Consider the following 56,414-nt stretch of genomic DNA (forward strand, 5'->3'; position numbering starts at 1 on the left):
GCGTTATCACCGGCGAATTGACCATTGCCACCACGGACCTACGCGATGGCACCGCCCGCGTCACCGTCCAGTACTCCGGCGCCAACGAGTGGTACGAACTTGAAGGAAGCCCCGCCCGCATCCCCACCACCGGGATCCACAACCTCCATGACGCCGTGCTGGCAGCAATCCGCGCCGGCGGCGCGGCACAGACTCCCTGACTAACTGATCGTTTCAGAATGTCTTTCCTAGTCGTCGGAGGCAGACGATGCCGCAGGCGAGTCCCAAGGGGTCCAGGTGGAGGTCGGCGTGTCGCTCGTAGCGGGTGCGGAGTCGTGGAACTGGTGGAGCCAGGCGAAGGCGCGCTCGACACCCCAGCGCACTTTGCCTAGTCCGGACCCGTGTGCGGTGCCGCAGCGGGCGATCAGCGGCCTGATGCCTCGCTTCCACAGCAGGCGGCGGTACTTGTCGAAGCCGTAGCCCCGGTCGGCGTACAGGCGTCGGGGCCTGTGACGGGGCCGTCCTGGCAGGCCCGGGATCGGTGGGACCGCGTCCAGCAGCGGCAGGAACTGGGTGACGTCGTGGCGGTTCCCGCCGGTGAGGGGCACGGCGAGTGGGGTTCCAAAGCGGTCGACGATCAGATGATGCTTGGAGCCGGGGCGGGCGCGGTCGACGAGTGAGGGGCCGACGTGATCCCCCCTTTGAGGGCTCGGACATGGCAGCCGTCTATGGCGCAGTCGTCCAGGTCCAGAAGGTCAGAACGACGCAGTTCGGCGGCGTGCAGACGGGACCAGACACCGGCCGCGGTCCAGTCCCGCAGTCGGCGCCAGGCTGTGACACCAGAGCAGCCCACGGCTGCCGCGGCGACGTCGCGCCAGGCGACGCCGGTTCGCAGTACGTACATGATCCCAGCGAGAGCCGTCCGGCCTGGAACAGGCAGTCACCCGGGGTAGGGGCGGTGCCGTTCGGAAGCGGGCGGCAGCAATGTGGCCACCCGGTCCCACAGGTCGTCAGGAACAAGATCAGCATGCACCCGGACACACTGCCGACCGAGATCAGCGAGGGCAAGACCTGTGGTCGTCTCACCGACCGCAGCCGGAAAATCCCAGCCGTCCGAGTGGCAGCCGAACCTGGCCTCAGGTGTTGCGGAGCCGTGGGTTCAGTCGCCGATGGCGGCCTTGTAGCCTGCGGCGTCGAGAAGCTGGTCGAGTTCGGCCTTGTCCGACGGCTTGAGCTTGAAAATCCAGGACTCATAAGGCTCCCCATTGAGGAGCTCCGGGCTGTTGGACAGTTCGTCGTTCACGGCGACTACCTCGCCGCCGATCGGTGCATAGAAGTCCGACGCCGCCTTCACCGACTCGACAACACCAGCAGCATCGCCGGCCGCGAAGACCTTGCCAACCTCCGCCAGCTCGACGAACACCACATCGCCGAGCGCCTGCTGGGCGTGGTCACTGATCCCGACCGTCACCGTGCCGTCTGCTTCCAGGCGCGCCCACTCGTGTGACTCGGCAAAGCGCAGATCAGAAGGGACGTTCGACATGCTCGCTCCACTGAAGTCGGCGTTGGTCAGAGGGGACCAGCATGCCGGAGATCGCGGAGAAACGGCCGGACTTCCGCAATTCAGCCCACAAGCGGTCGACAACACTTAACACGCCGTTGGCCACCACGCAGCGGTACCAGCAGCAAAGTCATCAGCCTCCTCAGACGACTCCGAACGACATTCTGAAACGATCAGTAAGGAGCCATTTCATCGGGTGATGCGCCGGTAGCAGCTGATGGCGGTGGAGGCGAGGAAGTGCTCGGGGTTTCGTTCGTAGTGGCAGTGCAGCCGTCGGGTTCCGGACAGCCAGCCGATGGTGCGCTCGACCACCTACCGGTGCCTGCCCAGCCGTTGAAAGGGGGCGTTGCTTGCGTGCCAGGCGGTGCCGGATGCCGCGTGAGGCCAGCCAGACGTCGATGCCCGAAAGCCGTGAGGGCTTCCCCTGCGTTCGAGCGAGGGAAGCCCTCCGGTTCCGGTTACACGTTGCCTACAGGTGAGCCCGTTGTTCCGGCGCGCAGCGCCTTGGTGGTCTTGGCGTCCTCAATCCGCTGGACCGCCTCGCCCGTACCGAGGATGGCGGCGGATAGGGCGAGGATCAGTTCGGTCGGCAGGTCGGGCACGTAGTAGGCGACCAGGGCGAGGGCGGCTGTGGCGATGGCGTACAGCCGGGTGCTGTGGGTGTGGATGAAGGTGAGCAAAGGGTTCAGTTTCCGTAGGCGAGTCGGTGGAGCAGGTCCCAGCCGCGGCGGCCGATGGCCGGGTCGTCGGGGTGGCCGGTGGTGGACAGGTTGTGCTTGCGGTTGAAGCCGGCGACGGCTTTCTGGGTCTGCGGCCCGTAGTTGTCCGAGATCGGCACCGAGGGGTCGAGCCAGCCGGTGTCCTTCAGTGCCTGCTGCAGGCCGCGTGCGGACGGCGAGCTGTGGTTCGGCGCCAGGCCGGCCGGGAACGGCGGCGGGCTGTACGAGCCACCGCCGCCGGAGGGCGCGCCGGTGCCGGGGAGCTTCAGCTGTTGGCCGGGCCTGATCACGTACGGGGCCGAGATACCGTTCGCCTGCGCGATGGCCTTCCAGTTGATCTTCAGCTTGGCGCCGATGCCCGACAGGGTCTCGCCCGGCTGCACCGTGTACGTCGAAGCCGTCGCCCCGCCGGTACTGGAGCCGCCACCGGTCGGCCGCCCCTTGAGACGCGCCGCGATCCGCGAGCGCAGGTCGCCCATGCCGAAGCCCTTCGGGTCGACCTTGCCGGGCTGCCACTCCCGGTGGCCGATCACCGACCCGGCACCCCAGCCGTGCACCCGGCACACCGCGGTCGCCGCCCGCTCGATCGCCTCCAACTGCACGTCCGGCCACGGATCCGAGCCGTCACCCAAGTTTTCGCACTCGAAGCCGTAAAAATGCGTGTTGCCGTCGGTATCGGCCTGGTCGGCCGCGGGCAGCGTCCGTTCAGCGATCACGGCACGCAGCACGTCACCGTCCCCGCGGCCCGCATGGTTCGCGCGGCCGTTACCGATCAGGTAGACCGTGCCGTCCTTCGCGATCACCCCGTGACACAGCGGCCCCGGAAGTCCCGCGTAACCGTTCTCGCAAATGCTGACCGTGTTGCTGGTACCGGACGTAACGGTGTGGTGGATCACCACCCCGTTCACCGGACCCCACGGCCCCTTCCCGTTGCGGTTGTGCGTCCGCCAACCCGGACGCTCCACCACCTTCACACCCTCTGCCCGCAGGGCAGTCACCAAACGGTCAGGGCTCATCGGTGTCGCCAACTCGGCGCTCACTATCTCCCCGCGCCCGAAAACTCACCCCTCGACCGGCTACGACGCCGACCCGTGCGACGCCAGCCAGAGCTGCAACGTCATCACCAAAAGCGGAGAGACAAACGAACTGATCACCAGGCGACGGGTCGCAGCCGCCTGCGCCTGATCTTCGCGACGCTGCTGCGCACCGCGCTCGACCACCTGCTCGTGTTCGCTCCGCAGGGCTGTCAGGCCGGCTTCGACCTGGCCGATGCGCTGCTCGACCACCCGCTGATCCGCCCGGTACACGTCCTCGGTGACCACGTGATCGAGGCGGGCGGCGAGCTGGGCGAGGTCACCGCGCAGGTCCTCACGCAACTGCGAGACGGCACGGTGCAGCTCCCACAGCGTGGGCTCGGCACCCGGCGGCACAGACACCGCAATCACTCCCGGCAACCCCACGCCTGATCACGATCGTACGGTGCCCAACGCGGGTACGGGCGCGACGAGAACCATCCCGAAGTGACGCTACTGAGGTTGTCCGGGTGTTGTCGTAAGGGCTGACTTCTGGTGATCGTCGCAGTAGGCCGAAGTCATGAGGTATCCGCAAGGCGGTGGCCTGACGGCTGAGCGGCGGGCGTTTCGCGAGCGCATCCGGATGGATGCGGCCGCGATGTTCGCCGCCGGGCAGGCCAGTGATGTGATCGCGAAGCGGCTGCGGGTCAGCGTCCGCTCGGTACAGCGGTGGCGCCGGATCTGGCAGGACACGGGGCGGCAGGGCTTGCGCTCGCAAGGGCCGGCAGCCCGGCCAGCACTGAGCGAAGCCTTGTTCTCGGTGCTGGAGCAGGAACTGGCCAAGGGGCCGGTGGCGCATGGCTGGCCGGACCAGACCTGGACCCTGGCACGGATCCGCACGCTCATCGGACGCCGGTTCCACAAGAGCTTCACCCTCTCGGGTATCGCGAAGATGCTGCGGCGGCACGGCTGGTCCCATCAGGTGCCGGCCCGGCGGGCGCTGGAGCGCGATGAGGAGGCGGTGGCCGGCTGGGTGAAGGACACGTGGCCCACGGTGGAAGCGGTGCGGCGGCGCTCGGGGCCTGGCTGTGCTTCGAGGATGAGGCCGGCTTCTCGGTGACGCCGCCCATCCGCCGCACCTGGGCCCAGCGCGGCCACACGCCGCTCATCCGGGTCCGGGGACGTTCCCAGCGCCGCTTTTCGATCGCCGCTTTGGCCTGCTACCGCCCCGGCCGACGCTCCCGCCTGATCTATAGGCCCAAGCGGCACGGCAACGTCAAGGAGGCCAGGCGCCGCAGCTTCACCTGGAGCGATTACCGTGACCTGCTCATCGCAGCCCACCAGCAGCTGGGCGGCCCGATCGCCGTCGTCTGGGACAACCTGAACGTGCACAAGGACGCCCGACTGCGGGCTTTCATCGACAGCCGAGACTGGATCACCGTTCACTACCTGCCGCCCTACGCTCCCGACCTCAACCCCGTCGAAGGCATCTGGTCCCTTCTGCGTCGCAGATGCCAGGCCAATGCCGCCTTCACCGATCCCGACGACCTCATGCAGGCCCTCCGCCGCGGCCTGCGCCAGCTCCAGCACCGCAGCGACGTCATCGACAGCTGCCTCGCCGCAACAGGACTGCCTTTAACGACAACACCCGGACAACCTCAGTAACAAATTGCTTAAGGCCCTCGCCCGCGGTACATGTGTGGCATCCTCAGATGGCCCAGGCCACCCACGAAATTTCGGGGGTGCCTGGCGCGGAGCAGTAACAGGAATGGCCCATTAGCCGAGCCAGCGTCCGTGGCACGACCCACGGTTCGCGCCAGTTGATGAGGCTCGGGAGGGCGCCGGAGCACCCTCCCGAGGCGGAACGCTGACCGGCTCGCTGAGCTGCTGGCGCCCCCGATGGCCTATACATCGGGGACGCCAGCTACAGCACGGCGTCGACGAGCTTGGCCGTCATGGCGGAGATGATTGCCCCGATGACGAGTAGTGCCAGTTCACGTCGGCCCAGCCTGTTGACCAGGGCTAGTGCACGTCGGCCCAGCCGGCTGGCCAGGGCCAGTGCACGTCGCACCAGCCGGTTGATCAGGTTCCCTAAGCGGTGACGCATGCCCACCTCCGATATTCGTCCCGGACCCGGTGTCCGGGTACGCGAGTGAACGGAGGCAGCGCGTGCTGTCACACGGTGGCGAGCCTACGGCGAACAACCCCTAGCCGAGCAGGGAATCAGGAAATCACTCCTCAGTTGGCGCGGCAGGTCACGCTGTCGAAGCCGATCCAGGTGGCCCGGTTGCCGATGACCGGGTAGAGCCTCATGGCGCCGTCCGGATTGACGTCCATGCGGATGATGGTGCCGTTGGCAGTGGAGGCGACGATGAGGCGCTTGGTCGTCTTAGGCCGGTAGCCGTCTGGGAGCGTGCCGATCTGCTGCCCGCTGCGCACGGTGGAGTCGGCCAGGTTGACGTAGCCGGTCATCTCGATGGTCCCGGTGGCCGTCACCCGCACCTCGGGCGCTTCGGAACCCGGCGTGATGCCGGGTGCGAGGTCGATGAGGCGCCAGTCGGTGGCCGGCCGGGTGACCCAGCCCTCCACGGCTATCCCGTTCGGATCCATCGTGACGGTAGTGTCTCCGCTGGTTGACGCCGTGCGGACGGTGAGCTGGGCGCCGCTGGACTCGATGAAGGTGCGCGCAGGCAGGCCGTTGTCGTTGCCGGGGGCCTCTGGGCCATCTTGGACTTCAATTCGGAGTAGCGCCCTATCGGTAGGGCCGATGCTACCCGCGCCATAGACGGTGGCCTTGCCCTGTTTACGGTCCAGGCTCGTCGAGGTGGTCAGCGTGAAAGCACCGTCGCGCTCGTTGAGTTGCGGGGAGCGCAACTGCAAGGCGGAGGTGTCGGGGAGGTTCCACCAGTCGGTTTGCACTGCCGGGGCAGTGAGTTCCACGGTCGGGAAGGCCGTGCCGTCCGCTTTGGTGCTGGCCCGCAGAGTGCCGGGGGCCTTTTCGAGGTCGGAAGCGGAGTGCAGCAGCACGGAGGGGATCTGTTCCAGCGGTGCGGGCGGGGTGGGGGTGACGACGATGCGGTTGCCGCTGGCGCCGGTACGGACGGTGCTGCCGGTGACCAGGGCTCCGTCGATCTTTCCGCCGACGATGTGCTTGCTGGTGATGGCGTCGGCCGCGAGGGTTTCCGCAGTGACCGCGCCCGCCTGGATGTCGGCAGCCGCGGCCTTCCGCGGCGTGCCCTCGATAGCCACCGAGGCGGGACCGGCGACCCCTGCCAAGGTGCGTGCCCGCAGCTTGACCCACCAGGCGGTGTAGGGCAGGGGCACGGTGACGCTGCCACCCTGGGCGGTTTCGATGGTGTCGCGCAGCGTGCCCTGTGACGGCTCGAACCCGGCGTCCGGACCGACGTGCACTTCGACGCGGGCGAAGTCCAGGGGCGCAGCCGCCCCGTCGGCGAAGGCGCCGTCCCAGGTGACGCTCAGTGCGGCCAGCGCCGGGGCAACGGTCGGCGGCGCCGGGACCGGAGGCGGGGGGCCGTTGACGACGGTGACGCCGCTGGTGCCGTCGGGCTGCTGGCCGACCAGCGCACGCAACGAGCCGTGCTCGTCATAAACCTGGACGGCGCCGCCTTCGATCGAGGCGTTGGTCAGGCGCGGGGAGCGGATGACGGCGCGCAGCATCCGTTCTATCTGGGTGATGCGGGTGCCGAGATCGGCAGGCACAGCAAGTTCTCCTTGTACCGGGGTTCAGGCGGCGGTGGCGTAGTGGAAGGTGTCGGCGCGGCGCAGGTCGAGGGTCGCGGTCTCGCCGTCGCTGGTGTCGGGGTGCAGGGTCCAGCCGGTGATGCGGCACCAGCCCGACCAGTTGCCCCACTGGTCTCGGATGGTGACCTGCACGTCGTCCCCGACCTGCCAGGCCCCGAACGGTGCGGCGGGGTGGTTGCGGACGGTGATCTGTTCGACCTCGCCCATCTGCTGGCGCCAGGCGCGCTCGGTCTTCGCGCGCTGAGCAAGGACGTCGCTGCCGCGTACGTCGGGCAGTTCCAGGACGTGTTCGAGGCGCAGGCGGCCGTTGCGGACGGCGTCGATGGCGCGCTGCTGGGCGCGGCCTTCGCCGCTGCCGGTGGCGATGACGACCTGGGCGTACTCGTCGGCGCTGTAGGTGACGGGCGTGCGGTCGATGATGTTCAGGCCGCTGGCGAACATCAGGTCGCGTCGGCGGGCGCCGAGGCGGGGGTAGCCGAGCCGGATCCGGCGCACCGGCCGGCCATCGGTGCCCCACCACGTGGTGCACGCGTAGTCAGGGGAGTCCGGTGCTTTCACCAGGTCATCGATCTGGTCGCCGAGTACTGGGGTCTCCCACCAGCGCGAATGCCACGGCTCGGCGGGTGTGCCCACAGTTCCCTTCGACTCGGTCGGATCAACGGTGATGCCGAGGTCCCCGTCGGGAACGGACTGGGCGTAGGTGACGATGTCGCGGATGATGCGGCACGGGTCACCGTGTACGTAGGGGCCTCGGCCGCCGAGCTCCCCGTCGAGGTCGAGGCGGCGCTGGAGGTACGAGGTCCATCCGGCGGCTTCGATCTTCAGCTCGTTGCCCTCGGGAACGGCTTGCCACACGAGCCCGCCCCAGCGCAAAAACCCGTCGCTCTCGGCGTAGATCACGACGGTGCCCGGGTCGGCGAGCTCGGGAACCAGCGTGGCCAGGTGCGGTTTCAGGGCGCCCCGCAGGTGACCGGGCCCGTTGAGTTCTTCACCGAACTCGACGTCGGTCAACGGGAGGTGCTGAGTGAGCCACTGGCCGGTCAGGGCGTGCTGGGTCAGGTAGCGGTAACTCACACCGGACCCTCGGTGAACTCCACGTCACAGACGATGGACGTGCCCTCGTCGACCGAGAGGTCACCCTTCACACTCTTGGCCATCCGTGCTTCGAGATAGAGCTGTTGGGTGGTGCCGCGGTATTCGGCCGGAACGGTCAGGGTGTCGGCAATGACAGCGGTCGTGCGGCGCACGCCCGTGCCCTGGTCGTCGTCGACAACGGTGCCCTCACCGGGCTGATCACCGAGGACCAGGCGTACGACGCCGTAGACGTTGTCGAAGTCCAGGCGCAGCCCGGCGAGCGTCAGCACGATGATTGCCTTGGTCGCCCACAGCGGGATGTCGATCTTCCACTGGGCTTCGGGCGGCCAGGTGTGCCACTCGTCGTCGTCCTGCCACGCCTTGGTCATGGTGTGCGGGTAGGCGGTGCGCAGCGACCGTTCGCGCCGAGGGTTGGCGACGTTGCGCAGGTCCCGGATCATGCCAGCGGTGATGGTGCCGGTGGAGGCGGGTATGTCGAGGCGGGCGAGCGCGATGCCGGTCACCCCGGGCGGCGGGGCCGTGGCGGTGGGGGAGACGTTGGGGATCACGTCGAAGGTGTTGATGGCGTCCTTCGCCGGGTCGAGTCCGCCCTCGTACTCGGGGTCGGTGATGCGCAGCACGATCAGGTCCGAGCGCGGCGTGGCACCAGTCGGCGCGACGGGAAGCGTGGCGGTGCCGATGTTGTAGGCGGTGTAGGAGCCCTGCCAGGCGTTGGCCTGCCCGCGGATGACAGCCGATCCGTCGGCGATCTGCACGCCGGCGCCGGGCACCGGCAGCGGGGTGACCTTCAGATCGGCGGCTTCGGTGATGCCTTCCCCGCCCCGGGACAGGTCGCGGATCATCATGCGGAAGGTCTGGGCGGAGTGCGTGGCGCCGTCGACGAGCAGCGGGGCCTGGGCGAGCGTCATCGGTCGTACGTGTCCTTGTTCAGAGGGCTATGAAGGAGTCGCGCCAGGCGACGATCAGGCGGGCGGTGGCGGTCGGATCGGATGCGGTCCAGCGAATTTCGGAGCGGCCGGGCGGCAGACTGAAGGTGTCCAGCCGGTCAGGGACAGCGACGGTGCCGCCGTCGTCACGGGCGGCCATGGCCTGTCCGGGGCGGGTGTCCACCCGCACCCACTGGCTGGCGCCGAGCACAACCGGCAGCCGCAGCGTCCGGCCGGTCTCGACATGGGTGATGGCGGGGTTGGCGCACGGCCCATATACGGTCAGCGCCGGGTGTGATTCCAGGTCGCCGTTGTTGGTGACCCAGCCGGGCCGGTGCTGCCCGGACACGGCACCGCTGGTGACCTTGATGGGGGCTTGCACAGGGGCGGTGAAGCCGCCACCGGACAGCCAGCCGAGCCGCAGCGCGGTCTGCTGTTCGGTGTCGGCGTAGTAGCGCGGGTCGGTAGCCACGAACTCCACGTCGAGCGGAACCCAGCCGTGGGCCGCGTCCGCCCAGGCCGGGTCGAGCTTGGTCAGCCGTCCGAACAAGACGCGGACCGGGGAGCCGGGCCACTTGATGCGCAGCGGCATCACTGCCCCGCCCACTGTGCGCAGCCGCGGATCGTCGGCCGCCCGTTGGAGGTCGGCGATGATCTGCCGTGCGGCGGCCGGATCACCGGGTGTCTTGACCGCGCAGTCGATGCGGACCGTGCGCGGTTCGTAGAAGTCCGGGGACGGCCAGGCGCCGTCGGCGCCGGGCCGGGGAACCGGTTCGCCGCGCACTGCGGGACGGCCGAGCCCTTCGATCTCCGCGACGGGCACGCACGTGCCGTGGCCGATCACGACGCCGCCGAACTCCAACTGCCAATCCTTAAGCTCCGGGGTGCTCATCGCAGGGCACCTCCGCGCTTGGCCCGGCGCACCTGGTACGCGACCACGGTGGCGATGTCGTTCGCCGACGCCGGGCTCTGGCGCACGTGGATGGTCTGGCTGCCGATCGCCGGGGCCTGGTGCACGATCACCACCCGGGCGCGGCCGGCGGCGGCATCGACCAGGCGACGCGGCGCCAGGTCGTAGCCGAACCGGTCAGCGGTGCGTGCCAGGACGGCGGTAGCCCGGCCGCGTTTGGCTGCCGCATGCGGGATGTAGGACTCGCCGCCGGTGGACCGTTCCGCGAACTTGATCAGGCCGTTCGGCGACGGCGAGGAGTAGATGCCCGGCGCCCACATGCCGCCGTCCGCATAGGCCCGTCCGGCGTTCGCCTTCACCAGGTCGGACAGGAAGCGGTCCGCCTTGCCGGTGCCGCGGATCTGGTTCGTGGAGAGGTTGGCGACCTCGATGAGCCGGTCCTCCTCCAGCCCAGCCAGCTCGGCGACCGCGTGAAGGCCGCGGCCCTTCGCCAGGGAGCTGATGATCTTCACCAGGTCGGTGAGCTGGTCACCGTCGAGCACCCTGGAGGCGTCCTTGGCGGCCTGGTTGGCCTGCCGGGCCTTGGTGTTGTCCTTGACGGCCTGCGCGGCGAGGGCTTCGGCGTTGGCGTCGCCCTGCAGCGCCAGGCGCGTTGCCAGGTCGCCGTAGCCGCTGCCCGCCAGGCGGGCCAGGTTGTTCTGGAAGGCGGTGGCGTCCTTGACCGCGCCTGCGAGCTGGCCGGTGTAGTCGGCCAGCGACGACCGTGCCGCCCCAGCCAGTGACCGCAACTGGGCGGCCATGTCGTTGATGTACCGGTCGGAACCGCGGGCCATCTTCCGTGTCAGGGCGATGCCGTCTTCGCCCATGTCCTCCAGCGCCTTGGCCACCTCCGACCCGGCGCGCCGCGCCACCGTCGCCAGGTCACTGCGCCACGCCTGCGCGGTGCGTACGGAGGAGTGCAGGTTGCGCTCGAACAGGCCGAGATCGAAGTGCTCGTCGCCGTGCTTGTCCTTGCGCTGCGACTTCGAGACCACATCGGAGACGGTCAGGCCGGTGCTGCCCACCGGCTGATACGACCAGTCCGACAGCCCGCCGGCCGCGTTGTAGGTGACGGTGCCGCCGAAGCGGTTCGCCACCTGCTCCAAGATCGCCTTCGACCGGGCCCGCTTGGCGGACGCAAAAGGGATGTACGCCTCGCCCTGCGTCTCGTCCTCCGCCCATACGCGCCATTCGCCGCCCTTGGCGATCTGCGCGACGTGGTTCTCACGCGTGCCGCCGTCGGCGTAGGTGACGATGCCGCCATTGGCCTGCACCATCAGCGGCACACCGTTGACCTGCGGGCCGATGTAGCGGGTCTGGACGTAGTTGGTGATGGTGCGCCCGGTGAGCGCGTTGATCGCCTGCTGGATCGCGGACACGCTGGAGGTGGCCGGGCCGGTGGGCACCGTGACCGTGACGGTCTTGCTGTCGGGCACGTCGGTGACCTTGAAACCGAGGGCTTCGAGCTGCGCACGTGCCTCTCCGGTCGGGGCCGCGACCGTGACCGTCTTGCCGCCCGGCACCCCCTCGACGGCCTGCCGGACCGCGTCCAGGCTCGTGATCGTCGCCTGCGTCGAGGAGGAGACGGCAACGTGCTTCGCGCCGGGCGTCGCGGCCAGCTTGCTGATCAGCGCGTCCAGGCTGCCGCGCGCGGCATCGGTCGGCGCGGTCACCTGGACCGTGCGGTCCTTGAGGTCCTTGATCTGGAAGCCGAGGCTGGTCAGCTTCTCCCGGGCCTCGTTGTCCAGGCTGGAGACGGTGATCGTCTTCCGGTCCGGGGTGGCCTTCAGCGTCTGCTGCACGGCCAGGAGCTGCGCCATCACCGGCTCCATGCCGGCGGTCTGCAGCAGGATGGACACGTTCGCGGGCACCAGCCCCGCCGCGTCCGCGAGCTTCGCGGCCTGCTCGGCGCTCAGCCCGTAGCCTTCGGCGGTGGCGATCGCCGAAGCGCGGGCCTTGGCCATCTCCGCCTGCGCGGCCTTCAGCGACTCCGGCACGCTCTTGCCCTGCGACTGCGCGAACTCGTACGCGGCCTGCGCCGCGTCGGCGGAGTTGGTGGACAGGCCCTGGAGGGTGTCGTAGAGCTTCTGGCCGTTGCGGGTGACCGTGGACAGCGAACCGTCCACATTCAGCAGCGCATCGCGATACCCGTCCGCCTCATCCACGCCGCCCTTGAGCGAATCCTTCGCATCCGAGACGGCCTTGTTCAGCCGGGCCTGGGCGGCCGAGAGGTTCACCGACCCGCCGGCCAGAACGTTGAGGGCGTCGTGCAGGGCGCGGGCCCGGCTGTCGGCGTCCGAGGTGGTGTCGGACAGACGCCGCATCGCATCGGAGAACTTCCCGAACGGGCCCAGCGCCGCGCTCGCCCCCGAACCGCTGCGCCCGGTCGCATCGGCCAGGTCCCGGGCGTCCTTGGCGGCCTGGTTCATCTCGCCCTTGACCGAGCCGAGCGCCTTGGCCGCGTCGTAGGCGGCCTGCCCCTTCTCCGAGTACGTGCGAAACGCGCCGGCCGCCGTGTACTGCATGTCGCTGTTGGCGCTCGCGGTCAGCCGCAGGCTGCGCTCCAGCGCCTCCAGCCCGCCGTTCTGCCCGAGGTAGGCGTCCGTGAGCTGCCGTACGCTCACCCCGGCGCCGCGCATCACATCGACCAGGCGGCTCTTGCCGTCGAACACCTTGGTGTCCATGACCGACTGCGCGGCCGTCGCCCGCACGGAATCGGTGATCGCCCCGTTCGACTCCCGCAGCGCCTGCGTCAGAGTACTGATGCGCGACTGGTGCTCGGCCGCCTCCTGCGCCGCCTGCTGCTGCCGGTCGGCCAGCATCGACAGCCCCACACCGGCCCCGGCGATCGCCACACCGAACGGCCCGCCCAGCGCCCCCATCAGGCCACGCGCCGCACCGCCGAGCCCAGCCCCAAGCGAGCGGGCCAGACCAGAGGCCGGGCCGTTGGCGGAACGGAACGCCGACGCCATCCGGCCCACGACCGGCACCCGGTTCTCCAGCACGGCGAACGCCGCACCCATGCGGCCGATCTCCCGGCCGTTCGCGGCGGCGAGCTGCTGCTGCTCACGCATCTGCGCCCCGGCCGACCGGAAGGCCCCGACCACCGGACCGGTCACGGTCCGGGCCAGGTTCTGCATCATCGGCGTGACCCGACGCGCCAGCAGCATCGCGGCGATCGCAGTCTGCACCGGGCCCGGCAGCGCCGCGAAGCCGTGCACCAGCGCGGCAATGACGCGTCCGATGGGCACCAGTACGCCGGACAGCACCCCGAAGCCGCGGCTGGCCAGGTTCGCGGCCGTGACGACCATGTCCAGCGCCGAGGCGCCGCCGCCCGCTTCGCTTGCCACGTCGCTGATGGCCTCGGCGACCGGGGAGGCGGCCTCGCCGATGTTGTGCAGCACTCGCAGGCCCGCACGGCCGACGTTGACCAGGATGTTCAGGCCGGCGGCGACAGTGTCGAGGGCCAGGTCCTTGATCGGCTTGCCGAGCCCGGAGAAAGACTCCGTCAGCTCATCGACCTCATCCGAGGCTGCCTTGGCCAGCCCGGGCCGGGCCAGGGTGTACAGGTCGTGCAGGTAGCCCAGGCCAGAGGCGATGTGCGGGGTGGCGGCGCCGAGCCCGGCCGTCAGCAGCCGGGTGACCTTCTCCAGCCCCGGAGCCGCCGCCGTGTAGAGGACCTGCCCGGTGTTGGACCACTGCGTCTTGAGCTGGCTGACCGCACCCGACAGGCCCTTGGTCTGGGAGGCGGCGATCTCCCCGGCCGCGCCCGTGCGGGCGATGGCCGTGTGCATCTGGTCGAAGGACGCAGCGCCCTGGTGGGCCAGAGCTGCTGCACCGGCCAGCGCGGGCTTGCCCACCACCGCGGAGGCCGCGGCGAGGAAGTCCTTCTGGGACATACGGTGCTGGGCCTTCTCCAAGCCCTCGATCACCGTGCGCAGGCCCTTGAAGTTGCCCTGCGAGTCCCACGCTTCGATGTTCAGCTCGGCCAGGCCCCGCTTCGCGGCCGCGGTGGGCTTGGCGAGGTTGGTCAGCATTCCGCGCAGGGACGTTCCTGCCTTGGAGCCGAGGATGCCCGAGCGGGCCAGCATCGCCACCGCCGCCGAGCAGTCCTCGATCGAGATGCCCAGCTGCGCGGCGACGGGGCCGGTGTAGGACATCGCGTAGTAGATGTCCTGCAACCCGCCCGAGGCGGCGTTCGCCGACGCGGCCAGAACGTCCGCGGCCCGCCCGGCGTTGTTCGATGACAGACCGAACTGGTCCATCACGTCACCCAGGTACCGGGCGGCGTCGGCCGCGGACAGGTTGTCGGCGGCGGCGAGCTGCATCGCGGCGCGGGCGTTGGCCAGCGACGAGGTGGAGGTCTGACCGGCCTTGGCCAGCTCCAGCATCGCCTCCGCCGCCTTGGCCGCCGACGTCCCCGGCAGCGTCAGGTCCGCCCCGAGCTCGCGGGCCTTGGCCGCGGCCTGGACCATCTCGGTCCCGGAGGCGCCGGTGACCGCGCCCCACTTGTTGATGGACCGCTGGTACTCGTTGCCCTCCTTGGCGATCTCCGCCAGCCCGGCGACGATGCCGCCGCCGACCACGAGACCGCGCAGGTGGTGCAGCTCCTGCCGGGCCGAGAGCACGCCGTGCCGCAGGCGGCTCATCGACGCGTGCCCGTCCGCGCCGACCCGCCGCAGCCCGGCCCCGGCCTCGTGGGAGGAGCGGCCCACCGACCGCAGGCCGGCGGCAGCGGCCCGGCTGCCGCCGTCGATGCGGCCCAGACCGCTGCGCAGGGCGTCGGTATCGCGCCGCAGGTCCCGCATCGCGCGGGACGCCTGGCGCACCTGCGAGAGCAGATGCGCCGCATCAGCGCGCATCTGCACGCTGAGCGTGTAGTTCGACACCGGGCGGCGCCCTAACTCCCCGCGCCCTGCCCTTCACCCTTGGCGGCGCCCCAACGCCCCCAAGGGGTAACTACTGCTGGTGGTGGTGCTGTTCGCGCGGCACCAGGCCGATGCGCACCCCGTAGCCGTCGGGGCCGTCCGGCACCTGGTCCTGCTCCGTGGCGATCAGCTCACAGCCCACGCACCGCACCGTGGTGCTCACGTACGCATACCGGTCACCGCCCTGCTCCTCGTCCCACTCCGCGGCCCGCGTGCCGCACTGCTCACACACGCTGCGCCGGTACGCCTCAAACGCCAGCGCCTTGGCCCGGTCCGTCTGGGACCAGCGGCCGTCTCCGGCGCCGAGGAAGAAGGAATGAGGGATGCGGTAGCGGTCGCACAGCTCCAGCTCCGCCCGAAACTGCGTGTCCGCAATCAGTCTTTTCCCAGCTCCTCCGTACTGGCCCGGCTGATCTGCTGGGCCTGCCACGCCGCCGCAAACAGCGCGTTCGCCTCACCCGCCGGCCACGAGTCCAGCAGATCCTGGGCATCCTCCTCGGACAGGCCCTCGACCGCCGCACCGGACTCATCCCGCTCGATGTGGGCGGCGGCGACCAGAGCGGCGGGGAACGTCTCGGGATTCCAGGCGTCACCGTCCTCCGCCTGCTCCTCCGTCGGCGGGAACCGCCGGATCAGCCCGTCCAGCACCGGACGCGGCAGCGCCCTGAACGTCAGCGACAGCGACGCCGCCTCGTACGCGGCCTTCGCCTCCTTCAGCTCCACCTCGGCGCGCTCAACCTCGGCCGGGTCCGCGCCCGTCTCGGCCTCGGCCATGCGCAGCCGCGCGGCCTCCAGCCTCGCCTGTTCGAAACGTTTCTTCGCGGCCATGTCGTCACACAGCCGCAGTGTGTACTCGGGAAGCTGCCGGGCGCGGAGCCGGGCGAGCTTGCGTGCCCAGTGCGCGTCACGGGCGACCGCCTCAGCGGGCGGGGCAGTGGGGGAGGGGGAGGTGCCGGGCATGGAGAACTCCAGGAGAAAACAGGCCCGGCCGGGCCGCAGGCTGGCGCCGAGGAGGTGGTGGGACGCCGCTGCGTGCGTACCCGGCCGGGAGCGGGGAGGGGCCGGGTTACTACTTGTCGAACTTCGGCGGCGGCGGGGCGTCGGCGGCCGGGACCTCGGCGTCCTGCGTCGGCTTCTCCGTGATCGAGAAGCTGACCGTGAACTTGGCGGCCTCGTTGTCGGTCGAGTAGTTCGGTGACCGGGAGCCGATCCGGACGGGGAAGACGTCCATGGACCGGTTGCCGGGCAGATCGCCCTTGCGCAGGAATACGACCCAGCCCGTGGCGTCCTTGGTGAGCAGCTGCTCGATCGCGTCGCTGACCTTGTCCTCGTAGAACCCCAGCGAGGAGTCGTCGGCCTTATCGCTGCCCGGGATGCTGCTCTCGAATGTGCTGCCCAGATCCGGGGTTTCGATGGGCTGGTTGGCGAGCGTCCCCCCGTCGATGGACGCGATCGCGTTCGTCAGATCGGTGCCGGCCGTCAGCTCCGGGCGGGTCGGCACGTTGCCCTCGTCGGCGATCTTCTCCAGCCACAGGACACGGGTGACGCCCCGGCGGCTGTACTTCTTGACCTGCAAGGCTTGCTGTCCGATTCCGGGACGGCAGCCATACAAGCGGTGGTGGGATGGCCCCGCCCCTCGACGTCGTGTCGGGGAACCGGCCCATCCCGAAGCCGGGTGGGCGTCCGCGCGGGGCCTCCGCGGTGAGGGCGCGACCAGCTCAGCGAAGCTGAACGCCGAGTCGCACGCTGATCACGATACTGCGCCCAGCCGAACTGCTGACCGTACGCGGGACGGCACTTCCAGACGAACGGTCGATGCCAGAGCACCTACTGTCGACTGGGCCCGTTTGGTGGCACAGCAGCCACCGCAAAGATGATCGACACGAGATATCCACAACCGCCCGCGCACGCAAGCGCGTTCACGTAGCCTGGCGCTCAGACAGCAACAGCTCGCGCCTCTTCGCTCCCCCAGTCCTGGCAGACCGTCAGATGGAGATGAGGAGGCAGAGCATGAGCGGTAAGCACCGACGTGATCAAAAGCCGTGGCTGTCGAGGCTGCGAAGGATCAGCCGCCGGTCGGCCAAGGTAATCAAGCCTGTGAGCCCATGGGTGGGACCACTGATCTTGCTTTACCGTGACTGGCGTAACGGCTGATCCCTCGCACCGGTTGGGCGGCGGGAGTGCAAATCCTTGGCTGGTCTACGCACTCTCGTCGTCCAATACTGCGCGCTAACGCAATGTCTCTTAGGACTCTACAGACCACCCAACGCACTCCGCAGTGCATTGCGGATTCGTACTGTACGTTTTTTCCATCGCAGCCGAAACACGGCCGGACGCTCACCCGCTGGCAGTCAGGCAGAACTGCTGTGGGTAGCTGACGACGGCCGCAGCCGGCCCCGCGTCGTCGGTTCCTGCATCGCTCCTGAGTTCGCGCGCCCACACGTCGACGCCCGGCGCGTCGATCGGCCACCGCCAGTCGCCGGTCGTGGTGCGTTCGAGGACCGCGCGCCGTACTCGGTCGGCCATCCACTCCGCTTGGTCGGTACGGGCGGCGACGGCTGTCACCTGGTACAGGAGGTCCGAGTCCTCGGACGTGTCGGCCAGGGGTGCGCCGCCGACGGGGCCGCCTTGCGGGTACAGCACCAGGTACGGCATCTCGGCCGGCTGGCCGTCGACGAGCGGTAGCTTCCCGAGACCGCACGGCCTGCCGGTCGCTTCGGTCAGTGTGTGGCGGAAGGCTTCGGATACGGCGGCGCGGTCGATCATTCGTCGTCTCCCAAGAAGCCTCTGCCGGTGGTTTCGACGGACAGGGCGCCGTACCGGCACAGTCCGACGGTGTCCCAGTCCGGCACGCCTGGCGTCGTGATCACGGACAGGGTGCGTTCGCCGTCCTCGTCCAGGACCTCGGCGATCACGACGGCGCGGGCGAGCATCCCCAGCTCCCATTCGCCGAAGACCTCCGCCAAGGCCGCTTCGACCTCTTCGGCCAGACCGTTCACAGCGACCTCTTCACCGCGTCGTTCAACTCCCGCACGAGGACAGGCCCGGCCTGGTCGACGGCCGGGCCCAGGTGCGGGAAGGGCGGCTGCGCATAGTGCCGGCCGAGGCTGTCGGCGCCGACGAACCCGAACTCCAACCGCCGTCCCTGCGGCGCGCTGGTGCCCACCTCTGCGACGACCACAGGACCCGCGGCCTGAACGTCGGCGCGCCAGGAGGCCCGGTACGTGCCGGTGATCACACGGGGGCCGGGCCTTCCGGAGGCGTTGTGCTGCACCTGCTCGACCAGCGCCTGGGCCCGGTGCCGCATCACGGCATGCGTCGCGGCCACCGTCCGGGCGGCCCCGCGTTCCAGGGCGGCAGCCAGCGCCGCGGGATCGGTGAACGCGCCGCCGCTCACGCGCCCGCCTTGCGGTTGTGCTCCTCCAGCCACACGGTACGCAGCACCGGAACCGAAGAAACCTCCCCAAGTGCCGCGACCCGGTACGTACGGCCGGCGGCCTGCTTGTCACGAGCCTCAACTATCTCCACTGTGTCGTCCTCCCGCAGCTCGGGCGCATCGAGCGGCAGCAGCAGCCGGTACCCGGCCCGCACCTCTTCGACCCACGCGCCTTCATGGCCGCCCTTGCTGCGAATCCGCTCCTGGTGCCCGTACAACCCGGCCTTGCCCGAGTGCACCACCAGCGGAGGAGCAGGCACGAGGGCGCCTGTGGCGGGATCGAGAACGTCTTCGCCGACCTCGCGGGTGACGAGCACCTTGTCCGACATCAGGTGCCGCTCGGCGAACCGGGCGACACCGCGCAGATCAAGCACTCAGTGCCCACTCCCGCAACTGCGCCAGCACCCCGCGCGTCAGCTCCCCCGGCCCACCGTCGAGATCATCACGGGCCAGTACGGCTTCATCGAGCTTGCGCCAGTCCACCGCGTCCAGGAACCCGGCCACGACCTGCCGCACATCCGCCGGCTCGACCACCACGTCCGCCAGGCCCTCGAACCGCACGCCATTCCAGCCCTTGGCCACGTACAGCGTCACCTCGGGGCCCTCGTCCACGGTCTGTGTGATCCGGTACGCCTCCACCGACGAGGCCACATCGTGGCCGTCGAGCTCGACGATCGTCGCCTTGTTGGGCGCTGCGCAAATGCGGACATGACGGAGGTCACCGGATGTGCTCATGTTTCGGAGCCTAAGTGCACGGAGCCCACGGCCTCTCGTGCTGCTGTGGAGATGCACCGGCGTGCGAGGCGCCGCCTCGGTGGCTAAAGAACAGCCGCAGAATCAGGTGTGCCGCTAGGGATCTTGCCACGGGGGGTGGGGTTGTCCATACGCGGCACCAAGCCTGAAGGGCCTTCGGGTGGTTTTGGCGGGCTGCCGACAGCCGGGTGCGGGGTGTGGCATACGTCACTCGGACGGTCGGAGGTGCGGTGTCTGCTCGCGGATGCCTGGGCGGTGTGGTCCGAGGGTGCCTTGCCGGAACGCGCGTTCGCCTCGTACCGCAGTCGGCAGAATGTGCCGGGCCGGTCCTGGTCTCGCAGGCGGGCAGGCCAATCCGCGCGCCGGACTGCCTCGCTCGCCGGCGTCGGCGTCTACTGCCGCATGGTCGAGCGCCGCCGGTCGAAGGACTACTGGATGAGGTTCGAGGCGGCCCGGGCGGCTTGCGATCAGGTGGGCTGGCATCCTCGGCAGGGCAGACGGTGGGGCTGTCCTTTGGTGTTAGTCGAGGCGGTGGTGGTCGAGGACGTGTTCGGCGGTGCGCAGCAGGGGCTGGTTGTGGCGGAAGGAGTGGGCGCGCAGCCGGGCCAGGGCATCGTCGGGGGTGAGGTTGTCTTTGGCGGCGAGAACACCGGCGGCCATGTGGACGGTGGGCGGGTAGCCCTGCGGCCCACGCTGGGCGGGCCTGGTGGGGCCGGTGATCAGGTGGGGGTGTTCGTCGAGGGCGAGCAGGGCGAGGATGCGGGCGTAGGCGGCGGCCCGGTCCTTGTGTGCCGCGGTGAAGGGGGTGGGGGTGCAGCGGTAGAGGTCCACGGCGCCGATGAGGAGGTTGCCGATGGCCAGGGGCAGGGCCAGGACGCGGCGGGCTCCCGTCTCGCAGGCGGCCGGTGTGAAGACGGGCCACCGCTCGCCCGCCTGGTGCAGGTCCGCGTCGACGGGGCGGCGGTGGACGTAGGCGTCGGTGCACGGCCCCTCGCCGGTGACCAGCTGGGCGTCCTCCACGGCCCGGGCGCGCTCGTCGGTGGCGCAGCCCAGCACGCGCAGCTCGCCGGCGGTGACCAGGGTGGCGCCGCCGAAGTCGGCGTCCAGGTCCTCGACGCAGGTCCGGCAGGCGGTGTGGAGCGTGACAGGGCCGGTGGCATCGGCGGCACCGATGCGCTGCCATGCCGCGTCATGGTGCTCGGGGGTCATGGGCGGTCCCTTCCGTGGGGTGGCCCCGGGGCACCTGGACGGATGGGCAGGTTGTTGTCCGCCGGGGTCTGGGGCGGGAGCCGTGCGGCACGGCGCGGGTCAGGGGCGCTGGAGGGTGGAGGTGTCGAGCGTGCCGTCGATCAGCTGCCGGCACAGCGCGGACAGGGTCTGCTGGTGGGCGCGGGCGTGCCGGCGCAGGGCATCGAAGGCGTTGTCGAGGGTGGTGTTCCAGCGTTCGGCCAGGATGCCCTTGGCCTGTTCGATGCAGATGCGGCTGGAGAGGGCGGCCCGCAGCTGGGCCCGCTCGATGTTGCCGTGGGCGATGGTGCGGTGCTGGAGGATCGCGATGGTCGCCACGTCCGCCAGCGCCTGCGCCACGCCTGCGTCGGATGCGCTGAGGTCTTGTTCGCGGGTGTCGAAGAGGTTCATCGCGCCCACGTTCTGCTGGCGCAGCCGCATGGGCAGGGCGTGGGTGGTGGCGAAGCCGGCCTGGCGGGCGCGCTCGGCGAAGCGGGGGTAGCCGGCGGTCTGTACGGGGGAGCCGAGGGCGATGTTCAGGTGGGCGGTGCCGCTGCGGTGGCACTCCACGCACGGCCCCTGGTCGGTCTGCAGGGCGAACAGTTCCAGCAGCCGGGTGTGCTCATCGGATGCGGCGATCAGCTGGAGGCAGCCGCCCGGGTCGGCGAGCATGACCCCGACCGCCGACACGTCCAGCACGTCGTTGCACCGCTCGCACAGCCGGTGCAGGAAATCGATCAGGTCGAAGTCGTCGACGAGGGTATCCACGGCCTCGACCATGGCCGCCAGCAGTCGTTCTTCACGCGTCATGGCCCTTCAGTCCCTTCACCGGAAGTCTCCGGCCCGTCCTCATTCTCCCGGAAGCTCAACCGCCGGGCCACCACGTCCTCGGCGGTCTCCACCACGCTCTGCCGGTGCCCGAAGGCGTAGGCCCGCAGGAGGAGCAGCGCCTGCGCCAGCGGCACCCCGGCCTGCACACTGACCATTCCGGTGGCCTGGTGGACGACGGCCCGGTACAGCTCCGATCCACTGTCCGCCGCGGCGAACGCCTCCCGCTGCGGACCGCCGTGCAAGAGCACGGCGGTCAGGGCGTTGGCCACCAGCCAGGCGTCGGTCAGCGTCGCGTCCGGCAGCGGACCGGGCGCCGCGCGCTGCAAGGTCAAGGTGCCCAGGCACGCGGAGCCGACATGCAGCGGCAGACAGAAGACGGCCCCGATGCCCAGCGCCTGGGCCTCCGGCAGCAACGCCGGCCACCGGCCGGCCGCGACCTGTGACAGATCCGGCACCAGAACCGGCGCACAGCACACCGCCACCTCGGGACCCGGCCCCTGGCCCAGCGTGAACTGCAGATCTTCCAGCCGTGCACTGGTGCCCTGGGTGCACCACAGCACCTCGCTTTGGCCGTCGGCCGTCGTCGCGCAGGCGGCGATGCCGTCCACCCCGAGCAGCTGGGCGCACAGCTCGGGATCCGCGCCGACCAGCCCCCGGTCCCCGGCGGCGGGCTCCAGGTGCCTGAGCACGGCAGCCAAGTCACGGTCAGCTCCCACCGCTGTTCACCTCCCGGCACGACCACCCGTCACCCGCGGGCAAAGTCCCGTCGGCACCGGTCATATCCCTACGCCTGCCAGTCTAGGGATTTCTCAGCGGCTTCTCCCCGCTCAGCGCGGCAAAGACGCCCGGGCACGCTCTGCCCCGGGGCCGCGTGCCCTGTCCACGGACAGTTGATCTCCCTGTGCGGTATGGCTTTCCGCCCCTTCGGTCGGCCTACGTGCTGGGAAGCCCGTGCACCCTTGTGGTGCGCCGTCGCGCCGGTGAAGACTGTCTGTGTGCCGGGCGGCGACCGGGCGGGGGCCTACTTGCCTGGTCCCGCCGCCCGGCAGGACAGTGGCCCGCCGGGCGGGTCAGTGCGGTGGCTTGACGCCTTTAACCGTGGTTGCCTGGATAAGTCGCAGGCTGCTGCCTTCGGTCAGGATGACGTGCGCTGGTGCAGCAGCCGGTCGACGGCCGCGTGGCGAGCGTCTTGGGCACGATCGAGTCGAAGCCCGACGGGTGCAGATTCGTAGAACGCCTGGGCGGCGGCCTGGCCGGACGGCAGCATCCCGATGTCGTCAAGGACGATCAGGTGGCAGCGGATGATCTTCGCGATGGCCTTGGCGGCGGAGTTGTCGACGCCGGCCCGGCCGACGTGGGCGGTCAGCGATGCAAGGCTGCACCAGGCGATCCGCAGGCCCCGGTCGAGGGCCTTGTGGGCCAGGGCCCGGCGAAGTGGCTTTCCCCCCGTGCCCAAGGCATTGGCGATCGCCGGGTCTCCGCGCGGCCGACCCATGCGAGGTCATCAGGGCTTGCTGACTGGGGCGGGGAGGAGTCCTCCTTCCGCCAGGAGTCGAACGGCTTGCCCGACGGCCGGTTGGCCTGCTTGCGGCGGCTCGCCGCCTCGCGGCCTTTGCTCTCTTCGTCCAGCAGATCCGCAGCACCTCGGCGGGGGCCCAGCGGTGCAAGCGGACGGTGGCCAGCCCATCCAGGACGGCCTGGCGCAGGCAGGCGGCCCGACTGTCCGGCCCCGCCCGGACAGTCCCACCGGCAGCACAGCACGGGTTCCGCCACCGGCTCGTAACTCTCCTTTGCCCCCCCACAACGGGGCGTAGGGTGAGAGGAGAGCTGCCCGAAGCCACACCGCTCGTCCACCCTTCTGACATTGGCTTCCGATCAGGCAGCGTCGGCGGTGAATGCCGGAGATCGGACACAGCGAGATGTCCGCACACAAGCAGGCCCGCACCCCGCTTGCCACCCCCACGAGTCCCCCGTGAAGCTCCCACGGCCCCAAGCGGTCATCCTGGCCGCCCGCTTTGTAGGCCACGCCCATCCGGCCCAACGCCTCGGCGAGGCATGCCGGACCGCCCTGAATGAGGCGTATGCGGTGGGGCTGACCCTGGCCGTCGACGCCGCCCTGGCGCAACGGGTGTCCCTGTGCGCGGCCGGCCCACTCGCCGCCCGCGGGGAGACCCTGCAGATCAGCCTCGGCGAAGGCCCGTGCATCCAGGCCCTGAACCAGATGACGCCGGTGCTCGCCGACGACCTCGACGACGCGGACACCGTACGCCAGTGGCCCATCTACGCCGAACAGGCCCAGGCCCACGGCATCCGCGCGGTCTTCGCCCTGCCCGTCCTCAGCGGCCCCGACCCGGCGCAGCAGCCCGGCCTCGTTCTCTCCCTCTACCGCGACCGGCCCGGCCCGATCCCCAAGGCCGACCTGCACCTCGCCCAGGACCACGCGGACGCCGCCGACCTGCTGCTCCTGGCCACCCCCACGCCGAGCGAGGAAGACCTCTCCCACGCCTGGCTCCTGCCGGCCGACGCCGTCGTCCACCAGGCCATCGGCATGATCAGCTACCGGCACTCCGTGACCACCGGCCAGGCCCTGGCCCTGCTGCGCGCCCACGCCCACACCCGCGGAACGGACCTGTCCGCCCTCGCCCACGCCGTGGTCCACGAACGTCTGACCCTGCCCGGCCTTTCCGGCCCGCCCTCCCCCGACCCCCCACCACAGTGACGCAACCCGCCAGCCGCTGCGCACTCGACGCCCCACCGGACGACGGCCCCACAAGCCCGACTCCACCGGCCACCTTGGAGGGGCATCGACTCCCATGCAGTCGCCAGGACTCCAGAGAAGAAGACCGCACGGAGGCCGGGGATGTGTCGGATGAGGAACCGAGGCTCCGCGCCTGAAACGCGGTCGCAGCGTGAAGGCCCGTTGGGCGCCTTCTTGCCTGCCGTAGCGTGAGCGGTATCCATCCATCCGAGCTGCTGGCTGCTCTCGGACCCAGCCCCGCCCGGCCTCCGGGCGGGGCTGCCCTTTTCACCGGACGCAGACGGTTTGGCCGTTACCTCATGTGACCGTTGGCCCCTTCTGGAGTGGCACGGTCCGTTCGTCGTCTGAGGCGAACTGGGCTCGCTGGATCTCGTACATGGCCCGGAACCTGCCGTCCGGGGCCGTGGCCGGGTCCATCAGCTCGGTGAACGTGCCGGTCTCGGCGACCCGGCCGTCTTCGAGGAGGTAGATGAGGTCGGCGGAGCGTACGGAGTGCAGGCGGTGGGTGATCAGCACGACGGTCTGCCCGCCGGCCGCGAGGGCCCGGATTCTGGTGAACGCCTGCTGTTCGGCCTTGGCGTCGAGCGCGGCGGTCGGCTCGTCCACCACGAGGATCTGCCCGGCTCGGAAGTGGGCGCGGGCGATGCCGAGCTTCTGCCACTGCCCGCCGGAAAGGCTGTGGCCGTCCTGGTAGCCGCGGGCCAGCAGGGTGTCCCAACCTCGCGGCAGATCCTCGATCAGGTCCTCGGCGTCCGCGTGCCGCACCCCGGCGGTGAGCCGTTCTTCGGTCGGGTCCGCGTCGGTGCGGCCGATCGCGACGTTCATGCGGGCGGTCAGCGGCCAGTGGTAGAAATCCTGGGAGACGTTGGCGATGCGGGAGAACCAGGCATGCCGGTCGATCTCGCTCGTGGATACGCCGCCGACCAGGACCTGGCCCTCGTCGGGCACGTAGAGGCCGGCGAGGAGCTTTGCGGCGGTGGTCTTGCCCGAGCCGTTCTCTCCGACGAGCGCGACCGTTGCTCCGGCGGGGATGTGCAGGTCGATGCCGTCGAGAGCGGGCCTGTTGTCCTTGCCCGGGTAGGTGAAGGACACCTTCTCGAAGCGGACCCCGTCGACGTGCTCGGGTACGGTGCGGCCGGTGGTGGGGATGGCGCGCCGGTCGGCCTCGTTCTGGATGTGTTCCAGGTCGCCCACGAACAAGCTTTCCTCGTTCAAGTAGTTGATCTGGCGGACGAGGCTGGTCAGGGAGCTGGTGGCGGTGCGAATCGCGATGATGGCGGTGCCGCCCACCGCGAGCGGCATGGCTCCCGTCCACAGCAGCAGACCCAGCATGCTGAATGTCGCCGCGTACGCAACGCCGGTCAGGACCGAGGCGAGGATTCCGGTGCGGGCGGCGAGGCGGGCGAGGCGTGCCTGCTCCTCTTCGGCGGTCTCGGACATGCTGCGGAAGTGGTGCAGCAGGAAGGCGGCGATGCCGTGCAGCCGGATCTCGGCCGCGGCATGGGTGGAGGTCAGCAGCTCGGAGATCAGGCGGCCGGCGCGGGCGTGCTGCGTCCACACCTTGAAGGACAGGTAGCGGCGCCGGGCGGTGACGAGGGTGGCCCAGGCGGAGGGCAGCGTCATCATCACGATCATCGGCAGTAGTGCCGGGTGCAGCACGGTCAGCACGCCGATGGAGGCGAGCAGCGTCATCAGGGCGTTGATCACCGAGGTGCTGTACTGGATCATGCGGCGGGCGGAGGAGGCGCCGAAGCGGGCGGATTCCGCGCGCCGGTGGTAGTCGGGGTCTTCGAAGGCGGCCATCTCCACCTTGGCGGCGGCGGTCAGGTAGATCTCGGTGGCCACGCGTTCCACCGCGGGCTCCAGCCGTCCGGTGCCGGCGGTCGATACCGCGCGCAGCCCGGCGCCGATCACGCTGCACACCGCGACCGCCACCAGCGCGGGCAGCGCGGCGCTCAGGCGCTGCGTCGTCGACCCGTCGGCCAGGAGCGCGCCGAGGACGTGGTTGATGGCGATCATGCTGGCGGCCTGCACCGCACCGCGCCCTACCTCCGCGCCGACGACCTGCCGCAGGGCCCGGGCGTTGGCCTGGCGGGCCAGGCGGGCGGTCAGGGCCAGGAGGTGGGGGAGGCGTACGACCATGCTGCGCAGGTTCAGGTCGAGGAAGGCGTCCTCGTGCCGCAGCCAGGCCAGATCCAGGCGCAGCCGGCCGCCGAACAGCAGCTGCTCGGACTCGGTGACGTCATTCTCGACGCCCTCGCCGGGGGCGTCGGCGGCGCTGGCCCGGCGCATGGCGAACACGGATGCCCCAGCCCGGGTCACCCGTGCGTTTCCTCGTCCGAGGGTGCGGCCGGGGGGCGGTGCGGTTCGAGGAGGATGAGGCACACCTGCGCCAACGCGCGGGCGCGGGTGCGCGCCGTCCCGGCGTTGTCGGGCAGTTTCAAGAGCCTGGTGGCGTCCCGTGCGGCGGCCTGAGTCAGGGGCGTCTGCCCGGCCAGGTCCGGCGGGATGAGCAGTTCGAGGTGACCGCGCAGCGCCCGTGTCAGGTCCGGCAGGCCCGGGGCCGTCGCCCGCTGCAGGCCGAAAGCGCGGGCGCAGGTCGCATCGATGGTGGCGACGTCGATCGGCAATGCGTCGGCCTTCTCGGCGGTGACCTCGGGGACGGGCGACGCGGCGACCTCGTTCATGCCCTGACGCTACGGCTCGGCGGGCATAGGGATCCAGCAAGTTCCACAGAGTTCCACGGCTTCACCCACCAGCGCCGAGAGCCCGTCTGATCCGTGCACTGGCGCTGGAGCCGTAGACCGCCAAGTGCGAAAGGTCAGCGAAGGCGCGTGCATAGGCGGAGACTTCGGAAGGGGCGGTGATGGTGACTCTGGCCGTCAGCAGTTCCACGTGGACCCGGGCATCATCGAAGATCATGAAGGTCTCCAGTGGCCAGATCTTTCGGGCCCGATCGCCGAACGGCAGGATGCCGAGGCAGACCGTGGGCAGCGCCATCACCTCCAGCAGGTACCCGAGCTGCTCGGCCATCGCCGCGGGGCTGCCGACGCCGCTGCGCAGTACGGCCTCCTCGATCAGCAGCATGAACCGCCGGTCGCTGTCGTGCAGGATGCGGGAGCGGGCTGTGCGCGCGGCGACCGCTGCGGGGACGTCGTCGGGAGTTCCCTGGAACGCGGTGATGGCGGAGAGCAGGTCGGTCGCATAGTCGGGGGTCTGGACGAGGCCGGGCATCACGGTGGAGCAGTACACCCGGAACAGTCGGGTGCTTTCGTACAGGGGCAGGGATGCTTCGTGCACCTGCCGCAGCCCGCAGCGGTGCAGGCGCCGCCACTGCACATACAGCGTCTCGGCGTGCCGGGCGGCGGCCAGCAGATCCTCCGTCTCCTCGACGGCGTCGCAGGCCCGGCACCAGGCCCGGATATCGGCATCGGAAGGCAGGGTGCGGGCGTTTTCGATGCGCGAGGACTTCGACTTGTACCAGCCGCACCGCTCGGCCAGCTCCTGACCGGTCAGCCCGGCCGCCCGGCGCAGATCGAACAACCGGGCAGCCAGAGCCTCACGGGCCTGCTGTGCACTGGAGGAGGGCGAAGTGGGCACTAGTAGAGGTGAGTCGCCGGGTCAGACGGCGTACTCGTCGTGCGGGACGGCTCTGCGCCACACGGCCTCGAAGGCGTCCTGGCACAACTTGGCGACCTGGGGGCTGTCGGTCACCTCCGGCCCGGCCGAACCTCCGTCGCCGGTGAAGTGGTTGAAGCGCACCACCGCCCCGTCGAACAGCCAGAAGTCGTTGCCCGGCAGCGCGAGGTCCGAGGCCCGGCGACGCGGCAGCCACCGCACCTGCTCACCTGCCTCGACGTTCAGCCCGGTGCCCTCGTACTCGAAACGGATGTAGGCAGTGACCGGCTCGGACACAATCCGCGCCCGCCGCATCACCACACCCCGGCCCACAGCGGCGCGCACCAGATCGAACCAGGGACGCCGCGCCTCACGGTCGGCGGCAACAGTCCAGGTGCCCTCCCGCCAGGCACGGAAGGGGCCGTCTTCGGATTCGATGCCGTACGCGTCGCGCATTTCCAGGTGCACCGCCGAATGCTGGGCGGCCTCCAGCATCTCAGCGAAGCTCGGCACGCTGGTCTGCGGCATCGCACGCCTCCCTGACAATCGACGTCATCCGCGCCGGAATCCGCACCACAGCCTCGTGCGCGGGGATCGAGCCGACTTCCCTGCACTCGTCGGTGGTCTTCCGGTCGGCTTTCCACCCCTGAAGCACCAAGTCGCCGTTTTCCTCGTCGATCCACACGGTCGGGCTCTGGTCGGAGCCGGTGTTGGGGTCCTTGGCGATGAACCGTAGTGCCATCCTGCCTCCTGCGTCAGAAGGGGCTGATCCGGCCGGCGGGAAGCGTCAGCAGCGCGCCGCCGGTACGGCCTGCGCCAGGCCAGACTCACCGTAGCGCGCTGGAACGCCCCGGTGCCCAGCGTCTGCGGACGATCCCTGCCTCCCCTGCGGGCATAGCGCCGCAGGGGGCCGGGTGCTCGGGCTGACAGCGCCCTGGCGCGTGCCGTCCAGCGGCGTCGCTGCGACAACCGCCCGTTCGATCGCAGCGAAAAGTAGTTGTCAGTCCCATGCACTACGGTGCACTGTGCACGGAAAGTGCGTGACATAGGCGGACAAACAGGGTGAGGGAATGCGCAAGGGCATCGCGCGACGCATCGGCGTCCCGCTGGCGACCGCAGCCGTACTGGCGGGCATAACCAGCTGCCACAACGATGCGACCAAGGCCGATGGGGGGAGCCCCGCTGCCCGTCGCACTCCGGCGCAGGCGCTCACCGCGGCCTACAAGAAGACCACCAGCGTAAAGTCGGCGAAGGTCACGATGACCATGTCGGTGCCCGACGGGATGCCGGACAGTGGCGAGACGAAGATGACCGGCACCATGGCCTGGAATCCCACGGCGCTGGACATGACCATGAGCGACGGCGGGGCCAAGGCGAAGTCGGGGGACGACGAGCCGAAGCGCATGATCTGGGTAGACGGCGTCGCTTACATGGACATGGGCGACTTCGAGGGCAAGAAGTGGGGCAAGCTCGATCTGAAGGCCGCCGCCAAGGAAGCCGGCGACGAAGAGATGACCAAGGCCGTGACCGCTGGCCTCGACGACGCGGAACAGGACCCGGCCCAGCAGCTCGCGATGTTCCTCGGCTCGCCGAACGTCAAGCACCTCGGTTCCGGCCAGGTCGACGGCGTACGCGCCGAGCACTACAAGGGCTCCCTGACGGTCGAGGAGGGGCTCAAGGGCGCCAAGGTGGTCAATGCGCTGAAGCCCGAAGACCGTGAGAAGCTGCTCGCCAACGTCAAGAAGAGCGGCATCAAGGGCTACGACTATGACGTGTGGGTCAACAGCGACGACCTGCCGGTGCGGATGACCGTGGACGTCAAGACGCCGCTGGGCACCGTCAGCACCTCCGCGTCCTACTCCGACTACGGGACCACGACGGCCATCAAGGCACCTCCGGCCAGTGAGACCACGGACCTGCTGAAGATCCTGAAGGAAGCGGCTGCACGGAGCCACAGCAGCAGCATCTGACCGGCGGATCGTCGGCATGTGAAGGGCGGGCTCGCACACGGACCCGCCCTTCACACCTTGGCCTGGCTGACCGCGGTGTGATGACGAGGCATGCTTCGCTGACTCGTACGGCCGGGCAGTGCCCGTCACCAGGCCGAAAGACGCCGAAGGTTGGTGTCGGGTGCGTAAGCCAGGAACGTGCCGTCGGCTGAGCCGCAGCCCAGGGAACGGGCGTAGCGGTAGCGGCGGGCGGAGTTCACGTGGCCCATGTGGACGCCCTTGCCCAGTTCGAGAGCCTGAGCGGTGAGATCCCGAGCGTCTTGGCCGAGTTTCCAGTCGGTGGTGCCGGCGAGGAAAAGGACGTCGAAGTCGTCCCACGGCAGGGCCATCGACTCGGCACCGTCTTGGGCGGCGAACGCGGCACGGTAGCCGAGTGCCCTGATGTGTGGAAGCCAAGGAGCTGACTCCCGCAGGGTGGCGCGGGCATCCATGGGCACATCGGGAGCGACCGCGAACAGGCAGGTGGATGAGCGGTCGGCATGGGCATCGAGCCAGCGCAGCCATCGGTCGAGACCGGGCCAGCCCTTGCCGAAGCGCCCGTTGTCCGCCGCCCAGGTCACGTCGGTTGGAAGCCGGTTGCCCTGGCGCGGAGTGTTCATCCACCCCAGTCGGCCGTCCCGCATGGCCTGGCGTATCGCCGGGCTGGATGGAGTGCTCAGGTAGAGCACGGCGCCTCCCACAACATGCGGGGGATGCCGCCGGTGCCGTGGTCGGTGCGTGGCCGCGAGGGGCAATGCCAGCCGGGGCGGGCGGGGCGGCGGGCGATGACGCGCCAGCCGGCGCCGCGCAGGCTCGCGCCGGACTCGCCCTGCTGGGTGTAGGTGATCAGGCGGCTGTAACCGAGCGCGGATGCGGCCCGCCACGCGGCCGCGTAGAGGAGCGAGTTGGCGTTGCGGGCGCCGTCGCTGGCCAGTCGGGTGACTTCGAGAGTGGCGCCGTTGTCCAAGTAGCGGGCGACCGGCCTGCCCACAATCGCCACGGCGCGCAGAACACCAGACTCGTCGGCGGCGCCGACGGAGAACACGTGGCCTTTAGGCGGACGGTGGTGGCGGTGCCACATCTGCACGAACGCGGCTGCGTCCCGGAAGCGGACAGGGACCAGATGCAACTGCGGCTGCTGCACGTCAGGGGTCACCTGGTGACCCGGTTGTGCACTGCGCGCCGTGACCTGGCCGCCCAGATGCCCAGATGGGGGGTACGTCCGGGCAGGGCGAGAAGGATGGGGACGGCGATCGCCCAGCCTTTGCCGACCATCTGCCCTGGCACCGCCGCCCACACCGGTAGACCGGCGAGGGACAGGAAGACGACGCTGTCCAGCAGCGCCCCGAGCATCGTCGCGGGCAGGACAGCCCGCGCCCAGCCGTGGCGCCGCAGGGGCGTGTAGAGGGCCGTGTCGGCCAGTTCGGCGACTGCGACCGCTGCCGCGCTGGCCAGAGCCAGGCCCGGCGCAGCGATGAGGGCAGACAGCAGCGATCCGGCGAGAACAGCCGCCACGACACCGGTGCGGCCGAGCTGGTCCTGGAGGACGTTACGGATCATCAAGGCGACACCGGCCAGCAGCGTCCCCGCGGTGGCGCGCTGCCCGAAGCCGACCGGGACCATGCCGAACGACGCGGTCAAAATGTTCGCTGCGAGCAGGGCAGCGGCGTACCCGCACAGCCACCCGCTGCAGCGGACGGCACGGCGGATGGGCGTGCGAGCGGTCACCGGCGGCGGCGCGGGCACAGCTCGACGGTGCTCAGCAGGCTCCGGTCGACGGCCGTGGGGTCGTCGGGGGCGGGTTCGTCGGCGAGCTGGGTGATGGTGCGTTCGAGGGCGGTGACGTTGGCGGAGGTGTCGATGGTGGCGACGCCGTTGACGGTGACTTTCAGCGGCTCGGCCAGCAGTGCGGCGCGGCGTTCGTGCAGCACTTCGAGGACGACAGCGCGCGCGGAATGCAGACGTTCGTAGCGGGCGGTGAGGTCGGTGGTGTCGGTGTCGGGGCCGAGCTGGGCAAGGAGCCAGCGCAGGACAGCAGCGGGCACGAGAGGTGTTCCTGAAGAGAGAAGTAGGGGCGGGGAGCAGCGGCGGCTGCTCCCCGCTGTGGTGGTCAGTCCTGGGTGGTCTTGGCCTTGCGGCCCGGTGTGTCCGGGGCTTCCGGCGGGTCGGCCCAGCACGCCGGGTTGGTGATCTGCTCAGCGATCGCCGGGTCAGTGACCTTGGTGCCGGCGGTGAGCACCAGCGGTTCACGGCTGACGGGATCGAGGACGTGAACCGTTGCGGCCAGCACCTGCGGGGCGGGGGCGCTCACAGGACGGTCGCGGTGATGTGGCAGTCCGGCGAGTACAGGACCGGCATGGCCATGGCGGCGCCCTTGGTCCAGATCTGCACCGGGTCGTCCTGCACGTCGCGGGTGATGACGATGCCCGGCGCGTCCTCCCGCTCGATCTGCGGGTTGGTGCCGCGCGAGAGGGCCAGGGCTTCGGTGGTGGTGCCGTACTGGGTCTGGCCCCACTTCGCGCGCTCCGGCGGGAGCATGATCCACCGGTCTTCCGGCAGAACCCGCGTGGAGACGTCGTTCTGCCACACCTGGGCCTTGTAAAAGGTCACCGGCGGCAGGCCGTAGGTGCCGCGCACCGAGTTGACCTGCTGCGGGTTCAGCGTCGCGGTCGGAGTCTGGCCGCCGGCCGGGGTGCCGTAGTAGGCGGCCCGGTAGGCGCCGTTGGAGGCGAGGTGCGCGTACGCCTTGCGGGAGGTGAGCACCATCTCGGGGGCCGGGGCGCCGATCGAGTCGAGGTAGTCGATCCACCGCAGCTCGTCCGCGATCGGGTCGGCGTCCGGCGAGGACCACGGCTTGGGGGCGGTGGGCATGTTGGCCTGCGGCACCCCGTAGTCGGCCTCCACCGTCAGCCCGTTCTCGCCGGTCAGGGTGAAGCGGCCATCGAGCAGGACGTCGGCGGCGGCCAGCTCCAGGCGCGAGCGGATCGCTTCGACGTGCCGCTCGACGTCGTCGTAGAGCAGGTCCACGAGCCGGTCTTCGTCCGCGCCGCGGGAGGCGTCCAGCAGGAGCTGTTCCATCTCGCCGACCAGGAGCTTCTGTCCCAGGGCCGGGAGGGTGCCTTCGGTCTGCGTGGTCTGGGCCTGGCGCTTGGCGAACGGCACGCTCGCGTCGTACGCGCGGTACATCGCGGCGTTGACGCGCCGCTTGGACTGCCGCACCCGCCACTTGACGTCGTGCACCTGCGTCTCGGGGAAGACGCTGCTGGTGAGCAGGAAGTCGTCGGGGGTGGGGATGGCGCGGGCGTAGACGGTCAGGTCGGCGACGCTGACGTTCTTGAGCAGGTCGGCGATGCTCATGCGTCCACCGCCCCGAGGAAGCGGATCTGCGCGCCGTGCGGCGACGGGGCGATCTTGGCGGGGTCGAGGCCGCCGGGGATCTTGTCGGTGTGGACGGTGCCGTGCCAGAACAGGGCGGCCGGGACCTTGCTGGTGCCGGGGGTGAACGGCGCCTCGGCGTAGACCAGGCCGGCGAGGACTGCGCGGCCGTCTTCGGCCGTGGGGTCGTAGGCGCCGTACAGGCCGGAGGCGGTGATCTGGCCCACCGGGACGCCGGAGCGCACGAAGCCGTGCGGCTGGCCGGCTGTGGGCTCTGCGTAGTGGGTGCCGCGGGTCAGGTGGGACAGGTCGAGGGTGATGGTCTCGGTGGCGTCGGTGCCGTGCCGGGAAGCGAGCCAGTCCCGGTCGTCGGTCACCGTCATGGAGGTGGTGTACGGCTGAATCAACGCCGCTGCTCCTGGTGGTGCTGGAAGCGGTCACACACTCACCGGCCGGTGGCGTCGTCCACGGGAGAGGAGGCGGGGCGTGGTCCCCGCAGTTCACGGAGTCAGGCCGGAGGCAGCAGGCCGCGGCGTCGTGCCATCTCGGCTCCGGCGGCTCCGGGCTTGGCGGTCGCGTTGCTGGGGCGCGGCGGCGGTACGGAGGCCGGGGCGCCGCCCGGGGCGGCCGGTGGCAGCGCGGCGCCGGTGGGCGGCACGGTGAACAGCTCCGGCCGGCGCGTCTTGAGGTCCTGCACGGCCCGCTGGACGGTGGCGTCGTCCGCGTCGTCGTCCACGCGCAGCAGTACGGCGGCGTCCTCCAGGTTCTGGCCGGTGGCACCGACGCCGGCCAGGACCGCCCGCCGGGCGGCGTCGCGCTCGCGGACCAGGGTCGCGGCCTCGCGGGCGATCACCGCCTTCTCCCGCGCGGCGAGTTCCTGCTCGCGGCGCTGCGTTTCGGTCAGCTGCTCCTGTTCGGCCTGCCGCTGTCCGTTGACGTAGTCCGCCAGTTCGGTGGCGTTGGCGAAGCCGAGCTTGTCGGCCAGGGCCCGTACGGCGGCCCGCCCGCCCTGGTCCTTCTCGCGCGCCAGGAGGGTGTTGAGCTGCTTCTGGCTGATGCTGACGGCGGCTTCGTCGTTCGACCCGTCGTCGGAGGAGGCCCCCAGGATCGGGTAGATGGGCCGTCCGTCTTTGCGGTAGCCGAGCACGGTGCACGAAGCGGGCAGACTGCGGGTCATCAAAGAGTGCTGCTCCCAGACGGCCCCGCGCCGAGAGCGAGTCTACGGAAGCCAAGACCACGCCCTTGCGCGCCCGGTTTGAAGGACGCGGATAAGCAGGCCGATATCATCGGGGTCGAGTACAGGGGGGTAAGTGACTTCAGAACGACCCAAGCGCCGTAAGCGACGGCTGATAGCCACAGTGGGAACGGCGGCATTTGTAGGCGCCGCCGCAGGGGGATGGGTGCTGCTTTCTTCGGGGGACGAGTGGGACCACTCGCTCACGTTTTCCGAGAGCACCACTGTCCGCCTGCATGGCCCGAGCCGCGTCGAGATCTCCTACACATCGGTGGACCACTCGACGTCGAACATCCCGAACTACGGCGATCGAACCTACACTCCGCACGTCGCGCTCACCGCGTTCAACGACTCCGACGAGGCTCAGGATTACAGGATCACCTTCCGTGTGCTGCGGGCTGGGAAGGAACTCAAGCCGGAAAGCAGCACCGTCACGATCCGGGCCGTTCAGCCGGACTCTAAGGGGCTCGGGCGCTACGAGATCTCGAAGAAGGATTGGGATCCGGGCCTCGTCGATGACGCGACCGGGGAAACGGGCGCGGAGTCCGAGACCTACATCGACAGCCCTACCGGGAAAGACTTCACCTTCGAGATCGTATCGGTCAAGGCGGAGAAGCACTACGCGGTTTCTCATCGCCCGTGACTCACAGGTAGCTGTCCGGTGTCGCCGCACACCTCCCCAGGAGCCTCATTCGGTCCTGAGGAGCCGCCGCCTGGCACGCATTGGTGCACCGTTCGATCAAGGTGGCGGTCTCCGTCATCGCGGCTCGGCGTGAGCGGTAGCTTCGGTATGCGAAAGGAAAGAGATGGAAAACCTTGACGAAGAGTGCGTGTGCCGCATTTGCGGTTTCGTCGACGGCCCCTTCCGGGAAGGCGGTTGCGCCCTCAACAGCATCTGCGGTTGCTGTGGTTCGGAGTCGGGAATTGAGGACACCATGCTGGACGGCGTACGAAGCGTTCGCGGGTACTGGGTGTGCCGCAGTTCTGAGTGGTTCAGGCCGAGCGACAAGCCGGAGGACTGGGACCTGCTGACACAACTTGAGAACATCCCTCCCGGGTGGCGTTGACGAACGCCACCTTGATCTTGTGCGGGGCAACGGATCAGGCAGCGTCCTGCTGTTCCGCGGGAGTCTTCTCGGGAGCTTCTGCACTCGCTCGCCGCCGGCGGGAGACGGACTTACCCGAGTGGCGGGCCGAGATGCGTTCCACCTCCTCCCGAGCGTCTTCAATGGGGTAACCCGCGTCCTGAAGCATCCGGATGCCGGTCTCCAGCGACAGCACGCCGGCGCCAACACCCTTGACCACCTCGTCCAGGATCGCGGTGCGGTCGGTGGGCGTGTGCGGGCCGAATACCAGCCGCGCGGGCAGACACTCGCCTTGAGGCCAGCCATGGGCGTGACCGGCCTGGTGAATGCGCTGCACCATCTTCAGCAGCAAGCTGTACTTGTGGGCCCGGGCCAGGCGCATGGCGTCGACGAGGGAGTCCAGCGGTCCCAGAGACAACTGAAGGGCGTAGCCGCTGGGGACATCGGACGGGTCGACGGTGCCCAAGCTGACAGCGGGGATGCGGGCGTTGACGGCGGCTCGGTCCCGGACTTCCTCAACGCGGGCCCGAAGCTCGGCGAGCTGGTTGGAAGTATCCAGCACGTCCATGCGTCCGCTGTCGGCGAGCTGGAAGACGGTCCCTGGAGCCACGGCCAGCGGCTTCGGGCGGCCGGTGAGCCGGTCCACCTCGGCGTGCGATCCGGCCAGGCCGATGATCGGAGCGCCGGTGGTCGCTGAGGCGCGGGCGGAGTCGGTGTCGGTCTCCGCCAGCTCATCGAGGGCCTGCATGACCTTGGCGAGGGCGGACTGGCCGAAGTGTTCCCCGTCGGCGACGGTGTTGGTGATGTGCACCAGTGGCAGGAAGTCGATCCGCAGGTCCAGCCGGTCAAGGACCGCGCCGTCGGATCGGGTACGGAAGACGGCCTTGTCCAGCGGCAGGTCATCGAGCTGCTGGCCGTAGCGGAGACTGTCGAGGTCCCATTCGGCGTCGGTGAGGTAGCAGGTCTGCGCGGACGGGCGGTCCGGTGCCCACGGGTAGGCGCGGTGGATCAGGCCGGTGGTTCCGTCGTAGAACTCGCCCGCGGCCGGCCCCGACGGGTCTGCGCTGTCCGTGTCCGGCGCCGGCTGCCTGGCCGTGGCGGGGTCGGTGTGGGCTGGTTCGATGGGGCCGAGTTCGTAGGTGATGCGCCGGACCTTCGCCTTGATGCCGCGGCGCGGGTCCTCGGGAATCTCCCAGGCCAGGTGGACGCGGGAAGGGTAGTCGCCGGGGTCAGCGTCGTCTTCGAGCACCGGAAAATACAGGCCCGGGTCGTAGGTCTTGAGCCGCACCCGGCCCTTGGCCGGATCCCACGCCAGCAGGTACACCCCGTCACCCAGCAGCACGGCCTTGCGCTCACACGCCTGCATCCGCAGGGCCAGCAGCTCAGTCTCGGCCCACTGCCGCAGCCGCTCCTGCGCCTGCGCGGCGGCCACCGCCTCGGGGGTGGCCTGCTCGTCCTTGGCGTGCTCGGCTCCGGGCACCACGATCTGCTGTGTCTTGCCCAGCAGGTGGGCCAGGGTGGTGTCCACCAGCGCCGCCGGGTCACCGAACTCGCGCCGCTCCGAGGCTTCCTCGTTGCCGGCGGCGACAGCGAGCTCCCCGGCCTGGTTGGAGTCGTAGGCGGCCAGGACCTTGTAAGCGGCCAGGCGCCGCACTGCTTCGTCCGGCAGCCACGTCGATTGGATCTGTGGTGTCAGTGCCTGGTGCGGACGGCCGTCGTACGAGGCGGCCATGACCGGCTTGTAATTCAGCCACGACCAGGCATCGATGAGGAAACGGGGCAGACCCACCAGCAACATCCCAGCGTCAGCCCCGCGCCCCTGATCAGCGTAGGACACCGGGCGAAAGACGCCCGGCAGCGGCGGATGCGATCAAGAAGGGCACCAAGACGGCCTGTGGCGCCCTCTGAGCGCATAGAAAGCGTCCCCCGGCCCTCCTTGGGTAGGCCGGTTCTTTGGCCCGCACAGGCGCTCTGACGCGTTTCGTCTCAACGTCGTAGTGGCGAGTTCCCCGCATGCTGCGGGGGTAGGGGGGTTCTTCTGTAGTTATTGGCTATAGGTACTTACAAGAATCCCTGGCACACCGACGACGGGAACCCCGAACCCTGGTTAACCGAACCCTGAAAACCCGTTTTCGGTCCCACCCGGGCGAGTCGCGCTCGGCCCCCGGACACTGATCAAGGAGCCTCATGGCCACCACCATCGGTATGGCCCACCGCGAAGGCACGGCGGGGCCTATCGCCGACGCTGCCGCCACCTACACGTCCACCAGCACCGACCGGACCGCCATCGCCTTGGTCGACGGCATGGGACACAGCGCCGACATAGTTCGCCTGGCGCCGATGCTTGCGGAGACGGCCGCCCGCATCGGCGCGGTGCGCGGTGCTCTCGCCGGGCTGCTGTCGGCCGGGGCGCTGATGCACGACCCAGGCCCTGACGCGGCAGGCGTCCTCGTGGTGACGCGAGAGGACGGCACCGCCGAGCTTGTCTGGGCGGGGGACTGCCGGGCCTACCGCTGGGACGGAGAACTGCATCAGTTGACCACGGACCACACCCTCGCGGCGTACCTGACGAGGGCGGCCAAGGAAGAGGTGCCTGTGGCGGCGCTGGCCGATTTCGTCGGCGTCACGCTGCGCCGGGCTCTGCCTGCGACTGTGCCCTACGTCTCGGCGCCAGCCGGAGGGCTGCTGATCCTTACCACCGACGGCGTCCACGACCAGGCGGCTCCCGCCGTGATCGAAGCCCTGGTGCGCAAGCACGAGAGCGCCCCGCAGGCACTGGCCGACGCGCTCGTGACTGCTGCCTGTCCGGACGCGGCAGGCTACCGCGACGACGCAACGACTGTGGTGATCAGCTACTAGCTGCTCCCAGGTGCCAGGTCCGCCGCACAAGACAGGCGCGGACCAGACGGTTCGACCAAACCCCGAATGTACCGGGCAGTTGTCCTGCACCGGGTGCTCAAGAGCACCTGTCCGTTGGGCCTCATCGCTCCATGGGGCTGTGGCATTTGCCTGGGCATCGTTCGCCAGCGGACCGACCTGGGCGGCCCGTCCTCCTGACTGCGGGTCTTCCGTGCCCCTCTTCCACTTTGGCCAGCGGTCGGCGCCTTGTGCCTGCCCACGGCGGCCTGGGCTGGCCTGGGGCGCTTGAACTGCACCACGCCCGGCTACCCCAACCCTTCGATGCAAGGCCGCGTCGACCAATCCGGAGCCGGTTCAGCGCGTAGCCGACATATGCAGCGACAACTCGGGCCGACCAGTAGCACGCAATCCGGGAGCGCCATGTCCAGTATCAACGGCGACCGGACAGCCTCCCGTCCTGGTACGGGAAACCACCCGCGACACCCGGATCCGTACCCGCGAGCTGCGTCAACCCGTGCACTGCGGCGTCCATCCGGTCCGGGCTGTCCATTCCGGCGACCCAGGTCACCATTTGCTGTTCCAGCTCCGGCCAGGCCCCGACGTGGTGAACGCGGCCCTGCTCGTAAAGCTGGGCGATCGGCTCAGCGCGCAGCCTCTTGCCGTGCTTGGCCGTCACCGACAGCACCGCCGGCATGGGCAGGCCCTCGGTGCGCTGCTCGCGCTGCAGCTCCTGCCACGCCTGCCGCAGCACCTGCTTACTCATGTCGCCGCCGTAATTGGACTCCACCGTGATGGCGTCGGCGCGCAGCTCGATCGCCAGCAGGCACGCCTCACGGCCCCACGCATCGGCCCCGCGGTTGCCCGAGCGGTCGTCGAGGACGTACAGGTGACCGGCCCGGTCCCGGGCGACGGCCACGATGCCGGTCTCGTCGCCGACCGCCGACTCCCCGCCCGCCGGGTCGACGGCGACAACGATGCGCGCCAGGTCAATGCCGCGAAAGCGAGCCGTGCTGATGCGATGGTCAGTGATCCACGGCCACTGCCACACCCCGCCTTCCTGCGGGCGGGGCTGCTGCATATACAGCGACCACCACACCCGCTCGCCCACGGAGCGGCGGATCTCCGCGAGCGCCGCCTCGTCGTACCGCTCGGGCCACAGCGCGGTCCCCACCGGCCGGCCGAGCGCGTCGTCCTCGGACAGGGCGAGCGCGGGCAGGTTGATGACGGTCCAGCGGTCCGCCTCATCAGCCAGGATCCGACCCGCCAGGTCGTCCTCGTGCCAGCGGGTCTGGATGAGGATGACCGACCCACCGGGCTCGATCCGGGTGAGCAGAACCGCCTGCCACCACTCCCACAGCCGACGGCGCATCGTCGGCGAGGCCGCCTCGGCGGCGTCCTTGATCGGGTCGTCCAGGACCGCCAGGTGCGCGCCCTTACCCGTCAGACCGCCACCGACACCGGCAGCGGCGAAGCCGCCCTCCGTTCCGGCGATGTCGAAACGATTCGCCGCCGAGGACCCCGGACGCAGCCCGATACCGATCTGTGGCCCGTACGAGACGATCGCGTCCCTGATCCACCGGCCGTGATCATCCGCTAGGTCGGAGGAGTACGAGGCGATCATCACCCGGTGCTCCGGGCGCCGCCGCAGGTACCACAACGGCGCCCACCGGGCGGCCCGCCTCGACTTGCCGTGCCGCGGCGGCATGGTCAGCATCAGCTTCGTCGGCCGCCCGGCTGCCACCCGCTCGAATGCGGCGTCGATCTGCGCCAGGTGCGGGGCCTGCATCTCCCGGCCCTCGGTGAGCACCGCGGCCATCGCGCCCGGGGATCGGTCCAGGGCCATCTCCCGCTCGATCCGCACGAGCTGGGCTTTGAGCTGCGGAGTGGAGGCGGCGGCAATCTCGCGGCGGCGCTGCGCGGGGAGCGACCGGTACAGCTGGAGGACCGCCGCCTCGTCAGCCCTCCCCATCCTCGGCACCGCCGGCCAGGCCGATCAGGCGCTCCAGCTCCTCCAGCCCCGCTGTCTCAACATGCACCGCGGTCCCGTCCGGCCCCGACACCTCGGTGCGGGTCGGGCGGTCCAGTCCCAGCAGGCGGCTGCTGCGTTCGATGATGCGCACCGCACGGTCCACCGCCTGCAGATCACCGCTGCGGATCGCCGACCGGTAGACGGGGAAGAACAGCCGCTCCAGGCGTTCGGCCATCACCTGGCGCAGCTCGTCGGTGTTCGCATCCAGCGCCGTGCTGCGCTCCCGCAAGGCTTTGGTGACGTCCTTGCAGGCCAGCTCGATCAGCCGCTTGTCGCTCGGCGGTTCCAGCCCGCGCTTGTACTTGTCGATGCCGTACCCCTGCGGGTAGGCGACGCGGTCGGAGTTGATCGCCGGGTCCGCGGCCAGCTTGCGGCCGATCGTCAGCCAGTCCACTCCGGCCAGCTTCAGATCGATGGCGTCGGCGCGGCGCTGGGTGATGGCGGCCCGCGTGGCGCGATTGGGGCGGCCCATGAACAACTCCCTGGGCCCCGCGCCGTCCCTCCATGATCTCTGACCGAAGCCATCAGCCGCTGACCTGGACTCCCGACCGCTCAGGCAGGACAGCGGCGCAAGACAAGAACCGCGCCTTCGCCTTCATACCTCCTCGATCGAACTCGAACTCCAGGCGGACACGGCCGCGAGGAGGGATCGCCTGGCCGCTCGTAATGATCAACTTTGCCGCACAGGCACCCAATGCGACAAAACGCTCGGTTTTTTCGTACTATCCATACGGTTGTCGAGGGAAATGGTGTAGTGCAGTGCAGGAACGGGCGGTCAAGACGCGGGAGGCGATCCTTCAGGCGGCTGCCGAGCTAATCGACGAGTGTGGGTTCAGCGAAGCGAGCGTCAGCAAGATCATGAAACGCGCCGGGGTCACTCAAGGCGCCCTGTATTTCCACTTCGAGTCTAAGGAAGCCCTTGCCCACGCGGTCATGCTCAGCCAGGGCAACGGGCTGGAGGCGCCGCCCGGCGAAGACGGCTTGCAGAGGCTGATCGACCAGACGCTCTACCTCGCAGGAGAACTCCAGACCAATCCGAAGCTACGGGCCGGAGTACGCCTAGCGATCGAGCAAGGAGACTTCGGCCTTCAGGACGACTCCCCGTACAACTACTGGATAGATGAATTCGCCGTGCAACTGAAAGCTGCGCAAGCCAAGGGCGAAGTACTACCAGACGTGGACGTACGAGAGCTGGCCTGGACGCTGGTCGCCTCCTACTCCGGTACTCAACTCCTGTCCCACATCTCCACACGTCGCACTGACCTGTACCGCCGCGTCACCAACCTGTGGAAGTACCTGCTGCCGGCGGTCGCTGACCCGGCTGTCAGGCCGCTGCTGACCTTCAGCCGCCAATGGGACCGGGGCGCCTGAGCGCCCCACTCCCGAGACCGACCGGCGGCTCGCCCGCCGCCGGTACGCCGAGGCATCGCGAAAGTGGGTCTCCGGCCCGGACTTCTTTCCCAGCAACATCAGCGCCATCATGGCCCTCGCTTTCCGCAAGAGTGGGTGGTGTCTGTGATTCTTTTTCGCTCTATTGAGGTCAGGGTATTCTTTTGAATCACTGAAACCGGGCATTGTGGTGCTGATCAAATGCGCACATCAAGAGGTGACTGGCGAACGTTTTTCGCCTTTGCGCGCACCTGCGAATAGTTCGCCCCATGGGTGCGCCAGGAGGTGCCTCTACCAGGTGTGCCGTCCGTAACCAGCGCCGCATCGACGCCAAGGCCCCTGTTGTATATAGCCTAAAATAACACGCAGCAGGTGGCTTAATCCGCCACAATCTCCGTACGGGGCGGATCGCCTGGCCATTTTCCTCCCTGGCCTCGCATGCGGGTGTCCTGCAAGCTTCTTCGTGGCAGGGAAGCTGGATCCAACATCCGAGCAACCGTTCAGTACGGCAACCGAACTCGCGGCAGGGGAGCTGGCATGGCGGTATATGCGTCCTATGGCATCGACATCACGATGAACGACGAGACGGTCAACGCCCTGAGCCAGGGCGGGTACAAGCTGTACGGCTTCAGGGCAGTGAAGAGCACCACCGCCAACGGAAGGCCCTTGACCTGGTTCAAGACCAGTAATTACGCCAAGAAGACCGAGATCACGTGGGAGAAGGTATTCGGGGCGTTCACCTCAAAATCGACCATCATCGATGGCGGTAAGATCGAGGCAAGCAATTCCTACCCCATCGACCTGGGTCAGAAGCTGGTCGTCGAAGAGCCCACCGGTACCGGTCACGTCGAAAAAGAAGGGACTGCGGGGGCCATATCCATCGTCAACAGGACCACAACGCGATTCACCAGCGGCATCGCCCAGGAAAGCAGGGTCGGAGGAGCGACAACACTCAACCCCCTGTGCGCGTTTCCGCTGTACGGCAATAACCTCAACATGTTCGTTCCGGTGGAGAAAGTGCTGCTCTTGTTCGCCAGCACACCCATCGACACGGGCGTCGTGATTGAGAGGTCGTTCGGTCCCGGGATCCTGGTCGATTTGACGGAAGCGGAGAGCCGTTCGGTCACGTACCACATCGACGAGGGCTGGGGCCCCGCCGATGCGCTATGGGCGACCCTCATCCGGCCGGACGACAATATCGTGGGGTGGCTGATCGAACCCAGCCAAGAACTTTCGCTGGCAGCGGCACGCGAAGTGCGGGAGAGGTAGCCAGCACCCCCGGCTGAAGAGGCTCACAGCGCCTCCTATTCCTGTGATAGGAGGCGCTGTGAGCCTCGGCCATGCCGTCACCACCGCACTTACAGAAGGGCGAATCCCCCAAATCCGCCCGCAGGCGTCCTGGTGCGTCGTTCCCCGTTGCCCGCGGAAGAGCGGGGCTGCCTCCACAACATGCGGACAGGGCAAGCCGACTCCCGGTGCGGAGGAGAGCGCGGGCTGCAGCCGCCACTTGGCGCGGGTCCATGACGGCTGTCGATTTGCGCGACCGGTCCGGTGATGCGCCGGGCTGTTTCCCGCTACGGCCCGAGGGCGTGGGCGAGTGCTTCGTCGAGCAGCTGCCGTAGGGCGGAGGAGGTCGGTGCGAGGGCGGTGGCGAGCAGTGCCGGGCCGCCGGCCAGGGGCGTGAGGACGGCGCAGCCGTCTTTGGTCCCGTCGCGGAGCAGGACGGGGCCGCGGGGGACGTTCATCTCCGGGCCCACGACGAGGATCTGGCCGATGGCGCGGTGTCCGCCGAGGACCGCGGGGCTGTCCCATCCGGGTTCGGGGTTCCCGTAGGCGGTGTGCTGGTCGAGCAGCGTCCGTCCGTCGTACCGGACCCGGAGGCGGCTGACGAGGTGGCCCGGCTCCTCGTCGGCCCTGCCCAGAAGCTGCTCCTCGCGCAGCAGCAGGCGTGCGGTGGCGGCGAGGCTGACCGTGCAGGTCTGGTGCAGGTTGCTGCCGGCGGCGCTGATCAGCGGCTGGGGCAGCCAGCGCAAGGTGGCGCCTTCTCCGGCGGTCAACCGCACGTCGTAGGTGGCCGGGGCGGTGGTGGGGCCGCGCAGGGCGAGGGTGGCGGTGGCCGTGGTGACGTCCAGTTCGGCCCGGTCCTGGGCGGCGATGTCGAGCGTGAGCCGGTCGCCGCCGAGCGGGGCACTCATCGCACCGATGATGCCTACCCTGGCGGCTTTGCCGCTGTTGCGCAGGCGGCGTAGGTGGAACGGGCCGTCGCTGCGCAGTTGCGGGAGCGTGGTGACGCGTCCGTTGTAGGTGGCGCGGATGCGGGCGGTGGCACACACGCCGTGCGGGTGTCCGGGGGGTTCCTCGGCGTCGGCCGCCTGGGGGCCCGTTTCGCACCGGGCCTTGGGCCGGGTGGGGCGGGTGCCGGTGCTCATGCGGCAGTCTGCGTGCGCCAGCGGGTGAGGTGGCCGGTGACCCAGTCGGCGACCTCGCGGATGCCGCCGTCCGCGGTGAGGCTGGTGAAAATGACGGGCAGGTCGCCGCGTTGCCGTTGGGCGTCGGCGGCCATGGTGGCGAGGTCGGCGCCGACGTGCGGGGCGAGGTCGGTTTTGTTGACGATCAGGAGGTCGGCGGTGGTGATGCCGGGGCCGCCCTTGCGGGGGATGTCGTCGCCGCTGGCGACGTCGATGACGAAGATCTGCACGTCTACCAGGCCCTTAGAGAAGGTGGCGGTGAGGTTGTCTCCGCCGGATTCGACGAGCACGAGGTCGAGGGGATGGAAGGTTTCCTCCAGGTGTTCGACGGCTTCGAGGTTGGCGGAGATGTCGTCGCGGATGGCGGTGTGCGGGCAGGCGCCGGTCTCCACCGCGGTGATCCGCTCGGGCGGCAGTACGGCCTCGCGCCGCAGGTACTCGGCGTCCTCGCGGGTGTAGATGTCGTTGGTGACGACGGCGATGGACCAGCGGTAGCGCAGGGCGCGGCAGAGCGCGGCGACGCCGGCGGTCTTGCCGGAGCCGACGGGCCCGCCCAGCCCGACATGCAGGGCGCGGCGGCTGCCGTCGGGGCGGAGCGGCTCGGCGCTGTGGGTGTGGCGCTGCGGCATGGTCTCGGAGTGGTCGATGTGCACGGAGAACTCCAGGAGGGGGAGGGTTTCAGGAGGCGAAGAGCCGGACGGTCCAGGCAGCGTGCTGTTCACCCGTGATGTCCAGCAGCGGTGAGGAGGCCGACGGCAGAGCGTCGATGCCCTCGGCCGTGACGCGGTCCGCGGCCTGGGCGGCAGCGGTGGCGACGGCGTCGGTATCACGGCCGAGGCGGGCCAGCAGCCGGGTGGCGTCGAGCGGGTCGAGGCTCAGCAGGCGCACCGCCGCGGTGGCCGGGCCGCCGGTGCTCTCGTACGCGGCGGCGTAGGCGGCGTCCAGGGGGGTGAGCCCGGCGGCCCGGGCGGCGAGGCCCAGCACGATCGGCTGATGGGCGCCCCGGGGGCGTTGGGCGGCCAGCGTTTCCAGGTCTGCGGACGGGAAGGTGGCACGGACGGCGCGCATCATCTGCCGGCCGAGCCTGCGGGCGACGGTGCGCAGCGCGGGGACGGGGGTGCGGGCGTCTGCGGCGTCGTCGAGCAGCAGCGGGTCGACTCCGGCGGTGGCCGCGGCGGCCAGGCCGGCCGTGGTCAGGCCGGTGGTGTGCAGCCGGCCGCGGCAGAAAGCCTCCAGGCTGTCGGTGTCGTGGACGGCTCCGTGGACGACGGCGGCTTCCACGCCGCCGGAGTGGGCGTGCCCTCCGGCGGGGAAGCGGCCGTCGGCCAGCAGGAGCAGGGCTGCACGGCTCATGGGTGAGCGGCTGCCTTTCGCAAGGGTGGACGGTTTGCCGAGTGCGGGCGGGCATGGCCTGCCCGTCCGGGTGCCCGGCCGCGTGACGGGGGTTATCGGCGGCCGGGCAGGTGGCGGCTTCAGAAGAGGAAGTACCGCTGTGCGAGGGGGACTTCGGTGACGTAGGAGCGCGGCACGGTCGCCCCGTTGAGTTCGGTATGGGTGTCGCTCGTGGTCGCCCCGCCGATGGTGACCTCGAAGCTGTTGTGGTCGACTTCCAGGCTCTTGGGCACGGTGTCGTTCAGCTTCATGTGAGCCTTGGTGACGTGCCGGGTGCTGGTGATGTCCGTGAACCTCTTGTCGAGGCCCAGGCCCCCCACCCGTACCTGCACATCGGTCCCGCTGCTGTCCTTCACGGTGACGACACGGATGTTCAGTGTGTCGGCCACGCCCGGCGCCACGAAATTGTAGGAGTTGTTCCGAGAAGAGCGGCCGGTGGAGCCCCAGACCGGGCGCGGCAGATAGGGCTGCGGCGTGGTGATCGACGCGTTGGCGTCACCGACCTGCCCGTAGGCGAGCTGGCCGCCTTTGAGGAGCAGGTGCGGTTTGACGCCGAAGAACTTCGGTTCCCACAGCACCAGGTCGGCGAGCTTGCCGGTCTCCACCGAACCGACGTAGGTGTCGATGCCGTGCGTGATCGCCGGGTTGATCGTGTACTTGGCCACGTACCGGCGCGCGCGGAAGTTGTCGTCGGGCTGCCGCTGCTGGTCGTTGAAGGAGTGGTCCGTGTCGTCGGTGACCGTGCGGACCTTCGCGGCTTCGAGGTCCTCCTTCAGTGGCCCGTAGCGGCCCTTCATGACGTGCGCGGTCTGCCAGGTACGCATGATCATCTCGCCGATGCGGCCCATGGCCTGGGCGTCGGAGGACATCATCGAGATGGCGCCCATGTCATGGAGGAGGTCCTCCGCGGCCATGGTGGACGGCCGGATCCGGGAGTCGGCGAAGGCCCTGTCCGCCGGGATCTCCGGGTTGAGGTGATGGCACACGATCATCATGTCGACGTGCTCCTTGACGGTGTTGACCGTCAGGGGACGGGTCGGGTTGGTCGAGGCCGGCAGCACGTTCGCATCCTTGACCAGCTCGATCATGTCCGGCGCGTGACCGCCGCCGGCACCTTCGACATGGAAGACGTGGACCGAGCGGGCCTTCTTCTCCGTGAACCTCCCCTCCGCGTCCCTGGCGTCGCCGGTGAAAGCTGCCCGGGTGCTCTCCAGGAACCCCGACTCGTTCAGTGAGTCGGCGTGCAGGGCGAGCTGGATTCCGCGCTCTTCACAGATGTCCAGGGCCCGGTCGATCACCGCGGGGGTGGCGCCCCAGTCCTCGTGGACCTTGAAGCCGCAGACGCCGGCGTCCACCTGTGCGTTGAGCTCGCGCTTGTTCATCGTGCTGCCCTTGCCGAGCAGGCCGATGTTGACCGGGAACGCATCCAGCGCCTCGAAGAGCCGCCGGATGTGCCAGGCGCCCGGGGTCACGGTGGTGGCCGTACTGCCTTCGGCCGGCCCGGTGCCGCCGCCGATCAAGGTGGTCACCCCCGAGGCCAGCGCCTCGTGGATCTCCCCGGGGCAGATGAAGTGGACATGGGTGTCCACACCGCCCGCGGTAAGAATCCGCCCGTTGCCGGAGATGACCTCGGTACTCGGCCCGACCACGAAACTCACCGGCGTCACCGGAACCGCATCGCCGATGGCCGTACGGTCCGGCCTTTCGAACCGGTGGCTCGGGATCGGATCCATCGTCTCGGGGTTGTACGCCTTGCCGATGGCCGCGATCCTGCCGTCGCGGACGCCGATGTCGGCCTTGACCACGCCCCACCAGTCCAGGATCAGCGCGCCGGTGATGACGGTGTCCACGGGCCTGTGGCCGGTGTCCCTGCCTCTGCTGTCCTTCCCGTCCCTGGCGAGGTGCGACATCCCCATCGACTCGCGGATCACCTTGCCGCCGCCGAAGACCATCTCATTGCCGCTGTAGGACGGGCCGCCGCTCCAGTCGGCCTCGATCTGCAGCGTGAGGTCGGTGTCGGCGAGCCGCACCCTATCCCGCGTGGTCGGCCCGTACAGCGTGGTGTACTCCGCCCGCGTCAGTTCATTGCTCGGCTTCGGCTCGCCCTTGTGACCCTTCGGCGTCCGACCGCGGCCTTGCGCCTCCGGACTGCTCATCGGACGATCCCTTCGCGAAGCCCCTGGATCTTGGTGAGGTCGCTGGTGTCGCTGTCGTCGGCCGTGACGTCCCCTTCAATCTGCACCAGTTCCACACAGCACTCGTCGCCCGGTTCGAAACGTACGGACGTGCCTGCGGCGATGTTGAGCCGTCGGCCCCTGGCCGCATCGCAGTTCCATAGGCTGCGGTCCCGGGGAGCGGCTTGACCGGCGGGAACCTCGACGCCGACGACCTTCAGCCCCGGGTTGACCTCGGCGAAGTGGTAGTGGGATCCGACCTGGATGGGACGGTCCGACTCGTTCTTCACCTTGATCTTCGTCCTGCCCGGCCCCGGCAAGGTGGTGGCGTCCGTCTGTAGGCTGACGCCCTGTGTGTCCCCGTCGAGGTGCACGTTGAAGTGGATCGCGTCGTACCGGCGGGCAGCCTCGTCGTCCTCCTCGCCGCCCGCGGACGAGGTGCCGGTGTCGTCGCAGTCGACCGGACAGCTTGGCTTGCGGGGCGGCTGGGGGTGCTCCACCTTGCCCGGGTGGACCCCCGGCTCCTCTTCTGCTGCGGCCTCCGGGATGGGGTCGTGGATGGTGACCAGTTTGGTGCCGTCCGGGAAGGTGGCCTCCACTTGAACGTTCTTGATCATCTCTGGGACGCCGTCCATCACCTCGTCCCGGGCGAGCAGATGCCGGCCCGAGTCCATGATGTCGCTGACCGTCTTGCCGGCGCGCGCGGCCTCGAAGACGTGCACCGTCAACAGCGCCATCACCTCGGGGTAGTTGAGGAGCAGCCCACCGTCGCGGCGCCGCTGCGCCACGTCGGCAGCCACATGGATCAGCAGCCGCTCCTGCTCATGCGGAGTCAAATGCACAGTGCATCCTCCCCTTTGACCGGACAGTGTGCGCGGCCGGGCATGCCGAAGGGCGCGGAAGACGTTCCCCGGATGACTCCAGACGCTCTCTGATCCTCACTCGGAGAAGTCGACGACCTGGCTGGAACTCTGAGCATGTACTCGATCAGGTGAATCCGGTTCGCTGCTGCTATATCGCTCGCTGCTGTCTGGTCCACGAGCCATGCGGCCAGGCACGGACTGTTCGGCTTGTGTTGGGCATTCCCGCGCACCGCGCCATACCCCTCAGCGTGCCACCCGTCTTGACGATTAACCGAAACGAAACGATCCGCTACTCGCGCTCACGACTGTAGGGGAAGTCGAGGCGATCCTGTCGTTTCTCCACATGATCGCGGACGCCTACCTGCAGACCAGTCGACGAGGTGGCGGCGCGCATACGCCAACCCTCCAAGCGCATCGGGAGGGCTCAACCAGCCGACGGGGCAGGGCTGCGCGAAGGGCGGTTGACGCATCAGCTCCAACGGCAACCGCGAAGTCCGCCATCCTTCCGTCAGCGCCACTGCGGCGGAATACTGGCCATTTGCATCAGAAAGCCCCAGGCTCGGGCTTGTGCTTCAGGGCAGACCGCGGGGCTCCCTGGCCCGCCCGCTATTCGCAACGGCCCGCGCGCCTTCCAAAATGTAGTCGTTGAGGCTGGCATGAGCGCCGCAGGCAGAGCAAATTGCATGGCTGAGAAGTCCGTAAGTTCAGCGGGGTACTCCGTCGTCGTAGCCGTAGACACGACAGCTACTTTCAAAGTGGTCGTGCTGTTTCGTCATCGGGTAGGAGGTTACTCGTAAGCAGCGGACTTTTGTGAGCGTTTGCGCGCAGTGACGACAAGTGCCGTCTCCGAGGCTGCCCCGGAGACGGCATCGCATAATTAGCTCAGGGGCAACTGCTGTGGCTCACCTGTCGCTTCCTTGCGCTGCGGGGGTGGAGCGTCCGGCACGTCGCGGTGTGTGCGGAGCCACCAGGCGAACTGCCAGTTCCGGCAGGTGCGGTACCGGTACGACGACCGGCGGGGCGCCTCCTGCGGAATGCTGTGCTCTCCCCATCCGGTGACAGGCACCGCATTGGCGAGCCGTACGCGCAGGCCGCCCACGAGGGCGTCGCCCTCCCACGTTGCGCCCGGCGAATACTCAAAAGCCAAGTGGGCGTTGCGGGCCCAGTCCCACGGGATGGGCAGAGCACACAGGTACCAGGCGGCAGGGGGATTTTCTGCAGGCAGGTGCAAGGTCTGGGTGCGCCGTTTCGGGTTGACGTTGTGGCGGTCGCACTCTGCGAACACCTTCAAACAGTGTTGGGTCAGGTCGAGTTGGCGCACGCCGGCCAGCCACATGATGCGGTAGCTGGCGCGGCTCTCTATCTCTATGCGAACCCTTTTCGGGGTCGCCAATGATTTCATTCCTCTACCCCTCCAAAATGGCATTCCTATTCTTGATCAATTCTATCAGAATTCCCACAATTCCCTCATGTTTGTTGTGTCGGAATTCGTTGGGGTAGGGCATGTTGAATTCGTTATCGAGGGCTTCCTTGTAGTCCTCGATCGGGAAGGGGCGGGGCTTGCGGCACACCGCCTTGAGCGTGGCCCGGGTTGTGTCGCTCAGCTCCACTTCCTCGAAGTAGCGCGACAGCAGCCCCCGCAGCGACTCGGGCGTGTGATACCGGATGCGTTGCCACTTCCCCCGCGTGAAGCGCATGTCCACGTTGTGCGCATCAAGGAAGCTCAGCCGGGTCGAGTCGCGGCTGATGGAGTGTTCGGAATTCTCGTAGGCCAGCTCCCGGTCCAGGTTGCGCGTGCCGATGCACACCTGCCCGTCCGCCGCGCACAGCGCGTTGACCGCCAGCAGCACCCAGTGCTGGTACTCCAGGGACGTCGTCGCGTTGATCACCGAGTCCAGCACCACGACCTCGAAGAGGCCGTTCGCACGCAGGTCGCGTTCCAGGCCGCGGATCTGCCCGACGATGCTGCGAATGTCCAGCGCGTACTTGCCCTTCAGGGTGCGGTACGGCTCGTAGTCCTGCACCCGGTAACCACTCGAACGCAGGTGACGGGCATAGTCGCCATGGCCGGCACCGAAGTCCACCACCCGGTGCGAGGTCGTCAGCCACGGCAGCACCAGCCGCTCCCACACCTCCGACTTGTAGCGCACCTGGTCCTTCTTCGCCTTCGAGGAGTGCTCGCGAAGCCGGTTGGGCTGAACGATGTGCTGGTTCCACACCGGCGCCTGCTCCTCCAAGCCGGACCAGTCGTACACGCCATACTCACCAGTGAGGTCTTCGACGAGCTGCCCAGCGTCGAACGAGGCCACCGTCCACGCCAGCACGTCGAAGCGTTGCGTCTTGGCGACCGCCGCGTACTCCGCGTTCAGCACGACGCGGCCCTGGTCATCAATGACGACCGACCCCCACGGCCCATGCGCCGCCGTCATGAACGCGATGGCCTGCTGGAACGGCAGGTTCTTCGACTCCTCCACCTCGATGGTCTGCCACGGAATCCAGCACCACTCGCCAATCGGCCCCGGCTCCGCGTAGACCACCGACGACTCGGTCTCGACCCTGTTGTGAAGGAGGTTGAACTTGATCTCGTCCTGCAGCCTGACTTTCTGCGGCAGGATCATTGCCGGTGTCGTCGCCTGCCCGATCGCCTTGAGGCCCTTGGTCCTCTGGTGGCCAGCGACCAACGTCCCGTCCGCATTCAAGATCACTGGCTTGACCACACCGTGGCGACGCAGCGAACCCTGGAGACGCGTGAACGACTCCTCGGACAGGTGCCGCGGGTTGTAGTCAGCCGGGCGGAGCTTCTCCAGCGGATACGCCGGGTCGAAGCGCACGTCGAGACGGTTGCTCACGCCACGTCCCCCTCACGGGCCTGGTGCTCCTCGTTGAGAACATGCCATCCGAAGCCCATGTCCGAGTCGTGCGCGTCGACGAACTGCCGGTACAGCGCGTCCAGCAGTTCAACCTCGGCTTGCGTGATCCGCACTCGCGTCGAGGACCACTGAAGGTAACCCCACTGCAGGTAGTCCACCGTGGCCGCAGCGCCCGTCCCGGCTCCGTCGGTCGGCAGCTCGATCGGCGCCGGCAGGGCGGTGTCATCGAGGAGCTGGTCCAGCTGCGCCTGGTCGTACCCGGTGCCCTGGAGGTCAGGCAGGTCGGTGAGGATGTCGGCGAGCAGCGCCGTGTCGTACCCGGCCAGGTCGTTGGTGCGGTTGTCGACGATGGCGATCTTCGCTGCCGCGTCGTCGTCCACGTCGAGCCAGGTAACCGCGATCTCGTCCCAGCCGAGCCGCTTGGCCGCCTTCAGTGTGTGGTTGCCCGCCAGAACCTCATTCGGCCGCCCGGTAAGCGAGCCCTTGTTGACGACGATCGGCCGGTACTGGCCGTTCGTGGACAGCGACTCGGCGATCGCATCGAGATCACCGGTGCGCGGATTGCGGTGGTAGGCGGCGAGCTGATCGACAGGTACGGCCAGGTCCGCGAGCGAGGCCGGGATACGAGAGGTGGACACGGAACTCCAGCCCCACGCCCGTATTCGAGCCTAAACGACCAAAGACGGGGCCAAGCACCGATTGCTGGACGGCGTCCCAGCTTCTTGTCGGTCAGGCCAGAACCCCGGCGCGTGCGGCAAGACCACGTAGTTCCGGCGTGGTGCGCCCGGAGACCAGCAGCCCAGAGATCAGCGACTTCACCGCGGGGCGCGCGTGGGTCTCTTCCGGCGCTTGCTGTTCGGCGGCCAGCAGCGCGCGGACGCATTCGTCGCGGCGGCCGCGTTGAGCGAGGGCGGTGGCAACGTCTGTGTGGTAGCGCGAGCGCCGCTCGTCGCTGGGCAGGGCCCTGGGCGAGAGGGCGCGGGCCGCGGCGAGCGCCGCTGCCGGGTCGCCGGCGGAATTTTCTGCGGAGATCAGGTGAAGCTGGACGGTGACGGGGCTGAAGCCACCGCCGTGGTCGCGGAGCAAAGTGGGTCCTCCGAGATCGTCGGCGATGGACGCGGCCTCGGCGGTCAGATCGCGCATGCCGTCGCGGTCGCCGTTGCGGGCGGCGGTGTAGGCCGCGGACTGAATGAGCAGGCCGCGCTGAGCAGCGCCCCGCCGTCCGGCGGCGCGCAGGGCGGGGTCGTCGGCGGCGGCCAGGGCGAGGGAGAGCGCCTGATCGTGCCAGTGGGCTTTGCGTGCCAGGACGGCAAGGTTTCGGGCGGCTTCTGCTACCGCGAGTGGGTCATTGGCGGTGGTGGCGAGCTGGCGGGCGCGGTCGGCGGCCATCCAGCCGAGCTGCTGTTCGTCGAGTTTGATGAGCATGCGGGTGGCCAGGGTGTAGCTGTGGGCGAGCAGCAGGTGATGCTCGGGGTTTTCGCTGCTGGTGGTCAGCGCGTGCCCGGCCTGGATGAGCCGGGGCAGCCGGATGGCGAGGCTGGCGTACTGACAGGTGTGGAAGTCGGCCAAGGCGCGGGACAGGTCCCGGTCCAGGGTTTCGGGCCGCACGTCGGGGAGCCGTTGGCCCAGACCGAGCATCGCATCCCGTAGCCGGCTGACGAGGATGTCCCCCAAGGCTGCCTCGTCGGTGGGGGCCGTATCGCCGCTCAGGAGCGGGGCGCCTGCGGCTGCGGCGGCCGTGACCGCCAGGTTCGCCAGCAACTGCCGTCGCCGCACTGCTGCTTCACCATCCTCCTGCCGGGGGCTGCCCACTGTATGGGCGGGAAGGCGGGGGTACGCCGAGATCGGTGCGACTACCTGGCCGTGTCGTACCTCGGCCACAGGCGCGGGAGCGGCGAGACCGAAGGACTTCAAAGGGATGCCCAGGGTGTGGGCGAAGCACCGCAGCACGGCCACATCAGTCATGGGGGAGATGCCGCGCTCATAGCGGGAGACCTGGGCCGTGGAGTACCCGGTGAGCCGCCCGAGGTGCGCGAGGGTCCATCCCTTCTCCTTGCGCGTTCGCCGTACCAACTCCCCGGGTGAGGGTGAGCAGGCTGTAGAGGCAGGATCTGAGGTACTGGTCATCACACACCCCGTCCGCTTCGAGAGCCGAAGCCGCGCTGTCGCCGTAGAGATACCCAGCCGGTGTGGCCAGACCCTTTTGCATCGGATGCAAAAGCGTTTGCATCCCCCGGCAGCACCCCTGCCGACACCTTCCCCCGTGCGGTGACGTGGACGTGCGGCGGCCGGCAACCGGCAGGCCGCCCCTCAAACCCTGGAGGAATTGGTGCAGCCCTTCTCCGCCACAGCGCCCGCGAGGCCGGCCGCCGACGCCCGCCTCGCCCCGTCGTACTTCACCGACACCGACGCTCTGCCCCCGGGCCTTGCTGGTCTGCTGGCCCAGTGCCGCACCGTCTTCGACATCAAGGCCGCCCTGGCCACTCTCCTCGACGCCCCCGACCCCGCGCACCCCTTGGCCCGCGGAGGCGGGCACATCGAAGACGGCGCCTTGGTCCACGGGCCGGTCACCGTGCAGCCGGGTGCGCGCATCGAGGCAGGCGCCCAGGTCATTGGCCCCGTGGTGGTGGGGGCCGGGGCCATCGTCGCCGCCGGGGCTCTCGTGCGTGACCACAGCGTCATCGGCCCCGGCTGCCGGATCGGGTTCGGCGCAGAGATCACCCGCAGCCTGCTGATCGGGCACGTGTTCATGAAGCACCCCAGCTTCATCGGCGACTCGGTGGTCGGACGGCGCGTCAACATCGGATCGTTCTGCTCCACCACCGCCCTGCGGTGCGACCGCGGACCGGTCGCCGAACCGGCCCTGGACGAGATCACGGTCACCCTCGACGGGCAGCGGATCGGCACCGGGCAGACGAAGTTCGGCGCCGTCATCGGCGATGAGGTGGCCCTGCCCGCCGGAACCGTGCTGGCTCCGGGCACGCTCATCGGCCCCGGTACGGTCCTTTACCCGCGCGATCACATCGGCGGCTTCCTGCCCGCCGGCTCCCGGATCCGGTGAGCGCGATGACCCTGACCCCGCTCTGCGCCGCACACGACACCGCCGTCCTGCGCGTGAGTGGCGGCCACCGGCTGACCGGCCGGATCCCCGTCCAGGGCAGCAAGAACATAGCCCTGCACCTGTACGCCGCGGCGCTGCTGGCCGACACCCCCGTTCGCCTGACCGCCGCGCCGGACATCATCGACACCCAGGTATGCGCCCAGATCCTTTCCCGCACGGGAGCCGCCGCCACCGCCGACAACGGCCGGTTCACCGTGACCCCGGCCACGACGGTTCGCCCGGTCATCGACGCCGACCTGGGCCACCGTGTGCGCACCACCGCCGTCCTGGCCGCCGCCGTCCTGGCCCGCGCCGGGCAGGTCGTCTTCCCCTACCCGGGCGGTGACGCCTTTTGCCCACGTCTGATCGACCGGCACCTGGCCGCCATGCAGGCCGCCGGCGCCCGCGTCACCGCCGACACCACCGGCATCCATGCCCGCGCCCCGCAGGGGCTGCGCCCGTTCACCGTGGATGTGGCCACACCGTACGGGCCCAGTCTGGGCGCCACGGTGACTGCCCTGCTGCTCGCCGCCCGCACACCGGGCACCAGCCGCATCACCCACCCGTCCGTTGAACCCGAAGTCACCGAGACCGCCCGCTTCCTCGCCGAGCGCGGCGCCACCGTGCACGCCGACCAGGACGGCCTGCACGTCACCGGCAGCGACTGGATCGCCGGAGGGACGTTCGCGGTAGCCGGTGACCGCATCGAAGCAGCCACCATGATCATGATGGCTGCCGTCACCGGCGGCAGCATCACCCTCGATGGCATCAGCACCGCAGACCTCCCCCGCGGGCTCACCGACGTCTTCACTGCCGCCAGCCTTAAGGTCGCCGACGGCGCGGACGGCGCCCTGCGCGCGCACCACCACGGCCTGCGCGCCGTGCAGATCGCCACCGGACCGCACCCCGGCGTGCCGACCGACACCGCACCCCAACTCGCCGCCCTGCTCACCCAGGCACGGGGCACCTCGCTGATCACCGAGCGGGTGTATCCCCGCCGCGACACGCACTGTGCGGGACTGCGCGCCCTCGGCGCCGACCTCACCTCCCGCGGCCCGGCCCTTCGCGTCCGCGGGCCCGTGCGCCTGCGAGCGGCGCAGGTCGCTGCCGGGGACATCCGTGCGGTGACCGCGCTGCTGATCGCCGCCCTCGCCGCCGACGGCACCTCTACGATCCGGGGAACTTTCCATCTCCGGCGCGGCTACGGACACCTGCTGGCCAACCTCGCCACGCTGGGGGCCGACATCACCCTGACTACGGAGGCGCCCTGATGCCCGTACCGTTTCCCGCCGCCGACACCGCCCGCCTGCACGAGACCCTGACCGCCGTCATCGACGACGGCGCCAGCCCCGGCGGCGTCGTCATCTGCGGCACCACCGACGGCCAGCAGCGCATCCTGACGGCCGGCACCGTCGCCCCCGAATGCGGCGATGCACCCCCCACCGCCGAGACGGTCTACGACATCGCCTCCCTGACCAAGGTCGTCGCCACCTGGCCCCTGACCGGCCGCGCCCTCGATGCCGGGCTCCTGGGCCTGGACGGGCCAGTGTGCACCGCCCTGCCGCCGACGACCGGCGAAGCCCCCAGCGGCACCCCGACCATCCGGCAGCTGCTCACCCACACCTCCGGCCTGCGGGCCTCCACCCGCCTGGACCACTACCGCAACACCAACACCCAGCTGCACGAGCTGCTGATGCGCGAACCACTGGAGACCGACCCCGGACCGCACCGCTACATCAACCGCGGCTACATCCTGCTCGGCCTGGCCCTGACCCACCTCCACCAGACGCCCCTGGACATGCTCGGCCGTGAATTGTGGACCGGCCTGGGCATGCACCGCACCTGCTACGGCCCCGTCACCCGGTCCCAGAACGTCGCCCCGACCGAACAGCGCCTGCCCGGCGCCCCCCGGATCTGGGGCGCCGCCCACGACGACAACGCCGCCCTGATGGGCGGTATCGCCGGCCACGCAGGCGTCTTCTCCACCCCCGGCGACCTCGCCACCTACGCCCACGCCCTGATCACCGCCTACC

The 56,414-nt window shown here is 69.4% G+C and carries 58 protein-coding genes and 4 pseudogenes (2 of these 62 cut by a window edge); 11 read left to right on the plus strand and 51 right to left on the minus strand.

The features are described 5' to 3' along the window. Window positions 1-200, plus strand: the 3' portion of a protein-coding gene (locus tag CP973_RS38965; RefSeq protein WP_150250871.1) for a hypothetical protein. The gene continues 79 nt to the left of window position 1, outside the view; only the last 200 of its 279 coding nucleotides appear in the window; its start codon lies off the left edge, out of view; it ends in the stop codon at window positions 198-200. Window positions 201-213: 13 nt separating this feature from the next. On the opposite strand, the pseudogene CP973_RS38970 reads toward CP973_RS38965, so the two are convergent. The 7 genes and pseudogenes from CP973_RS38970 to CP973_RS38995 form a co-directional block, all read right to left on the minus strand. Beyond that, window positions 214-1,012, minus strand: a pseudogene (locus tag CP973_RS38970) (IS5 family transposase). Window positions 1,013-1,138: 126 nt separating this feature from the next. After that, complete coding sequence (gcvH, locus tag CP973_RS38975) at window positions 1,139-1,522, minus strand: glycine cleavage system protein GcvH (protein ID WP_150249656.1); 384 nt, start codon at window positions 1,520-1,522, stop codon at window positions 1,139-1,141. Window positions 1,523-1,729: 207 nt separating this feature from the next. Continuing rightward, window positions 1,730-1,997, minus strand: a pseudogene (locus CP973_RS38980) (IS5/IS1182 family transposase); the annotation flags it as partial. Window position 1,998: 1 nt separating this feature from the next. Then, on the minus strand, window positions 1,999-2,220 hold the full coding sequence (locus tag CP973_RS38985; RefSeq protein ID WP_150249659.1) for a hypothetical protein: 222 nt from the start codon (window positions 2,218-2,220) through the stop codon (window positions 1,999-2,001). A 5-nt stretch (window positions 2,221-2,225) separates the two neighbouring features. Further along, the gene (locus CP973_RS41900; protein WP_425282085.1) at window positions 2,226-2,549 is read right to left on the minus strand and encodes a peptidoglycan-binding domain-containing protein; all 324 of its coding nucleotides are present in this window, start codon (window positions 2,547-2,549) and stop codon (window positions 2,226-2,228) included. A gap of 60 nt (window positions 2,550-2,609) precedes the next feature. Continuing rightward, window positions 2,610-3,287, minus strand: a pseudogene (locus CP973_RS41905) (N-acetylmuramoyl-L-alanine amidase); the annotation flags it as partial. 48 nt (window positions 3,288-3,335) lie between these two features. Next, entirely contained in the window at window positions 3,336-3,695 is a 360-nt protein-coding gene (locus CP973_RS38995; protein ID WP_150249664.1) for a hypothetical protein, read from the minus strand. Window positions 3,696-3,852: 157 nt separating this feature from the next. Between CP973_RS38995 and CP973_RS41910 the strand changes: the two genes are divergently transcribed. Continuing rightward, window positions 3,853-4,937, plus strand: a protein-coding gene (locus CP973_RS41910) for an IS630 family transposase (protein WP_483025201.1) whose coding sequence is annotated in 2 segments (ribosomal slippage) — window positions 3,853-4,300 and window positions 4,300-4,937 — 1,086 coding nt in all. Because the reading frame shifts where the segments join, the coding sequence is not laid out codon by codon here. Between the two features lie 259 nt (window positions 4,938-5,196). Here CP973_RS41910 and CP973_RS39010 read toward each other — a convergent pair. The 18 genes from CP973_RS39010 to CP973_RS39095 form a co-directional block, all read right to left on the minus strand. Next, complete coding sequence (locus CP973_RS39010) at window positions 5,197-5,379, minus strand: hypothetical protein (RefSeq protein WP_150249669.1); 183 nt, start codon at window positions 5,377-5,379, stop codon at window positions 5,197-5,199. Window positions 5,380-5,510: 131 nt separating this feature from the next. Continuing rightward, window positions 5,511-6,992, minus strand: coding sequence for a hypothetical protein (locus tag CP973_RS39015; RefSeq protein WP_150249672.1), 1,482 nt, complete (start codon window positions 6,990-6,992; stop codon window positions 5,511-5,513). Window positions 6,993-7,016: 24 nt separating this feature from the next. Next, the gene (locus CP973_RS39020; RefSeq protein WP_150249675.1) at window positions 7,017-8,108 is read right to left on the minus strand and encodes a hypothetical protein; all 1,092 of its coding nucleotides are present in this window, start codon (window positions 8,106-8,108) and stop codon (window positions 7,017-7,019) included. Further along, the gene (locus CP973_RS39025) at window positions 8,105-9,037 is read right to left on the minus strand and encodes a hypothetical protein (RefSeq protein WP_150249678.1); all 933 of its coding nucleotides are present in this window, start codon (window positions 9,035-9,037) and stop codon (window positions 8,105-8,107) included. The genes CP973_RS39020 and CP973_RS39025 overlap by 4 nt, the downstream gene beginning before the upstream one ends. Before the next feature lie 19 nt (window positions 9,038-9,056). Next, window positions 9,057-9,947, minus strand: a complete 891-nt coding sequence (locus CP973_RS39030; RefSeq protein WP_150249679.1) for a hypothetical protein — start codon at window positions 9,945-9,947, stop codon at window positions 9,057-9,059. Next, window positions 9,944-14,893: a phage tail tape measure protein gene (locus tag CP973_RS39035; RefSeq protein ID WP_150249682.1), complete on the minus strand. Its 4,950-nt coding sequence runs from the start codon at window positions 14,891-14,893 to the stop codon at window positions 9,944-9,946. The genes CP973_RS39030 and CP973_RS39035 overlap by 4 nt, the downstream gene beginning before the upstream one ends. Before the next feature lie 70 nt (window positions 14,894-14,963). Continuing rightward, a complete protein-coding gene (locus CP973_RS41280) occupies window positions 14,964-15,164 on the minus strand; it encodes a hypothetical protein (RefSeq protein ID WP_244410237.1) in 201 nt (66 codons plus the stop codon). 143 nt (window positions 15,165-15,307) lie between these two features. Beyond that, window positions 15,308-15,892, minus strand: a complete 585-nt coding sequence (locus tag CP973_RS39045) for a hypothetical protein (RefSeq protein ID WP_150249688.1) — start codon at window positions 15,890-15,892, stop codon at window positions 15,308-15,310. A gap of 109 nt (window positions 15,893-16,001) precedes the next feature. Beyond that, window positions 16,002-16,508, minus strand: coding sequence for a phage tail tube protein (locus CP973_RS39050; RefSeq protein ID WP_150249690.1), 507 nt, complete (start codon window positions 16,506-16,508; stop codon window positions 16,002-16,004). A gap of 761 nt (window positions 16,509-17,269) precedes the next feature. Continuing rightward, window positions 17,270-17,698, minus strand: coding sequence for a hypothetical protein (locus CP973_RS39055; protein ID WP_150249693.1), 429 nt, complete (start codon window positions 17,696-17,698; stop codon window positions 17,270-17,272). Continuing rightward, window positions 17,695-17,931 (minus strand): hypothetical protein, encoded by a 237-nt coding sequence (locus CP973_RS39060; protein WP_150249696.1) that lies wholly within the window; start codon window positions 17,929-17,931, stop codon window positions 17,695-17,697. The genes CP973_RS39055 and CP973_RS39060 overlap by 4 nt, the downstream gene beginning before the upstream one ends. Next, on the minus strand, window positions 17,928-18,329 hold the full coding sequence (locus tag CP973_RS39065; protein ID WP_150249699.1) for an HK97 gp10 family phage protein: 402 nt from the start codon (window positions 18,327-18,329) through the stop codon (window positions 17,928-17,930). Before CP973_RS39065 ends, CP973_RS39060 begins: the two co-directional genes overlap by 4 nt. Beyond that, window positions 18,326-18,742, minus strand: a complete 417-nt coding sequence (locus CP973_RS39070; protein WP_150249702.1) for a DUF6093 family protein — start codon at window positions 18,740-18,742, stop codon at window positions 18,326-18,328. The genes CP973_RS39065 and CP973_RS39070 overlap by 4 nt, the downstream gene beginning before the upstream one ends. Continuing rightward, window positions 18,735-19,103, minus strand: coding sequence for a hypothetical protein (locus tag CP973_RS39075; protein ID WP_150249705.1), 369 nt, complete (start codon window positions 19,101-19,103; stop codon window positions 18,735-18,737). Before CP973_RS39075 ends, CP973_RS39070 begins: the two co-directional genes overlap by 8 nt. Before the next feature lie 537 nt (window positions 19,104-19,640). Beyond that, the gene (locus CP973_RS39080; protein WP_150249708.1) at window positions 19,641-20,330 is read right to left on the minus strand and encodes a GAF and ANTAR domain-containing protein; all 690 of its coding nucleotides are present in this window, start codon (window positions 20,328-20,330) and stop codon (window positions 19,641-19,643) included. 99 nt (window positions 20,331-20,429) lie between these two features. Further along, window positions 20,430-21,158 (minus strand): GAF and ANTAR domain-containing protein, encoded by a 729-nt coding sequence (locus tag CP973_RS39085; RefSeq protein WP_150249711.1) that lies wholly within the window; start codon window positions 21,156-21,158, stop codon window positions 20,430-20,432. Then, window positions 21,155-21,895 (minus strand): GAF domain-containing protein, encoded by a 741-nt coding sequence (locus tag CP973_RS39090; RefSeq protein ID WP_150249716.1) that lies wholly within the window; start codon window positions 21,893-21,895, stop codon window positions 21,155-21,157. Before CP973_RS39090 ends, CP973_RS39085 begins: the two co-directional genes overlap by 4 nt. A gap of 419 nt (window positions 21,896-22,314) precedes the next feature. Then, window positions 22,315-22,674: an ATP-binding protein gene (locus CP973_RS39095; protein ID WP_150249719.1), complete on the minus strand. Its 360-nt coding sequence runs from the start codon at window positions 22,672-22,674 to the stop codon at window positions 22,315-22,317. Between the two features lie 477 nt (window positions 22,675-23,151). Between CP973_RS39095 and CP973_RS39100 the strand changes: the two genes are divergently transcribed. Continuing rightward, window positions 23,152-23,898, plus strand: coding sequence for an ANTAR domain-containing protein (locus CP973_RS39100; protein ID WP_150249722.1), 747 nt, complete (start codon window positions 23,152-23,154; stop codon window positions 23,896-23,898). A 336-nt stretch (window positions 23,899-24,234) separates the two neighbouring features. Here CP973_RS39100 and CP973_RS39105 read toward each other — a convergent pair whose 3' ends face one another. The 5 genes from CP973_RS39105 to CP973_RS39125 all read right to left on the minus strand — a co-directional run bounded on the left by CP973_RS39105 (window position 24,235) and on the right by CP973_RS39125 (window position 28,297). Then, window positions 24,235-26,259, minus strand: a complete 2,025-nt coding sequence (locus tag CP973_RS39105; protein ID WP_341874877.1) for an ABC transporter ATP-binding protein — start codon at window positions 26,257-26,259, stop codon at window positions 24,235-24,237. After that, complete coding sequence (locus CP973_RS39110) at window positions 26,256-26,624, minus strand: DUF6415 family natural product biosynthesis protein (RefSeq protein WP_150249729.1); 369 nt, start codon at window positions 26,622-26,624, stop codon at window positions 26,256-26,258. The genes CP973_RS39105 and CP973_RS39110 overlap by 4 nt, the downstream gene beginning before the upstream one ends. A 61-nt stretch (window positions 26,625-26,685) precedes the next feature. Continuing rightward, window positions 26,686-27,537, minus strand: coding sequence for a helix-turn-helix domain-containing protein (locus tag CP973_RS39115; protein ID WP_150249731.1), 852 nt, complete (start codon window positions 27,535-27,537; stop codon window positions 26,686-26,688). A 21-nt stretch (window positions 27,538-27,558) separates the two neighbouring features. Next, window positions 27,559-28,083, minus strand: coding sequence for a DUF6879 family protein (locus CP973_RS39120; RefSeq protein WP_150249734.1), 525 nt, complete (start codon window positions 28,081-28,083; stop codon window positions 27,559-27,561). Next, entirely contained in the window at window positions 28,052-28,297 is a 246-nt protein-coding gene (locus CP973_RS39125) for a hypothetical protein (RefSeq protein ID WP_150249736.1), read from the minus strand. The genes CP973_RS39120 and CP973_RS39125 overlap by 32 nt, the downstream gene beginning before the upstream one ends. 328 nt (window positions 28,298-28,625) lie before the next feature. Between CP973_RS39125 and CP973_RS39130 the strand changes: the two genes are divergently transcribed. Beyond that, window positions 28,626-29,525 (plus strand): SCO4651 family lipoprotein, encoded by a 900-nt coding sequence (locus tag CP973_RS39130; RefSeq protein ID WP_150249738.1) that lies wholly within the window; start codon window positions 28,626-28,628, stop codon window positions 29,523-29,525. Window positions 29,526-29,650: 125 nt separating this feature from the next. On the opposite strand, the gene CP973_RS39135 is transcribed toward CP973_RS39130, so the two are convergent. From CP973_RS39135 to CP973_RS39170, 8 genes are all read right to left on the minus strand, one after another. Then, entirely contained in the window at window positions 29,651-30,232 is a 582-nt protein-coding gene (locus CP973_RS39135) for a hypothetical protein (protein ID WP_150249740.1), read from the minus strand. Further along, window positions 30,220-30,699 (minus strand): XF1762 family protein, encoded by a 480-nt coding sequence (locus CP973_RS39140; protein ID WP_341874878.1) that lies wholly within the window; start codon window positions 30,697-30,699, stop codon window positions 30,220-30,222. Before CP973_RS39140 ends, CP973_RS39135 begins: the two co-directional genes overlap by 13 nt. Next, on the minus strand, window positions 30,696-31,289 hold the full coding sequence (locus CP973_RS39145) for a VUT family protein (RefSeq protein WP_244410238.1): 594 nt from the start codon (window positions 31,287-31,289) through the stop codon (window positions 30,696-30,698). Before CP973_RS39145 ends, CP973_RS39140 begins: the two co-directional genes overlap by 4 nt. Next, on the minus strand, window positions 31,268-31,588 hold the full coding sequence (locus tag CP973_RS39150) for a hypothetical protein (RefSeq protein WP_150249743.1): 321 nt from the start codon (window positions 31,586-31,588) through the stop codon (window positions 31,268-31,270). Before CP973_RS39150 ends, CP973_RS39145 begins: the two co-directional genes overlap by 22 nt. Window positions 31,589-31,653: 65 nt before the next feature. Continuing rightward, a complete protein-coding gene (locus tag CP973_RS39155) occupies window positions 31,654-31,854 on the minus strand; it encodes a hypothetical protein (RefSeq protein WP_150249746.1) in 201 nt (66 codons plus the stop codon). Beyond that, window positions 31,851-32,900 (minus strand): major capsid protein, encoded by a 1,050-nt coding sequence (locus tag CP973_RS39160; RefSeq protein WP_150249753.1) that lies wholly within the window; start codon window positions 32,898-32,900, stop codon window positions 31,851-31,853. The genes CP973_RS39155 and CP973_RS39160 overlap by 4 nt, the downstream gene beginning before the upstream one ends. Further along, window positions 32,897-33,301 (minus strand): head decoration protein, encoded by a 405-nt coding sequence (locus CP973_RS39165; protein ID WP_150249756.1) that lies wholly within the window; start codon window positions 33,299-33,301, stop codon window positions 32,897-32,899. The genes CP973_RS39160 and CP973_RS39165 overlap by 4 nt, the downstream gene beginning before the upstream one ends. 125 nt (window positions 33,302-33,426) lie before the next feature. After that, window positions 33,427-34,095 carry a hypothetical protein gene (locus tag CP973_RS39170; protein ID WP_150249759.1) on the minus strand — a complete coding sequence of 223 codons (669 nt, stop codon included), beginning with the start codon at window positions 34,093-34,095 and terminating at the stop codon, window positions 33,427-33,429. Between the two features lie 223 nt (window positions 34,096-34,318). Between CP973_RS39170 and CP973_RS39175 the strand changes: the two genes are divergently transcribed. After that, complete coding sequence (locus CP973_RS39175) at window positions 34,319-34,795, plus strand: hypothetical protein (protein ID WP_150249761.1); 477 nt, start codon at window positions 34,319-34,321, stop codon at window positions 34,793-34,795. A gap of 458 nt (window positions 34,796-35,253) precedes the next feature. On the opposite strand, the gene CP973_RS39185 is transcribed toward CP973_RS39175, so the two are convergent. Further along, the gene (locus tag CP973_RS39185) at window positions 35,254-37,026 is read right to left on the minus strand and encodes a hypothetical protein (protein ID WP_150249769.1); all 1,773 of its coding nucleotides are present in this window, start codon (window positions 37,024-37,026) and stop codon (window positions 35,254-35,256) included. A gap of 398 nt (window positions 37,027-37,424) precedes the next feature. Between CP973_RS39185 and CP973_RS39190 the strand changes: the two genes are divergently transcribed. Further along, window positions 37,425-38,096, plus strand: a complete 672-nt coding sequence (locus CP973_RS39190; protein ID WP_150249771.1) for a PP2C family protein-serine/threonine phosphatase — start codon at window positions 37,425-37,427, stop codon at window positions 38,094-38,096. Between the two features lie 430 nt (window positions 38,097-38,526). Here the strand turns inward: CP973_RS39190 and CP973_RS39195 are convergent, their stop codons facing one another. Together CP973_RS39195 and CP973_RS39200 are read right to left on the minus strand one after the other, a co-directional pair. Beyond that, entirely contained in the window at window positions 38,527-40,065 is a 1,539-nt protein-coding gene (locus tag CP973_RS39195; protein WP_150249774.1) for a terminase large subunit domain-containing protein, read from the minus strand. Then, complete coding sequence (locus tag CP973_RS39200) at window positions 40,052-40,597, minus strand: hypothetical protein (RefSeq protein WP_150249777.1); 546 nt, start codon at window positions 40,595-40,597, stop codon at window positions 40,052-40,054. Before CP973_RS39200 ends, CP973_RS39195 begins: the two co-directional genes overlap by 14 nt. A gap of 287 nt (window positions 40,598-40,884) precedes the next feature. On the opposite strand from CP973_RS39200, the gene CP973_RS39205 reads away from it, so the two are divergent. Together CP973_RS39205 and CP973_RS39210 are read left to right on the plus strand one after the other, a co-directional pair. Next, window positions 40,885-41,496, plus strand: a complete 612-nt coding sequence (locus tag CP973_RS39205; protein ID WP_244410239.1) for a ScbR family autoregulator-binding transcription factor — start codon at window positions 40,885-40,887, stop codon at window positions 41,494-41,496. A 555-nt stretch (window positions 41,497-42,051) separates the two neighbouring features. Further along, window positions 42,052-42,783 (plus strand): hypothetical protein, encoded by a 732-nt coding sequence (locus CP973_RS39210; RefSeq protein WP_150249783.1) that lies wholly within the window; start codon window positions 42,052-42,054, stop codon window positions 42,781-42,783. A gap of 305 nt (window positions 42,784-43,088) precedes the next feature. Here CP973_RS39210 and CP973_RS39215 read toward each other — a convergent pair whose 3' ends face one another. The 10 genes and pseudogenes from CP973_RS39215 to CP973_RS39255 form a co-directional block, all read right to left on the minus strand. Next, window positions 43,089-43,943, minus strand: coding sequence for an urease accessory protein UreD (locus CP973_RS39215; RefSeq protein WP_150249787.1), 855 nt, complete (start codon window positions 43,941-43,943; stop codon window positions 43,089-43,091). Next, a complete protein-coding gene (gene ureG / locus CP973_RS39220) occupies window positions 43,940-44,635 on the minus strand; it encodes an urease accessory protein UreG (protein WP_150249790.1) in 696 nt (231 codons plus the stop codon). The genes CP973_RS39215 and ureG overlap by 4 nt, the downstream gene beginning before the upstream one ends. A 25-nt stretch (window positions 44,636-44,660) precedes the next feature. Beyond that, window positions 44,661-45,335 (minus strand): urease accessory protein UreF, encoded by a 675-nt coding sequence (locus CP973_RS39225; RefSeq protein ID WP_150249793.1) that lies wholly within the window; start codon window positions 45,333-45,335, stop codon window positions 44,661-44,663. A gap of 119 nt (window positions 45,336-45,454) precedes the next feature. Further along, a complete protein-coding gene (locus CP973_RS39230) occupies window positions 45,455-47,530 on the minus strand; it encodes an urease subunit alpha (protein ID WP_150249795.1) in 2,076 nt (691 codons plus the stop codon). After that, window positions 47,527-48,048: an urease subunit beta gene (locus tag CP973_RS40550; RefSeq protein ID WP_244410326.1), complete on the minus strand. Its 522-nt coding sequence runs from the start codon at window positions 48,046-48,048 to the stop codon at window positions 47,527-47,529. Before CP973_RS40550 ends, CP973_RS39230 begins: the two co-directional genes overlap by 4 nt. A gap of 45 nt (window positions 48,049-48,093) precedes the next feature. Beyond that, a pseudogene (locus CP973_RS41285) lies at window positions 48,094-48,390 on the minus strand (urease subunit gamma); the annotation flags it as partial. A gap of 898 nt (window positions 48,391-49,288) precedes the next feature. Continuing rightward, window positions 49,289-49,813: a hypothetical protein gene (locus CP973_RS39240; protein WP_150249797.1), complete on the minus strand. Its 525-nt coding sequence runs from the start codon at window positions 49,811-49,813 to the stop codon at window positions 49,289-49,291. Window positions 49,814-49,817: 4 nt separating this feature from the next. Next, window positions 49,818-51,260 carry a ParB N-terminal domain-containing protein gene (locus tag CP973_RS39245; protein WP_150249798.1) on the minus strand — a complete coding sequence of 481 codons (1,443 nt, stop codon included), beginning with the start codon at window positions 51,258-51,260 and terminating at the stop codon, window positions 49,818-49,820. Further along, entirely contained in the window at window positions 51,257-51,919 is a 663-nt protein-coding gene (locus CP973_RS39250; RefSeq protein WP_208853385.1) for a ParB/RepB/Spo0J family partition protein, read from the minus strand. The genes CP973_RS39245 and CP973_RS39250 overlap by 4 nt, the downstream gene beginning before the upstream one ends. Window positions 51,920-52,010: 91 nt before the next feature. Then, complete coding sequence (locus tag CP973_RS39255) at window positions 52,011-53,408, minus strand: helix-turn-helix domain-containing protein (protein ID WP_150249800.1); 1,398 nt, start codon at window positions 53,406-53,408, stop codon at window positions 52,011-52,013. Between the two features lie 202 nt (window positions 53,409-53,610). Between CP973_RS39255 and CP973_RS39260 the strand changes: the two genes are divergently transcribed. The 3 genes in view from CP973_RS39260 to CP973_RS39270 are tightly spaced (at most 5 nt apart) and all read left to right on the plus strand, a layout consistent with a single transcriptional unit that may run on beyond the window. Next, entirely contained in the window at window positions 53,611-54,342 is a 732-nt protein-coding gene (locus tag CP973_RS39260) for an LbetaH domain-containing protein (RefSeq protein ID WP_167538602.1), read from the plus strand. 5 nt (window positions 54,343-54,347) lie between these two features. Then, window positions 54,348-55,652 (plus strand): UDP-N-acetylglucosamine 1-carboxyvinyltransferase, encoded by a 1,305-nt coding sequence (locus tag CP973_RS39265; protein WP_150249803.1) that lies wholly within the window; start codon window positions 54,348-54,350, stop codon window positions 55,650-55,652. Continuing rightward, window positions 55,652-56,414: the 5' portion of a serine hydrolase domain-containing protein gene (locus CP973_RS39270; RefSeq protein ID WP_150249805.1), read on the plus strand. It continues 269 nt past the right edge of the window; 763 of the gene's 1,032 nt are visible here — the first part of the coding sequence; its start codon is at window positions 55,652-55,654; its stop codon lies beyond the right edge, outside the window. The genes CP973_RS39265 and CP973_RS39270 overlap by 1 nt, the downstream gene beginning before the upstream one ends.

Source organism: Streptomyces albofaciens JCM 4342 (assembly GCF_008634025.1).
In the GTDB taxonomy this organism is placed as follows: domain Bacteria; phylum Actinomycetota; class Actinomycetes; order Streptomycetales; family Streptomycetaceae; genus Streptomyces; species Streptomyces albofaciens.

Coding starts and splice junctions, on each gene's coding strand:
- gcvH (WP_150249656.1), bottom strand. CDS start 1,522: ATGTCGAACGTCCCTTCTGATCTGCGCTTTGCCGAGTCACACGAGTGG.
- CP973_RS39010 (WP_150249669.1), bottom strand. CDS start 5,379: ATGCGTCACCGCTTAGGGAACCTGATCAACCGGCTGGTGCGACGTGCA.
- CP973_RS39025 (WP_150249678.1), bottom strand. CDS start 9,037: ATGACGCTCGCCCAGGCCCCGCTGCTCGTCGACGGCGCCACGCACTCC.
- CP973_RS39030 (WP_150249679.1), bottom strand. CDS start 9,947: ATGAGCACCCCGGAGCTTAAGGATTGGCAGTTGGAGTTCGGCGGCGTC.
- CP973_RS39045 (WP_150249688.1), bottom strand. CDS start 15,892: ATGCCCGGCACCTCCCCCTCCCCCACTGCCCCGCCCGCTGAGGCGGTC.
- CP973_RS39055 (WP_150249693.1), bottom strand. CDS start 17,698: ATGATCGACCGCGCCGCCGTATCCGAAGCCTTCCGCCACACACTGACC.
- CP973_RS39075 (WP_150249705.1), bottom strand. CDS start 19,103: ATGAGCACATCCGGTGACCTCCGTCATGTCCGCATTTGCGCAGCGCCC.
- CP973_RS39080 (WP_150249708.1), bottom strand. CDS start 20,330: ATGACCCCCGAGCACCATGACGCGGCATGGCAGCGCATCGGTGCCGCC.
- CP973_RS39085 (WP_150249711.1), bottom strand. CDS start 21,158: ATGACGCGTGAAGAACGACTGCTGGCGGCCATGGTCGAGGCCGTGGAT.
- CP973_RS39095 (WP_150249719.1), bottom strand. CDS start 22,674: ATGGGTCGGCCGCGCGGAGACCCGGCGATCGCCAATGCCTTGGGCACG.
- CP973_RS39110 (WP_150249729.1), bottom strand. CDS start 26,624: ATGAACGAGGTCGCCGCGTCGCCCGTCCCCGAGGTCACCGCCGAGAAG.
- CP973_RS39120 (WP_150249734.1), bottom strand. CDS start 28,083: ATGCCGCAGACCAGCGTGCCGAGCTTCGCTGAGATGCTGGAGGCCGCC.
- CP973_RS39125 (WP_150249736.1), bottom strand. CDS start 28,297: ATGGCACTACGGTTCATCGCCAAGGACCCCAACACCGGCTCCGACCAG.
- CP973_RS39130 (WP_150249738.1), top strand. CDS start 28,626: ATGCGCAAGGGCATCGCGCGACGCATCGGCGTCCCGCTGGCGACCGCA.
- CP973_RS39160 (WP_150249753.1), bottom strand. CDS start 32,900: ATGAGCATCGCCGACCTGCTCAAGAACGTCAGCGTCGCCGACCTGACC.
- CP973_RS39165 (WP_150249756.1), bottom strand. CDS start 33,301: ATGACGGTGACCGACGACCGGGACTGGCTCGCTTCCCGGCACGGCACC.
- CP973_RS39170 (WP_150249759.1), bottom strand. CDS start 34,095: ATGACCCGCAGTCTGCCCGCTTCGTGCACCGTGCTCGGCTACCGCAAA.
- CP973_RS39190 (WP_150249771.1), top strand. CDS start 37,425: ATGGCCACCACCATCGGTATGGCCCACCGCGAAGGCACGGCGGGGCCT.
- CP973_RS39195 (WP_150249774.1), bottom strand. CDS start 40,065: ATGGGGAGGGCTGACGAGGCGGCGGTCCTCCAGCTGTACCGGTCGCTC.
- CP973_RS39200 (WP_150249777.1), bottom strand. CDS start 40,597: ATGGGCCGCCCCAATCGCGCCACGCGGGCCGCCATCACCCAGCGCCGC.
- CP973_RS39210 (WP_150249783.1), top strand. CDS start 42,052: ATGGCGGTATATGCGTCCTATGGCATCGACATCACGATGAACGACGAG.
- CP973_RS39215 (WP_150249787.1), bottom strand. CDS start 43,943: ATGAGCACCGGCACCCGCCCCACCCGGCCCAAGGCCCGGTGCGAAACG.
- CP973_RS39225 (WP_150249793.1), bottom strand. CDS start 45,335: ATGAGCCGTGCAGCCCTGCTCCTGCTGGCCGACGGCCGCTTCCCCGCC.
- CP973_RS39230 (WP_150249795.1), bottom strand. CDS start 47,530: ATGAGCAGTCCGGAGGCGCAAGGCCGCGGTCGGACGCCGAAGGGTCAC.
- CP973_RS39240 (WP_150249797.1), bottom strand. CDS start 49,813: ATGAAATCATTGGCGACCCCGAAAAGGGTTCGCATAGAGATAGAGAGC.
- CP973_RS39255 (WP_150249800.1), bottom strand. CDS start 53,408: ATGACCAGTACCTCAGATCCTGCCTCTACAGCCTGCTCACCCTCACCC.
- CP973_RS39265 (WP_150249803.1), top strand. CDS start 54,348: ATGACCCTGACCCCGCTCTGCGCCGCACACGACACCGCCGTCCTGCGC.